53 protein-coding genes, 2 riboswitches and 1 other annotated feature (2 of these 56 cut by a window edge) are annotated in these 57,671 nt (G+C 38.7%); of the genes, 30 read left to right on the top strand and 23 right to left on the bottom strand.

Annotation, left to right across the window (positions count from 1 at the left end; genetic code table 11):
- The 5 genes in view from C7J88_RS07180 to C7J88_RS07160 are tightly spaced (at most 31 nt apart) and all read right to left on the bottom strand, a layout consistent with a single transcriptional unit that may run on beyond the window.
- Window positions 1-480, bottom strand: partial view of a cyclase family protein gene (locus C7J88_RS07180; RefSeq protein ID WP_095118082.1) — the 5' portion only. 267 nt of this gene lie to the left of the window's left edge; the window shows 480 of its 747 coding nt (coding positions 1-480); the start codon lies at window positions 478-480; the stop codon falls past the left edge of the window.
- A 31-nt stretch (window positions 481-511) separates the two neighbouring features.
- Window positions 512-2,740, bottom strand: coding sequence for a 5-methyltetrahydropteroyltriglutamate--homocysteine S-methyltransferase (metE, locus tag C7J88_RS07175; protein ID WP_095118081.1), 2,229 nt, complete (start codon window positions 2,738-2,740; stop codon window positions 512-514).
- On the bottom strand, window positions 2,734-4,578 hold the full coding sequence (locus C7J88_RS07170) for a bifunctional homocysteine S-methyltransferase/methylenetetrahydrofolate reductase (RefSeq protein WP_095118080.1): 1,845 nt from the start codon (window positions 4,576-4,578) through the stop codon (window positions 2,734-2,736). Before C7J88_RS07170 ends, metE begins: the two co-directional genes overlap by 7 nt.
- The gene (gene metC, locus C7J88_RS07165; protein WP_095118079.1) at window positions 4,532-5,707 is read right to left on the bottom strand and encodes a cystathionine beta-lyase MetC; all 1,176 of its coding nucleotides are present in this window, start codon (window positions 5,705-5,707) and stop codon (window positions 4,532-4,534) included. Before metC ends, C7J88_RS07170 begins: the two co-directional genes overlap by 47 nt.
- Window positions 5,704-6,807, bottom strand: a complete 1,104-nt coding sequence (locus tag C7J88_RS07160; RefSeq protein ID WP_095118078.1) for a PLP-dependent transferase — start codon at window positions 6,805-6,807, stop codon at window positions 5,704-5,706. Before C7J88_RS07160 ends, metC begins: the two co-directional genes overlap by 4 nt.
- Before the next feature lie 68 nt (window positions 6,808-6,875).
- Window positions 6,876-7,191 (bottom strand) — a binding site (T-box leader).
- 190 nt (window positions 7,192-7,381) lie between these two features.
- On the opposite strand from C7J88_RS07160, the gene C7J88_RS07155 reads away from it, so the two are divergent.
- The 10 genes from C7J88_RS07155 to C7J88_RS07105 all read left to right on the top strand — a co-directional run bounded on the left by C7J88_RS07155 (window position 7,382) and on the right by C7J88_RS07105 (window position 15,497).
- Window positions 7,382-8,194 (top strand): ParB/RepB/Spo0J family partition protein, encoded by an 813-nt coding sequence (locus C7J88_RS07155; protein WP_095118077.1) that lies wholly within the window; start codon window positions 7,382-7,384, stop codon window positions 8,192-8,194.
- 29 nt (window positions 8,195-8,223) lie between these two features.
- Window positions 8,224-9,108 carry a mechanosensitive ion channel family protein gene (locus C7J88_RS07150; RefSeq protein WP_095118076.1) on the top strand — a complete coding sequence of 295 codons (885 nt, stop codon included), beginning with the start codon at window positions 8,224-8,226 and terminating at the stop codon, window positions 9,106-9,108.
- A gap of 24 nt (window positions 9,109-9,132) precedes the next feature.
- Complete coding sequence (locus C7J88_RS07145; protein WP_095118075.1) at window positions 9,133-9,345, top strand: DUF951 domain-containing protein; 213 nt, start codon at window positions 9,133-9,135, stop codon at window positions 9,343-9,345.
- A complete protein-coding gene (gene ychF, locus C7J88_RS07140; RefSeq protein ID WP_095118074.1) occupies window positions 9,345-10,442 on the top strand; it encodes a redox-regulated ATPase YchF in 1,098 nt (365 codons plus the stop codon). Before C7J88_RS07145 ends, ychF begins: the two co-directional genes overlap by 1 nt.
- 281 nt (window positions 10,443-10,723) lie before the next feature.
- Window positions 10,724-11,020: a 30S ribosomal protein S6 gene (gene rpsF, locus C7J88_RS07135; RefSeq protein WP_044360075.1), complete on the top strand. Its 297-nt coding sequence runs from the start codon at window positions 10,724-10,726 to the stop codon at window positions 11,018-11,020.
- Window positions 11,021-11,045: 25 nt separating this feature from the next.
- Complete coding sequence (ssb, locus tag C7J88_RS07130; RefSeq protein WP_095118073.1) at window positions 11,046-11,555, top strand: single-stranded DNA-binding protein; 510 nt, start codon at window positions 11,046-11,048, stop codon at window positions 11,553-11,555.
- A gap of 51 nt (window positions 11,556-11,606) precedes the next feature.
- Window positions 11,607-11,849, top strand: coding sequence for a 30S ribosomal protein S18 (gene rpsR / locus C7J88_RS07125; protein WP_014614919.1), 243 nt, complete (start codon window positions 11,607-11,609; stop codon window positions 11,847-11,849).
- Between the two features lie 157 nt (window positions 11,850-12,006).
- Window positions 12,007-12,396, top strand: coding sequence for an Abi family protein (locus C7J88_RS10660; RefSeq protein ID WP_095118072.1), 390 nt, complete (start codon window positions 12,007-12,009; stop codon window positions 12,394-12,396).
- Between the two features lie 29 nt (window positions 12,397-12,425).
- The gene (locus C7J88_RS10645; RefSeq protein WP_159031410.1) at window positions 12,426-12,944 is read left to right on the top strand and encodes an Abi family protein; all 519 of its coding nucleotides are present in this window, start codon (window positions 12,426-12,428) and stop codon (window positions 12,942-12,944) included.
- A 1,161-nt stretch (window positions 12,945-14,105) separates the two neighbouring features.
- Window positions 14,106-15,497, top strand: a complete 1,392-nt coding sequence (locus C7J88_RS07105; RefSeq protein ID WP_095118069.1) for an MFS transporter — start codon at window positions 14,106-14,108, stop codon at window positions 15,495-15,497.
- Window positions 15,498-15,532: 35 nt separating this feature from the next.
- On the opposite strand, the gene C7J88_RS07100 is transcribed toward C7J88_RS07105, so the two are convergent.
- The 3 genes from C7J88_RS07100 to aryK form a co-directional block, all read right to left on the bottom strand.
- Window positions 15,533-16,708 (bottom strand): M20 family metallopeptidase, encoded by a 1,176-nt coding sequence (locus tag C7J88_RS07100; RefSeq protein WP_095118068.1) that lies wholly within the window; start codon window positions 16,706-16,708, stop codon window positions 15,533-15,535.
- 14 nt (window positions 16,709-16,722) lie between these two features.
- Complete coding sequence (locus tag C7J88_RS07095; protein WP_095118067.1) at window positions 16,723-18,114, bottom strand: MFS transporter; 1,392 nt, start codon at window positions 18,112-18,114, stop codon at window positions 16,723-16,725.
- A 182-nt stretch (window positions 18,115-18,296) separates the two neighbouring features.
- Window positions 18,297-20,570: a transcriptional regulator AryK gene (gene aryK / locus C7J88_RS07090; RefSeq protein ID WP_095118066.1), complete on the bottom strand. Its 2,274-nt coding sequence runs from the start codon at window positions 20,568-20,570 to the stop codon at window positions 18,297-18,299.
- Between the two features lie 332 nt (window positions 20,571-20,902).
- On the opposite strand from aryK, the gene C7J88_RS07085 reads away from it, so the two are divergent.
- From C7J88_RS07085 to ulaA, 4 genes are read left to right on the top strand one after another with little or no spacing between them, the layout of a single operon-like run.
- Complete coding sequence (locus tag C7J88_RS07085; RefSeq protein WP_095118065.1) at window positions 20,903-22,843, top strand: BglG family transcription antiterminator; 1,941 nt, start codon at window positions 20,903-20,905, stop codon at window positions 22,841-22,843.
- Window positions 22,844-23,284, top strand: a complete 441-nt coding sequence (locus C7J88_RS07080; RefSeq protein ID WP_095118064.1) for a PTS sugar transporter subunit IIA — start codon at window positions 22,844-22,846, stop codon at window positions 23,282-23,284.
- Between the two features lies 1 nt (window position 23,285).
- The gene (locus tag C7J88_RS07075) at window positions 23,286-23,570 is read left to right on the top strand and encodes a PTS sugar transporter subunit IIB (protein WP_095118063.1); all 285 of its coding nucleotides are present in this window, start codon (window positions 23,286-23,288) and stop codon (window positions 23,568-23,570) included.
- 19 nt (window positions 23,571-23,589) lie between these two features.
- Window positions 23,590-24,948 (top strand): PTS ascorbate transporter subunit IIC, encoded by a 1,359-nt coding sequence (ulaA, locus tag C7J88_RS07070; RefSeq protein ID WP_095118062.1) that lies wholly within the window; start codon window positions 23,590-23,592, stop codon window positions 24,946-24,948.
- A 66-nt stretch (window positions 24,949-25,014) separates the two neighbouring features.
- Here ulaA and gmpC read toward each other — a convergent pair whose 3' ends face one another.
- The 3 genes from gmpC to C7J88_RS07055 are packed head-to-tail and all read right to left on the bottom strand — an operon-like array spanning window position 25,015 to window position 27,558.
- Window positions 25,015-25,860 (bottom strand): dipeptide ABC transporter glycylmethionine-binding lipoprotein, encoded by an 846-nt coding sequence (gmpC, locus tag C7J88_RS07065; RefSeq protein ID WP_095118061.1) that lies wholly within the window; start codon window positions 25,858-25,860, stop codon window positions 25,015-25,017.
- A gap of 20 nt (window positions 25,861-25,880) precedes the next feature.
- Window positions 25,881-26,540, bottom strand: a complete 660-nt coding sequence (locus C7J88_RS07060; RefSeq protein ID WP_095118060.1) for a methionine ABC transporter permease — start codon at window positions 26,538-26,540, stop codon at window positions 25,881-25,883.
- A complete protein-coding gene (locus C7J88_RS07055) occupies window positions 26,521-27,558 on the bottom strand; it encodes a methionine ABC transporter ATP-binding protein (RefSeq protein ID WP_095118059.1) in 1,038 nt (345 codons plus the stop codon). Before C7J88_RS07055 ends, C7J88_RS07060 begins: the two co-directional genes overlap by 20 nt.
- Before the next feature lie 252 nt (window positions 27,559-27,810).
- Between C7J88_RS07055 and bioB the strand changes: the two genes are divergently transcribed.
- Window positions 27,811-28,776, top strand: a complete 966-nt coding sequence (gene bioB, locus C7J88_RS07050; protein ID WP_095118058.1) for a biotin synthase BioB — start codon at window positions 27,811-27,813, stop codon at window positions 28,774-28,776.
- A 205-nt stretch (window positions 28,777-28,981) separates the two neighbouring features.
- Here bioB and C7J88_RS07045 read toward each other — a convergent pair whose 3' ends face one another.
- Window positions 28,982-29,800: a MetQ/NlpA family ABC transporter substrate-binding protein gene (locus tag C7J88_RS07045; RefSeq protein WP_095118057.1), complete on the bottom strand. Its 819-nt coding sequence runs from the start codon at window positions 29,798-29,800 to the stop codon at window positions 28,982-28,984.
- Between the two features lie 168 nt (window positions 29,801-29,968).
- Between C7J88_RS07045 and C7J88_RS07040 the strand changes: the two genes are divergently transcribed.
- Window positions 29,969-30,919: a DUF1002 domain-containing protein gene (locus tag C7J88_RS07040; RefSeq protein WP_095118056.1), complete on the top strand. Its 951-nt coding sequence runs from the start codon at window positions 29,969-29,971 to the stop codon at window positions 30,917-30,919.
- 47 nt (window positions 30,920-30,966) lie between these two features.
- Here C7J88_RS07040 and ahpF read toward each other — a convergent pair whose 3' ends face one another.
- The 3 genes from ahpF to C7J88_RS07025 form a co-directional block, all read right to left on the bottom strand.
- Entirely contained in the window at window positions 30,967-32,490 is a 1,524-nt protein-coding gene (ahpF, locus tag C7J88_RS07035) for an alkyl hydroperoxide reductase subunit F (RefSeq protein WP_095118055.1), read from the bottom strand.
- 14 nt (window positions 32,491-32,504) lie between these two features.
- Window positions 32,505-33,074 (bottom strand): alkyl hydroperoxide reductase subunit C, encoded by a 570-nt coding sequence (gene ahpC, locus C7J88_RS07030; RefSeq protein WP_095118054.1) that lies wholly within the window; start codon window positions 33,072-33,074, stop codon window positions 32,505-32,507.
- A 389-nt stretch (window positions 33,075-33,463) separates the two neighbouring features.
- Complete coding sequence (locus tag C7J88_RS07025; RefSeq protein ID WP_095118053.1) at window positions 33,464-34,240, bottom strand: 2-keto-4-pentenoate hydratase; 777 nt, start codon at window positions 34,238-34,240, stop codon at window positions 33,464-33,466.
- A gap of 133 nt (window positions 34,241-34,373) precedes the next feature.
- On the opposite strand from C7J88_RS07025, the gene nfsA reads away from it, so the two are divergent.
- A complete protein-coding gene (gene nfsA, locus C7J88_RS07020; RefSeq protein ID WP_095118052.1) occupies window positions 34,374-35,129 on the top strand; it encodes an oxygen-insensitive NADPH nitroreductase in 756 nt (251 codons plus the stop codon).
- A 45-nt stretch (window positions 35,130-35,174) separates the two neighbouring features.
- On the opposite strand, the gene C7J88_RS07015 is transcribed toward nfsA, so the two are convergent.
- The 5 genes from C7J88_RS07015 to C7J88_RS06995 all read right to left on the bottom strand — a co-directional run bounded on the left by C7J88_RS07015 (window position 35,175) and on the right by C7J88_RS06995 (window position 39,898).
- Window positions 35,175-36,566: an L-cystine transporter gene (locus C7J88_RS07015; RefSeq protein WP_095118051.1), complete on the bottom strand. Its 1,392-nt coding sequence runs from the start codon at window positions 36,564-36,566 to the stop codon at window positions 35,175-35,177.
- Between the two features lie 82 nt (window positions 36,567-36,648).
- Window positions 36,649-37,746 (bottom strand): glycine oxidase ThiO, encoded by a 1,098-nt coding sequence (gene thiO / locus C7J88_RS07010; protein WP_095118050.1) that lies wholly within the window; start codon window positions 37,744-37,746, stop codon window positions 36,649-36,651.
- Between the two features lie 102 nt (window positions 37,747-37,848).
- Window positions 37,849-37,951: riboswitch (TPP riboswitch) on the bottom strand.
- Between the two features lie 42 nt (window positions 37,952-37,993).
- A complete protein-coding gene (locus C7J88_RS07005; protein WP_095118049.1) occupies window positions 37,994-38,593 on the bottom strand; it encodes a DNA-binding protein in 600 nt (199 codons plus the stop codon).
- Between the two features lie 110 nt (window positions 38,594-38,703).
- Window positions 38,704-39,378, bottom strand: a complete 675-nt coding sequence (locus C7J88_RS07000; protein WP_095118048.1) for a hypothetical protein — start codon at window positions 39,376-39,378, stop codon at window positions 38,704-38,706.
- A gap of 109 nt (window positions 39,379-39,487) precedes the next feature.
- A complete protein-coding gene (locus C7J88_RS06995; protein ID WP_095118047.1) occupies window positions 39,488-39,898 on the bottom strand; it encodes a YflT domain-containing protein in 411 nt (136 codons plus the stop codon).
- A gap of 179 nt (window positions 39,899-40,077) precedes the next feature.
- Window positions 40,078-40,180, top strand: a riboswitch (purine riboswitch).
- Window positions 40,181-40,367: 187 nt separating this feature from the next.
- On the opposite strand from C7J88_RS06995, the gene xpt reads away from it, so the two are divergent.
- The 4 genes from xpt to guaA are packed head-to-tail and all read left to right on the top strand — an operon-like array spanning window position 40,368 to window position 45,280.
- The gene (gene xpt / locus C7J88_RS06990) at window positions 40,368-40,952 is read left to right on the top strand and encodes a xanthine phosphoribosyltransferase (protein WP_095118046.1); all 585 of its coding nucleotides are present in this window, start codon (window positions 40,368-40,370) and stop codon (window positions 40,950-40,952) included.
- Complete coding sequence (gene pbuX, locus C7J88_RS06985; protein WP_095118159.1) at window positions 40,948-42,216, top strand: xanthine permease PbuX; 1,269 nt, start codon at window positions 40,948-40,950, stop codon at window positions 42,214-42,216. The genes xpt and pbuX overlap by 5 nt, the downstream gene beginning before the upstream one ends.
- A gap of 35 nt (window positions 42,217-42,251) precedes the next feature.
- Window positions 42,252-43,718, top strand: coding sequence for an IMP dehydrogenase (gene guaB, locus C7J88_RS06980; RefSeq protein ID WP_095118045.1), 1,467 nt, complete (start codon window positions 42,252-42,254; stop codon window positions 43,716-43,718).
- A gap of 20 nt (window positions 43,719-43,738) precedes the next feature.
- On the top strand, window positions 43,739-45,280 hold the full coding sequence (gene guaA / locus C7J88_RS06975; protein ID WP_095118044.1) for a glutamine-hydrolyzing GMP synthase: 1,542 nt from the start codon (window positions 43,739-43,741) through the stop codon (window positions 45,278-45,280).
- 174 nt (window positions 45,281-45,454) lie between these two features.
- Here the strand turns inward: guaA and C7J88_RS06970 are convergent, their stop codons facing one another.
- Window positions 45,455-46,132 (bottom strand): NYN domain-containing protein, encoded by a 678-nt coding sequence (locus C7J88_RS06970; protein ID WP_095118043.1) that lies wholly within the window; start codon window positions 46,130-46,132, stop codon window positions 45,455-45,457.
- Between the two features lie 495 nt (window positions 46,133-46,627).
- On the opposite strand from C7J88_RS06970, the gene C7J88_RS06965 reads away from it, so the two are divergent.
- Window positions 46,628-48,241: a trypsin-like serine protease gene (locus tag C7J88_RS06965; protein WP_159031409.1), complete on the top strand. Its 1,614-nt coding sequence runs from the start codon at window positions 46,628-46,630 to the stop codon at window positions 48,239-48,241.
- Window positions 48,242-48,390: 149 nt separating this feature from the next.
- The gene (locus tag C7J88_RS06960; protein ID WP_095118041.1) at window positions 48,391-49,209 is read left to right on the top strand and encodes an alpha/beta hydrolase; all 819 of its coding nucleotides are present in this window, start codon (window positions 48,391-48,393) and stop codon (window positions 49,207-49,209) included.
- Window positions 49,210-49,264: 55 nt separating this feature from the next.
- Here the strand turns inward: C7J88_RS06960 and C7J88_RS06955 are convergent, their stop codons facing one another.
- A complete protein-coding gene (locus tag C7J88_RS06955) occupies window positions 49,265-49,618 on the bottom strand; it encodes a cyclophilin-like fold protein (protein ID WP_095118040.1) in 354 nt (117 codons plus the stop codon).
- Window positions 49,619-49,875: 257 nt separating this feature from the next.
- Here C7J88_RS06955 and C7J88_RS06950 point away from each other — a divergent pair, with 257 nt between their 5' ends.
- Together C7J88_RS06950 and C7J88_RS06945 are read left to right on the top strand one after the other, a co-directional pair.
- Window positions 49,876-50,061 (top strand): hypothetical protein, encoded by a 186-nt coding sequence (locus tag C7J88_RS06950; protein WP_095118039.1) that lies wholly within the window; start codon window positions 49,876-49,878, stop codon window positions 50,059-50,061.
- 94 nt (window positions 50,062-50,155) lie between these two features.
- Entirely contained in the window at window positions 50,156-50,611 is a 456-nt protein-coding gene (locus tag C7J88_RS06945; protein WP_095118038.1) for a 2-thiouracil desulfurase family protein, read from the top strand.
- 50 nt (window positions 50,612-50,661) lie between these two features.
- Here C7J88_RS06945 and C7J88_RS06940 read toward each other — a convergent pair whose 3' ends face one another.
- On the bottom strand, window positions 50,662-51,504 hold the full coding sequence (locus C7J88_RS06940) for an oxidoreductase (RefSeq protein WP_095118037.1): 843 nt from the start codon (window positions 51,502-51,504) through the stop codon (window positions 50,662-50,664).
- A 129-nt stretch (window positions 51,505-51,633) separates the two neighbouring features.
- On the opposite strand from C7J88_RS06940, the gene panB reads away from it, so the two are divergent.
- The 5 genes from panB to C7J88_RS06915 form a co-directional block, all read left to right on the top strand.
- Window positions 51,634-52,446: a 3-methyl-2-oxobutanoate hydroxymethyltransferase gene (gene panB, locus C7J88_RS06935; protein WP_095118036.1), complete on the top strand. Its 813-nt coding sequence runs from the start codon at window positions 51,634-51,636 to the stop codon at window positions 52,444-52,446.
- Between the two features lie 2 nt (window positions 52,447-52,448).
- Window positions 52,449-53,294, top strand: a complete 846-nt coding sequence (panC, locus tag C7J88_RS06930; protein WP_095118035.1) for a pantoate--beta-alanine ligase — start codon at window positions 52,449-52,451, stop codon at window positions 53,292-53,294.
- A 217-nt stretch (window positions 53,295-53,511) separates the two neighbouring features.
- Window positions 53,512-54,126 (top strand): LysE/ArgO family amino acid transporter, encoded by a 615-nt coding sequence (locus C7J88_RS06925; RefSeq protein ID WP_095118034.1) that lies wholly within the window; start codon window positions 53,512-53,514, stop codon window positions 54,124-54,126.
- A gap of 220 nt (window positions 54,127-54,346) precedes the next feature.
- Window positions 54,347-56,974: a pyruvate, phosphate dikinase gene (ppdK, locus tag C7J88_RS06920; RefSeq protein WP_095118033.1), complete on the top strand. Its 2,628-nt coding sequence runs from the start codon at window positions 54,347-54,349 to the stop codon at window positions 56,972-56,974.
- A protein-coding gene (locus C7J88_RS06915; RefSeq protein WP_095118032.1) for a pyruvate, water dikinase regulatory protein crosses the window boundary here: on the top strand, window positions 56,971-57,671 show its 5' portion. The gene runs 112 nt beyond the window's last position; 701 of the gene's 813 nt are visible here — the first part of the coding sequence; the start codon lies at window positions 56,971-56,973; its stop codon lies beyond the right edge, outside the window. Before ppdK ends, C7J88_RS06915 begins: the two co-directional genes overlap by 4 nt.

The raw sequence follows: 57,671 nt of genomic DNA, 5'->3' as shown, positions 1-57,671 counted from the left end.
AAGTGACCAACCTGGTAAATGTTGGTTACCATCTGAATCTTTATTTTCAAATGCTTCGTGATCTGGCCAGCGTTTGGACCAATCACTGCGAAAGGCAACAAAGGTATCGGGTTCAATGATGCCATTTTCCGCTTCCCACTGTTCGATATGAGCACGTGTGAGTCGGAAGTCTGCATCCTTGGCTACTTCATCTGAAAAGTCTAATACAATCAGGGGGAGAGCAAGTTCTTTCAGTTGAAGTTCATGCAAGTAGCGTTGATTTTCTACAAAATGTATCGGTGCATCGATGTGCGTCCCGTACTGTGTAACGAATGACCACTCTTGAACGAAAAAGCCGTCTTTTTCAACAGTGAAAGGTGTTTCAACACGTGCCCCTTCAAATGCGGAGAAGTGAGGGGAGTCCGCATTGAAGGGATGTGTTAAATCAATCCAACGTGCATCTTTGAGTGTTTGAAGCTGATGCCATAGTGAGTTTGTCATAGGCAAGCCTCCTTTCATAAGTCAATCATCATTATGCATTGCGAAGTTTTTTAGCGCTATCTACAAGAACAGTTAAAGCTGCTTTTACTTCGTCTTCTTTACGTGTTTTCAAACCGCAGTCTGGGTTGACCCAGAAGAGTGAGCGATCGATTTGTTGTAAGGCACGATTAATCGCTGTTGTGACTTCATCTTCTGTTGGGATACGTGGGCTATGGATGTCATAAACACCAAGACCAATACCGAGATCATAGTTGATATCTTCAAAGTCCTGAATCAAGTCACCGTGACTGCGTGATGTTTCAATTGAGATAACATCTGCATCCAATTCATGAATGGCATGGATGATTTGACCGAACTGTGAGTAACACATATGCGTATGAATTTGCGTATGATCTTCCACTGATGATGTCGCTAGCTTAAAGCTATGCACTGCGTTGCGTAAGTAATCTTCATGGAATTCTTTACGAAGCGGTAAACCTTCACGTAATGCAGGTTCGTCTACTTGAATGACTTTGATACCTGCTTCTTCAAGTGCTAATACTTCTTCATTAATCGCAAGTGCAATTTGATTTTGAACTGTTTCACGTGGAATGTCGACACGTTCAAATGACCAGTTTAAGATTGTCACAGGACCTGTGAGCATACCTTTAACAGGCTTGTCAGTCAGACTTTGTGCATAAACGGTTTCTTTAACTGTTAATGGCGCTGTCCATTTTACATCACCATAAATGATTGGTGGTTTTACAGCACGTGAACCGTATGATTGCACCCATCCGAACTTCGTTACTAAGAAACCTTGTAGCTTTTCACCGAAGAACTCGACCATGTCATTACGTTCGAACTCACCATGTACAAAGACATCAAGACCAATGTCTTCTTGAATATCAATCCAACGTTTAATTTCATCTTTTAAGAATGTGTCATACGCTTCGTCTGTAATGCGTTGATTTTTCCAATCAGCACGGTATTTACGTACTTCAGATGATTGTGGGAATGATCCAATTGTTGTTGTTGGTAAGTCTGGTAAGTTCAGTCGTTCTTGTTGTGCTGCTTTACGCACTTCAAATGCTGAGGCACGTTGTGAACGCACACTATTGAAATCATAGTCTAAATTTTTGAAATCTTGTTGTTGGAAACGTGCATATTGTTCAGCTAACTTATCAAATTTTGCTGTGTCATTTTGATTGAATAAGCGTTTCAATGCATCCAGTTCGTTTAACTTTTCAGTCGCAAAGCTTAAACCGTCACGAATATCGCTATCTAATGTTTCATCGTCTAATGAGACTGGTACGTGTAATAATGAAGATGATGGATTGATATAAAGATCATCTGTATATTGTGTAAGTGATTCAATCAATGCTTTTTTCGCTTCAATATCTGCTGCCCATACGTTACGGCCATCAATAATACCAGCAAATAATGTTTTTGAAGCATCGAAATCGCCATTTTTGATTTGTTCTAAGTTATGACCACGATCATGTACAAAATCTAAACCGAGACCTTTTACAGGTAAGCTACTTAAAAACTTCACGTTTGCGCGTTCAAAGTATGTTTGGATAATTAACTTGTCAGCGAGTTCCGCATCAGCGAACGCTTTATAAGCATCTTGAGTGACTGCTTCAAGTTCTGAGCCTTTATCCGTTGCTAAAATGGGTTCATCCACTTGAATTAATTCTGCACCCGCTTGAACAAGTGATTCGAATACTTCGATATAAAGCGGTAATAATGTGCGCACTTTTTCTTCAAAAGATTGGTCGCCACCTTTTGATAAAGCCACGAACGTAATTGGGCCAACAATGACTGGGTGTGCAGGGATATTAAGTGATTTTGCATAGTTGAAGCGTTCAAGTAATGTATTTTTGCTGACTTTCGGTGTCACACTGTTCCATTCAGGTACGATGTAGTGGTAGTTCGTATTGAACCATTTGATGAGTGCACTTGCGACGTGTTCTTTATTACCACGTGCGATATCGAATAATAGATCATCATCTACGTCACGTCCTTGAAAACGTTCAGGAATAATGTTGAACAAGAGTGATGTATCGAGAATGTGGTCGTAAAGTGAGAAGTCACCTACTGGCACACTGTCGAGTTGATGGTGTTTTTGTAATAAAAGATTTTCACGATGTAAATCTTGAAGTGTTTCATCAAGTTCTGTTTTTGTGATTTTACCGTTCCAATAACCTTCAATTGCTTTTTTCCATTCACGTTTACGTCCAAGTCTTGGGAATCCTAAGTTAGTTGTTTTAATTGTCATAATATAGCCTCCTGATTATGGTTTGTAATAGATTTTGAGTATTCTGCGAGTGCGAGTGAATAATCGACCCGCTCAAATGGTGTGATGAGATACAGTCCATTGAAATAGTGATGAACTTCATCGATTAATGATTTGCAGAGTGACAAGCTGAGTTCATATGTTGCTTCTTTGTCATCTGCGACAGCTTCAAACTGTGCGAGTACATCTTCTGACATCTTGATACCAGGCACCTCGTTATGTAAGAATAAGGCGTTTTTGTAGCTGGTGATTGGCATGATACCTATAAATATAGGGACATCCAGATGTTTTGTTGCTTCATAAATTTCAGTGATTTTCTCTTTAGTAAATACAGGTTGTGTAATAAAGTAATGCATGCCACTTTCAATTTTTGTTTCCATTTTACGAACAGCGGCTTTAATATTTCGAACATGTGGATCGAATCCACCCGCGATGTTAAAGTGTGTTTCTGTCTTTAGCGCATCGCCGTTAGAATTAATCCCCCTGTTAAAGCGCAATGCTAATTCTGTTAATCCTTTTGAGTTCACATCGTATACATTAGTTGCCCCTGGGAGATGACCTACTTTTGAAGGGTCTCCAGTGATGGCTAATATTTCGTGAATGCCGAGTAATGATAAGCCGAGCAGGTGAGACTGTAAACCAATAAAGTTGCGATCTCGACAGGTAATGTGTACGAGTGGTTCAATATTAAATTGTTGTTTGATAAGACTAGCGGCTGCAATATTTGAGACCCGCACGGTTGCTAGTGAATTGTCCGCCAACGTCACAGCATCAATTTTTGCTTCATCAAGTGCTTTGATATTGTCGAAGAACCGTGTTGTATCTAAGTGTTTTGGCGTATCTAGTTCAACAATAATTGTTGGACGTTGACGTACACGTTCTGCAAGAGTCAGTCGTTGAGAAGTTGCTTTCTTTCTTTCTCGCTGTTTATGAATTGGAATAACTTTCTTTTCGTTAATCGGTTTCAGTGATGCGACGGATGCTTTAATGTGTCGAATGTGTTCGGGTGTCGTCCCACAGCAACCACCGATGAGTCGAACGCCTTCTTGAATGAGTTGTTCGGCTGTATCACCAAAGTATTGTGCATTGTTACTATATTTGATCGTGTCATTATCAATATCTAATAAGCTAGCATTTGGATAGCAGGAAAGGTAGGCACTTTCAGGTAAAGCAATATGGCTAAATGAATTTTTCATATGCATTGGGCCATGATGACAATTGAGACCTACAATGTTGGCACCTGCTGCAGTGACTTGTTGGAGTGCATCGTTAATCTCTGTTCCGTTGATTAGATAATTCGTATTTGAAGCGGTTAACTGTGCAATGATTGGAATATCGGTAAATCGTGCACGTGTTGTTTTGATCACTTTAAGCAATTCTTCTAGGTCGTAATACGTTTCGAATAACAAACCATCGACACCAGCATTGACGAGCGTATCTACTTGTATTTCTGTGTGATATAAAATGGCAGAGAGTGAAAGTTCACCTTGTTTAACGCCACGAAAGCCACCAACTGTTCCGAGAATAAAGGTATCATCGTTAGCAGCTCGTTTCGCAATATCAACAGCAGCTTCATGAATCGCTTTGACTTTATGTTCTAAGCCGAACTGCTTTAACTTTTCAAAGTTGGCACCGTACGTATTCGTTTGAATAACGTCTGCACCCGCTTGAATGTATGAGCGATGAATCTGTTCGATTTTTTCAGGGTGTGTGAGATTATAGGCTTCTGGGCAAGTATCTAATCCTTCCGAGTAAAGAATCGTTCCCATTGCCCCGTCAGCCACTAGAACTTTGTGCTTCAATGTGTTTAATAATCGACTCATCGTATACCTCCTTTAATGCATGGTCTAAGTCTGAGATGAGGTCATTGACATTTTCCAAGCCTACACTTAATCGGAAAAGGCCGAATGTAATACCACGTGATTCACGGATATCTTGTGGAATAGCTGCGTGTGACATCGTGTTCGGATGTGATAAGATCGTTTCCACACCACCTAAGCTGACTGAAACGAGTGGGATAGACAGTGCATCGACAAATTGTTGTGCCTTCGTTTCATCTATTAAGCGAAAACCAAGTACCGCTCCACCGTGATGTGCTTGTTGTAAGTGTGTGTCACTATTTCCTGGGTAATACACTTCAGCAACAGCAGGGTGTTCTGCTAGGAATGTTTGTATTTTTGTCGCACTAGCTACTGATTGTTTGAAGCGAACATCAAGCGTTTTGAGATGTTGTGTGAGTGTCCAACTATCATATACAGATAGAGCTGTACCCGTTCCGTTTTGAATGAGATAAAGCGATTCTGCAATGACATCATCATTTGTGACAACCGCACCTGCAATGACATCGCTATGGCCACTTAAAAACTTTGTGGCGCTATGGATGACGATGTCGGCACCTAAGTCTAACGGTTGTTGCCCGAGTGGTGTCATAAATGTATTGTCTACTGCAACACGTAATTGATGACGTCGTGCAATATTGACGATTGCACGAATGTCGGTGATTTTGAACAGTGGATTTGAAGGTGTTTCAATGTATATCAACTGTGTATTTGGTTGAATCGCACGTTCGATTTCGGATGGTTTTTCAGCATTCACTGTTGTAAATGAAATATTGAATTTTGATAGTATCTGTTCAGTTAAGCGAAATGTACCACCATAGACATCATCAGGTAAAATGACGTGATCGCCTGACTTTAGTGTAAGGAAGACGGCTGTAATGGCTGTGATGCCTGAGTTGAAAGCAAAGCCGTGTTTCGCATTTTCTAACTGAGCTAGTTTTGTTTCGAGATTTTCACGGTTGGGATTGCCGCTCCGTGCATAGTCATAATGCGCGTTACCACCCAGTTTTGTTTGACGATAAGTAGATGAGTAATAGAGTGGTTGATTCGCACTCTGATATGTTGAATCATGTTTGCTGTCATGAATCAATTGTGTTTGCTTTGTTAAAGTCATACAGTCACGTCCTCTCTTGATTTTGTTAATGCTTGAATCAGATCGTTTTCAATATCGTTATAGTCTTCTATCCCGATGGACAGTCTGATGAGCTGTTGGTCAATACCACGTTTATCTTTTTCGATATCAGGCATATCTACATGTGTTTGTGTGTAAGGGAAGGTGATAAATGTTTCAGTACCACCTAAGCTTTCAGCGAAGCGGCAAACTTGAATATGTTTTAGTAAAGCGCTGACTGAGTAGCCTTCTGCAAGCCTTAAACTCAACATGCCAGTTTGTCCGCTATAAAGTACTTCATCAATTTCTTGTAATGTGTGACATCGTTCAGCAAGTCGTTGTGCGTTACTTTCTGAACGTTCTACACGTAAATGTAAGGTTTTGAGTCCCCGTTGTAATAAATAACTATCGAATGGTGAAAGGGTAGCACCAATCATGTTGTGCAATATAGCTAACTTCTCAGCGAGTGTTTCATCTTTAACTGTTACGACACCTGCAAGAACATCGTTATGACCGCCGATATATTTCGTTGCGGAGTGTAAAACAATATCTGCACCGTCTTTAAGCGGTGTTGATAAATAAGGTGTTAAGAATGTATTGTCGACAATCGTTAAAATATTGTGTTGTTGTGCAAGTGTGTAATATGGTTCTAAGTCAATCGCAATCATGAGTGGGTTCGATATCGGTTCAATAAAAAATGCACGTGTATTTGTATTGATATGTGCTGCTACTTCTGTAATATCTTCAAAGTGGACATATTTAAATATCACACCATATTGTTGTTCGTAGTATTGGAATAAGCGGAAAGTACCACCGTACAAGTCATATGACACGAGTACTTCATCATCAGGTTTGAACAAACTGCAAATCAATTGAATACTTGCCATGCCACTTGCTGTTGCAAAAGAAGCAATGCCACCTTCAATCGCTGCGAACGCTTCTTCAAAAGCATTGCGTGTTGGATTCTTCGTACGTGAATAATCATAACCTGTTGATGCACCGAGTTCTGGATGTGCATATGCAGTAGATAGATAAATGGGATTTGCAATTGCTCCCGTACAATCATCTGTTAGAGCAATTTGTGCCAGTTCAGTTGATTTCATCGTGATATAACCTCCTTAAACAAAATAAAAAAGCTTTCGTCCTTTATAGCCGATTCATTGATCGGAATATAAAGGACGAAAGCTTTGTTCGCGGTACCACCTTTGTTCGTTGCTTCATCACTAAAGCAACCTCTTCCAGTACGCCAAGTTGTATGGTGTACTTTAGAGTATGCGTATACTGTGAGGGTGTATACGTGGAATTCCAGTACGCCATTTAACAACATGTTAATACTGTATCGCTATAACGGGCGAACCCGGTGATACCTCATATTGGCATCAACACTCCAAGGCCATTTTCAAACGTGCTTTCAACATCTTCTCTCAGCAAATGAAGACTCTCTGTAATCGCAGGGGACGTTCTACTTTCCTTTTTACAGTGTTTCGAATATTGTGTGTTTCGTTTTGGTAAATCACACTTTACACGACTCCAAAAATCTTGTCAACACATTTTTCTGAAAATTATGATTAGCCGGTCATTTTTGTGATATATAATATGACGGCTATCCCTTGTCTATCTAGGGTGCAACCAGTAAAATAGAAGAGTCAAATTTTTTTGTGAGAGTAGGTGAATGAAATGTCAGATGTGACACCTAAGTCAAGAGATGAACAGGTCAAAATGTTACCCTTGATAGAAATACGTCCGAATCCTTATCAGCCACGAAAAAATTTCGATCGCGACAAGTTATTAGAACTTTCACAGTCTATTGTGCAACACGGGGTATTACAACCAATTGTTGTCACGCAGTCCATTCAAGGTTATTACATTGTCGCAGGAGAACGTCGTTATCGCGCAAGTGAACAAGCAGGATTAACACACATACCAGCAATCGTTCGAAAGATGACAGATCATGAAATGAGAGAGCTTGCCATTATTGAGAATTTACAACGAGAGAACTTGAATCCAGTCGAAGAGGCAGAGAGTTATCAGCAATTGATGGAAGCACATCATATGACACAACAAGCAGTGGCGAAAAGACTAGGCAAATCACGTCCATATATTGCAAACATGTTGCGTTTGTTAAAGTTACCAACATCAATTCGACAATTGATACGAGAAGGGACATTGTCAGGCGGGCACGGACGTACTTTGTTGGGGCTAAAAAACCCTGAAAAGATGCGGCAATACGCAGATTTAGCCGTCCGGGAGTCTTGGAGTGTTCGCTATTTAGAGCAACGTGTTGCTGAGACACAATCATCACCCAATCATCAGACTGTACAAACAACAATTAAGAAACCAAAACTGATTCGTCAGCATGAACAACAGTTAAGTGATCTGTATGGCACATCGGTAGAGATTGCAACAAAACAAAATAAAGGACAAGTGACATTTACATTTCATTCAGAAGCGGATTATCGACGACTGATTCAGTTGTTGAAACAAACGTAGCTATATCAATTGAAAGAAAGGATATCATTATGCAAAAATTTGAGTCTATTATTAAAGGGATGATTCAACCATTACTTGAACCAGAGACTTATTCGAATCTTTTAACCCAATTAGTCATTGTCGGGATATACGTCCTAGCAGCATTTATCGTAACGCGTATTTTGAACAAAGTGATTGAACAATTCTTCAAAGTAAATAGTAAGGCGGGAAGAACGAGTCGTGCCAAACGCTCGCATACATTGATTACACTCGTTCAAAATGCAGTCGGATATCTCGTTTGGTTTATTACATTAACGACAATTTTAAGTAAATTTGGCATCAGTGTTGAAAGTATCTTAGCCGGTGCCGGTGTCGTTGGTTTAGCCATCGGTTTCGGTGCGCAAACATTAGTGAAAGATATCATTACAGGCTTTTTTATCATTTTTGAAAACCAGTTTGATGTCGGTGACTATGTCAGCATTAAAAATAGCGGGGCACCCATCGCAGAAGGAACAGTAAAAGCAATCGGTTTACGTTCGACACGTATTTTATCAATTACAGGTGAGCTTTCTACGATTCCTAATGGTACAATGAGTGAAGTAACGAACTACTCTGTGACAAATGGTGTCGCAATTATTAATATTCCTGTTTCTATCGATGAAAATCTTGAAAAAGTTGAAAAAAGAATGAATCAATTTCTTAAAGGGATTCCAAAGAAATACGACTTGTTTTTAGAGGCGCCAGAAGTCTTAGGTGTCGATGCGGTAAACGCATATGAAGTCAGTATTCGTATTGCCGGTGAAACATTACCAGGTGAAAACTTCACAGGTGCGCGTATTTTACGCCGTGAATTGAAAGACTTCTTCCAAGTAGAAGGAATTAAAGCACCAGCACCTACACTTGTTCAAATGTATCAACAGAACAGCGAACAATAACAAATGAAAGGTGGCGTGACGCACGTGTCTGCAAAATATGGTTTAAATGATATAGTAGAGATGAAGAAACAACATGCATGTGGCACGAATCGCTTCAAGATTATTCGCATGGGTGCGGATATTCGTATTAAGTGTGAAGCTTGTCAGAGAAGTATCATGTTGCCACGTCAAACATTTAATAAAAAATTAAAAACCGTACTTGAGTCTGCAAGTACGCAAGATAAGGAGAATGAATAATGGCTTTAACAGCGGGTATTGTAGGTTTACCAAACGTAGGGAAGTCTACGCTATTTAACGCAATTACAAAGGCAGGGGCATTAGCAGCCAACTATCCCTTTGCGACGATTGATCCTAACGTAGGTATTGTAGAAGTACCAGATAAGCGTTTAGATAAATTAGCAGAAATTGTTAATCCAAAGAAAACTTTGCCGACAACTTTTGAGTTTACGGATATTGCAGGTATCGTAAAAGGTGCCTCAAAAGGGGAAGGACTTGGAAATAAATTCTTGTCACACATTCGTGAAGTTGATGCCATTTGCCAAGTGGTACGTGCATTTGACGACGACAACGTAACACATGTTGCAGGTCGTGTGAATCCAATTGAAGACATTGAAGTCATCAATATGGAACTCGTGCTCGCAGACCTTGAGTCAGTAGAGAAACGCTTACCACGTATAGAAAAAATGGCACGTCAAAAAGATAAAACAGCGATGAATGAAGTACGTATTTTAAGTGAAATTAAAGAGGCACTTGAAGATGGTAAACCAGTGCGTAGTCTTGAATTTAATGATGAAGATCAAAAATACGTAAACCAAGCACATCTATTAACATCTAAATCAATGCTTTATATTGCCAACGTTGGTGAAGATGAAGTTAACGATGCTGAAAATGACAAAGTACAAGCAATTCGTGAATACGCAGCTAAAGAAGATTCAGAAGTCATCGTAATCAGTGCCAAAATTGAAGAAGAAATTGCAACGCTTGATGATGAAGACAAAGAAATGTTCTTAGAAGAATTAGGCATTGAAGAGCCAGGCTTACACCGCCTCATTCGCAAAACATATGACTTACTTGGACTTGCAACATACTTCACAGCAGGTGTGCAAGAAGTACGTGCGTGGACATTTAAAGAAGGTATGACAGCGCCACAATGTGCGGGGATTATCCACACAGACTTCGAGCGTGGTTTCATTCGTGCAGAAGTGACAAGTTACGATGATTTCGTCAACAATAATGGTGAACAAGGGGCAAAAGAAGCTGGTAAAATGCGCCTCGAAGGTAAGGAATATATTATGCAAGATGGCGATGTCGTACATTTCCGCTTTAACGTATAAGACAAAAAATGTTTTATCAATGTGTTTAGCAGTGTTGTATGAATTTTAAAGAAGACGCATCTTTTCATGAATAATAAACTTTCACTTCTTTCTCTATTTAATTTATAGATGAAAGAAGTGATTTTTTGTTTATAACAATAAAATTAAAAATATAGAAGGTTCGTGATTGTCAAAAGGTAAGGCGTATGATACAATTTTGAAATGTGAGTAATGAAAATTATTCCTTGCTTGTTGCAAAAGCGTAACAAGCCGCATAGACCACAAGGAGGTGCAAATATACAATGAGAAAATATGAAGTAATGTACATCGTTCGTCCTAACATCGAGGAAGATGCACGTAAAGCAGTTGTTGAACGTTTCAACGGAATCTTAGCTTCTGACGGTTCTGAAGTATTAGAAACGAAGGACTGGGGTAAACGTCGCTTAGCTTACGAGATTGAGGATTTCAAAGATGGTTACTACTACATCGTACGTATCCAAACTGAAAACAACACAGCGACTGACGAATTCCAACGTTTAGCAAAAATCAATGACGATATTATTCGTTACATTGTTGTTCGTGAAGACGAAGAAAAGTAATAGAATTTTAATGGGGGCGTGAAGCATGATTAACAGAGTTGTATTAGTAGGTCGATTAACAAAAGATCCTGAATACAGAACGACACCCTCAGGCGTAAGTGTAGCGACTTTTACTCTCGCAGTGAATCGTACGTTTACGAATGCGCAAGGGGAACGTGAAGCAGATTTTATTAACTGCGTTGTTTTCCGTAAACAAGCTGAGAATGTTAATAATTTCTTATTCAAAGGTAGCCTTGCAGGTGTTGATGGTCGCTTACAGTCACGCAGTTATGAAAACCAAGAAGGCCGACGCGTCTATGTTACTGAAGTTGTTTGTGATAGTGTTCAATTCCTTGAGCCAAAATCAGCGAATCAACGACACGCACAAAATAGTCCAAACCATGGAAATGACTTCCAAAGTTATGGACAAAGTTTCGGTGGACAACAGCAAGGCCAAAATTCGTCATATCAAAACAATCAGCCAGCACGCAATGATAACCCATTTGCGAATGCGAACGGGCCAATAGACATTAGTGATGATGATTTACCATTTTAAAAAAAACGAACTGAACAATAAAAATATTTAACAGGAAGGGAGGCACACATCATGGCAGGTGGACCAAGAAGAGGTGGTCGTCGTCGTAAAAAAGTTTGCTACTTCACAGCAAATGGTATTACACATATCGACTACAAAGACACTGAATTATTAAAACGTTTCATTTCTGAACGTGGTAAAATTTTGCCACGTCGTGTGACAGGTACTTCAGCTAAATATCAACGTATGTTGACAACAGCTATCAAACGCGCACGTCATATGGCATTATTACCATTCGTTAAAGACGAAGCGTAAGATATATAAAACCTCGCAACTCATTGGAGTTGTGAGGTTTTTTGCAGTTTTTAAGGGGATATAGACTTTATATTGAAAATACTTTTTCATTATAATAACATTCCTGGGAAATTCGTGTATAATATGTGTAATATTTGATAAGACTGGAGTATTTTAAATGTTATTATCATTCAAATCACTTATATTTTATATGAAGTTTAAAGGTGTGGAGTTTAATCATATTAACGAGTTTGAAGCTATTAAAGTATTGGAATATAAGAATTATTATTTTAAGCTTAATAGTTACATGGATAATTATCCTAAGCAAACAGTTAAGTATCAAGGTCAATTCGTAGAAAAACATCAAAATGTAGATTTCAAAAACTTGTTAGATTTAGCAAGTCTCGATATGCAATTAAGGTATATTATAATCAAATTTTGTTTGGATATTGAACACTCAATTAAGTTAAATGTGATGCGTTCGATTACAAATATGAGTAATGACAATGAATATGAAGTAGTACAGTTATTTTTTGAATATATAAAACACTACCAAACAGGAATATAAGAGATCCATATAAAAAGATGCTAAAACATTTGAAGTATGACTCTTATAGATGTTTAGATTATGAAAAATATGAAACGAACACACCTATATGGTTTCTTATTGAATACATACAATTTGGTGATTTATGCTGCTTTATTGAATTTTTTTATGATCGTTACCATATAGAAGAATATAAAGAATTATGTAAAACAGTTAGATTTGTTAAAAACATAAGGAATAAAGCTGCACACAATACTCCTATCCTTAATAATATTGTTCTGACTACTCAAATGGCTGGTAAAGATAAAAGTGTTTTAATAACACAGTTTGTTAAACGATTAGGTATTAGTAAAAATCGGTTAAACAAACGATTGAGAAATTATAATATACATGATATGGTAGCGATGTTATTTGTATACGATAAAATTGTTATGAGTCCGAATATGAGAAAGTATAGAGTCCAAGAATTTAATCAATTCATGATTCGTGCTAAAAGGAATAGCGATATATATGACGAAAGATTTGTATCTGTCTATAACTTTTTTAATGATATACTTGATAATTACTAAAGCATAGGATATTCTTGGAGTAAGGAATAAAACTATATGTTTGTAGGCTCTGCATCGAAAAACGATGTAGAGCTGAGTTTTTGATTAAGCGTATTAAATGATTGTGATGATAGAGTGATGATAACGCGCCTTGTGGTGGGATGGCATGAAATGCTATCCCGCCTTTTTTTAAATCATTTTAATGCAAAAAAGCGCCCATGTCTCTATCATTTTAAGTGACCAAACCAAAAATAAAGAGGAGACATGGTGCGCCTATATGTCATAATATATTAAAACGACTAAAAACAAAAGATGAAAATATTCAAGTTCTTAAGGTGGAGGTAGAAGTGTGGTCGTCTAATATATAAGGTCGGTAAGTACATTACGTGGTTAACATTATTAAAATCTTAAGAGTCCAATGTTTTTCTCTTCTTTTTATTCACCTTATAAATACAATATATAATCGCTATAATGATAGTTAATAGATCAAAAGATAATGCAAACGAATCACTAAATGATTCCTTCAACCAAAAGAATCTTATGATAAATAATAACATTGATTGTATCATGACAGCTATGAAAACATTTATAATAGGTTTATCCTTTATAAAGTTGTAAAAAATGTAAGATATAACTGAAATAGTGATTAGGAGCATCAATACATATGGTGTCATGAAAATCCTCCTTTATCCATATATTCTCTCAATAAAAACATCCCAAACATAAAAGATGACATCGAAAAAATTTGATGTGGTTATTCTGTTGTTGTGTAGATATGACACGCAATTTTGTGGTGATGTTTTATTATTTATAAATTAAATTTATTTACATAATGAATACGTTTACATCACAATATTTCTAACTATCCTTCTCAAAGATGTGCTAAAGTGTTATTAACGTATGAAGTCACATGATCAATAGAAACAAAATAACGTGTCTTTACACGTGATAAGGTTGCATATATCATGTATTTCAAAGCTTAGAAATAGCAGACTCATCGCATTGTAATACTTGTTGTTCTATCAACTGCTATTTTTAAAAATTAATGTGGGCAGCGCATAAGATATATAAGTTGTTGTGGTGGGAAACTAGCTAAACTAGATTGATTCCTATCACTATCTTAATAGTTATGAACATCGGCAACCGACCATATATCTTATTGAAAGCTTAGGAGGAACAAGTATGGTTCAACAAGACAAGACGCAAACGTATCAAGGAGATAATAAGTTAATATTAGGGATTGTACTCGGAGTCATTACATTCTGGCTATTTGCCCAGTCGCTATTGAATGTGGTGCCTGCATTGCAGAATACGTATCATAGTAATCTGGGCACAATCAGCATTGCTGTGAGTATTACCGCACTCTTCTCGGGGATGTTTGTCGTTGGTGCGGGGAGTTTAGCGGATAAGGTTGGACGCGTTAAAATCACATATGTTGGCTTATGGTTAAGTGTCATCGGATCGTTAATTATTATTGTCAGCAACGTGCCGGCATTATTAATTTTAGGTCGTGTGATTCAAGGACTCTCTGCCGCTACAATCATGCCTTCTACTTTAGCGATTATGAAGACATATTATCAAGGTAAAGATCGTCAGCGTGCATTGAGCTACTGGTCTATCGGTTCATGGGGTGGCTCAGGGGTTGCTTCATTGTTCGGTGGTGTTATTGCGACGAACTTCGGATGGCGTTGGATTTTTATTATCTCAATTGTGGTGGCACTTGCGTCGATGGTATTAATCAAAGGGACACCAGAAACGAAAGCAACGCATCAGTCAGATTATCGCTTTGATGTTCAAGGACTTATCTTGTTTGTATTGATGATGTTGAGTATCAATATTGTCATTACACAAAGTGGTACGCTAGGCTTTTTGTCACCAATCATTTTAAGTTTAATTTTAATGTTTATTGTGACGACATTCCTTTTTGTCAAAGTAGAAAAACGTAAAGATACGCCATTAATTGACTTTAAATTATTTACATCAACATCATATACAGGTGCGACATTGTCGAACTTCTTATTAAATGGTGTGGCAGGGACGTTGCTCGTCTCTAATACTTTCGTTCAACAAGGACTCGGATTGAACGGTTCTCAAGCGGGTTATTTATCAATTACCTATCTGATTACTGTGTTGGCGATGATTCGTGTGGGTGAGATGGTATTACAGCGTGTTGGTGCGAGAAAACCCATGTTGATTGGTGCGATGTTTAATATGTTTGGAATTTTGATGATTTCAATGACGTTCCTACCAAGCAAAATGTATATTGCTGTTTGTGTGATCGGTTATTTGTTCTATGGTTTTGGTTTAGGTTTCTATGCGACGCCATCAACAGATACAGCTATTGCAAATTCACCGCAAGACAAGGCGGGTGCGGCATCAGGTATTTATAAAATGGCATCTTCGTTAGGTGGCGCATTTGGTATTGCACTATCAGGTGCGGTTTATGGTGTTGTAACCAATGCGACAAATATTCATATTGGTGCGATGGCAGGGCTTGGCCTAAATGTATTTTTGGCACTGCTTGCGTTCATCATTATCTTTGTTACAGTACCTAAAACACAATCACATATGTAAGAGAAAGCCCCCTATTTAAGAAATAGGGGGTACTTTTATGTCAAATAGTTTAATACTGTAATACCGACTGCTTCAGCTGCGACACGTAATGATTTCTCGCTAATATCAAACTTTGGATGGTGATGTGGGTAATGTTCACCATCTTCAGGTGCAGCTCCCGCATAGATGAAGGTACTTGGTAAGGCTTTGGCGTAATAAGCAAAGTCTTCAGATGGAGGCTGTGGTTCGCAACGTTCAATACCTTGAATGGCATCTGTTTCAGCTTCTTCAATGGATGACACAACAAATTGTGTGAATGCTGGATCGTTATAAAGTGCCGGGTAGTCATCGTGGTAGTCTAGGTCGCAAGTAACGCCATACATCGCTTCAAGACCGTCAGAGAGACGTTTGATTTCCTTTTTAATCGTCTGCTTTGTCGTATCAGTTAATGCACGTACATCACCTGCGATTTCAACGCTGTCTTGAATAATATTGAATTGACCTTTACCGTCGAAAGAACCAATTGTGACAACGCCGGTCTCGAATGGGTTGAGACGTCTTGAAACAACAGTTTGAAGGGCAGTAACAAAGTATGACCCTGCCACAATACTATCATTGGCAGTATGCGGTGATGAACCGTGACCGCCTTTTCCTTGTATTTTTAAGTTGAAGAAATCTCTACCTGTTTGAACATTGCCTTCACGATAATAGATGTTACCAACAGGCATATGACTCATGACATGTACACCTAAGACATGATCGACGCCATCTAGGACGCCGTCTTTAATCATTGCTTGTGCTCCGCCCGGTGGCACTTCTTCTGCGGGTTGGTGAATGACGATGACTTTTCCGTTGAATTGTTCTTTCATCTCGATCAATGTCTCTGCGAGGATGAGCATGTAAGCAGTGTGTGCATCATGACCGCATGCGTGCATCACGCCTTCATGTTTAGAAGCGAATGGTAACCCTGTTGCTTCTTGAATTGGTAAGGCGTCGAAGTCTGCACGAATGGCAATTGTTTTCCCGGGTTTACCGCTATCGATTGTGACTTTCAAGCCATTAGGACCGATATTTGTTTCGACCGTACAATCTTTGTCTCGGTAAAAATCTGCAATATATTTTGGTGTTTCTTTTTCATGAAATGACAATTCAGGATATTGATGTAAATGACGGCGAATGTCAATCATGCGAGATTCTTTCTCTTTGAGTGTGTGAATGAGTGTTTGTATCATAATGAATCCTCCTTTTAGGCTTCTTTTTTGAATGAAGGTACAGTAATTACGATAATGATGAATGATAATAGTGCCATCACAATGTTGAGACCTAAACCGACCATTGCGCCAGTTTGAACGTTAGTTGCATGGGCTACTGCACCGTACAAGGCACCTGATAATGCAATGCCGAATGCACCCCCTAATGAAGATGCCATTTTGTAGATCCCTGAAGCGGCACCTACTTTGTCTTCAGGTGAGTTGGATATGGCCATATCTGTCGATGGTGTAGCATAAAAGCCGAGCCCTAAACCGTACAACAAGTAGCCGATAATACATACGATAATATAAATTGTACTTGGTAAAAAAGTAAGTGAGATCAATATGATACCAATCATATTGATGAAAGTACCGAGTAACATCGGCTTTTTAGCACCTACCTTTTGTAGCACTTTCTCGCCAATACGAATCATGACTAAGACAGCTATTAAATATGTGATAGAAAGTAAGCCAGCTTGATAAGCATTAAAGCCTAAACCTTGTTGAACAAATGTATTTGCGACGATTAGAACACCTGCAACGCTATTCAATAAAAAGTTGGATAATGTTGCGCCAGTGTAAGGTTTGGATTGGAAAAGTTTAAAATCGATTAATGGGTTTTCATGACGTTTTTCAAAATTAATAAATGTAACTGTTGCAATGATGAAAACGGCGATTAATCCTAAAATCAATGGTGATGTGAACCCAAGTGCACTTGATTGTGTGATGATAATGTTGATACTTAACATCATCAGTACAAGAAGAATCAGGCCAGGGACATCAAATTTTGATTGTGTATTGCTGATTGATTTTGTCTCAGGTGTGCCTTTAATCAATAACATTGAAGCAATGGCAATGATGATTGAAATAATGAAAATCCAGCGCCATCCAAAGTTTGTTGCGACAACGCCACCAAATAATGAAGCAAGTCCAGAACCACCCCATGAACCGATAGACCAGAAACTGAGTGCACGTTGGCGTTCTTCACCTTCGTAATATGCTTTCATAATTGCTAATGTAGATGGCATAATTGCTGCGGCAGATAACCCTTGTATGATACGCCCTAAAATTAACAAAGCAGGTAAGTTACTTAAGATGATGAGCAGTGAACCGATAATACTGAGCCATAAACCGATATAGGTTGTTTTAACACGACCAAACTTGTCTGCAAAACTTCCTGCTCCAACAACAAACATTCCTGAAAAGAGTGCGGTAATACTCACGGCAGTACTGATTGTTCCGATATTACTATCAAATGTGTTTTGCAATGTTGGTACGACGTTGAGTAATGATTGTGCAAATAACCAAAACGTAATCACACCGAGCACAATGCCGAGTATTAACTTATTATCCCCTTTATAAGGTTGTGTATTTTCTTGTTGAACCATATAGACCCCTCCTAAGTAGTGCGAGTTTTAGATACTTATCTGTTCTTTACACTACTTATTTTAAGAGAGTGAATGATTTCTCAATATTGTATTTTTGGTATTTTACTATCTGTTTTATCACCTGAGGAACTGAACAATTCGCAAAGACAAAATAGTGATATTCATTTTTGTCCTTTATCCGATTATGAATCAATATATTTCTTGAATTCGATCACATGTAGGGCATTTGTTAGTAATTTAAGGTGATAAGTGAGACCTTGTTGGACTTTTACTTCACTAATTTCTAGTTTAGGATAAGATATCCGATTTACATAAGAAATGGTCTCCTCATCCATTCCGTACTGAGTATTATACTGTTGCCACACTTTATATAATGCACCGTGATTTTTATCAAGAATGTGATGCTTAATTTTATATTTTCCTGAAATGACGTCATCCATGTTGAGCTGGTATTCTTTATGACTATGAATACTTGAATGCGTATCTAATGTGAAGTACGGGTTGTAATGTTCCGCATCCCAAATGACAACTTGAAAATGATGTGGACTACCTAACACGATACAGTGGTCATTGCGATATAACGTGTGCGTGAATAATTTTTTAAAGAACATACTTGCGAAGAAAGCCGGACGCTTCCCATCAAACTGATGATATAAATCAATACCACTCAGCTGTGTTGCAGCACCTGTATGATTGTATTGTTGATGGATTTCATAGTTCAACCAGTAACCAATTGTATCGATGTGTTGATTCATCTCAATCAACTGTTCAAAAATAATACCTGCTCTAAAGTATTCCCCATTCGTTAAGTTTGTATCGCCTGTTAGTGTATTCCAATTCAGTAGCGTAAAAGGAAGTAGCGTCTCATTATTTAATGTAAGCCAATCAATCAGTTTTTTAAGTTGTAAAGTGATATGTTTTTTAGCTTGATCGTATTGATTTTGTTCTATCGATGTAAAATCAATAATGTCATTTTGATTTGCATAAAAAGCAATTGCATCAATTTGCGTTAAAAGTGATGTTGCAAGGTTTGCTTCTTCTGGGTGATTGATATTGACGTTTAATACAATGGTCGTATTCGCAAAGTAATATTTGAAAAGTGATGTCATTTTTTCAAATATTGTTGGATTGAGACAGTCAAGATAAACGATGAGCCGAAGCTGTTTGGTATCTGGAACAATGTTGTACATATGCTCCAATAAATACGTGAGCTTCGCAACATATTGTTTCAAATTCACTTGAGACTGTGGTGGATGAATTTCCATCCCCAATCCGATATCATGCTGTAATAAAAAATTAAGACATTCATCGATTTTCATATAAGGATGTATATTCGGTATGGTTTCATCACTTTCGATGTTTTCGCTAATGAGTCGATGTGTTTGTATCGGGTCTTTAGTGAGAACATGACATAATCCGAGTACATTTTTGATTTCTACGAGCTGTTTCCTAAATCTTTGGACGAGTAACGTATCTAAGTTGCCGATTTGTATAACGTGATTGTAATGAGAAAGTTGTGTGTCCTGTTCATCGAAGGTTATATTAAGTACTTTTTGCGCATCAGGTGATTGCATGACAGTGCCTATATTTGAATTGATAAATTGTGATAAGTAGTACAAGTACGTTTGATGTGAAATCTTTTGATGCGTTTGAGTTGTTTGTTGAAGGGTGCCTTGCTGGTAACGATGCCGATATTCAGTAGGTGTTAGTTGCGTGTCTTGTTTGAAATATTTCAAGAGCATATTAGAACTCGTAAAACCGTGTTTATAAGCAATATGAGTGATTGGATCGTTTGTATTGATCAAGTCAGTCTTACAGTGTTCCAAACGGATATGGTTCACATAATGATTAAAACCAGTGCCCATTTGTCTTGTGAATAACTTTGACAAATACGTGGGACTTAAGCCGACAATGTCAGCAACAGCTGTCAACGTAATTGGTTCTGCATAATGTGTTTCGATATACGTACGTACGACTTCAAGCCGTTGATCTTGTGTCTTTTCTTGGTGAGGAAGCGATTGTTCAGTTGATAAGTAGCGTCCTAAAATAAACATTAAGTCCATGAGTTTTTGTTCGATATATAGTCGATGAAATGTCCCTTGTCGAATGTGCACAATACCGATATCGGCAACTGCATTGATCATTTGTTCGTAAATGACTTCTTGCAATGTCTCTTTCTTTAGAACGAAATATTTATGGGAGATATCAGGGATATACTGCTGCAAGTAGTGAGCGTGTAACTGAATTGCGATGTAAAGTGTCTCTTCACTGGCTGAACAACGATAAGTTTCGTGATGATTAATCAAAAATAATTCTCCAGCTTGATAGGATTGTGTTTGCTGGTGTTTAAATATTTGTACCGTCCCTCTTAGTACTAAAAAAATCTTTAATCCTTCGTTAACTTTCATTTGTTCGTTACTCTGATGATTGAGTTCAATGGTATAGAAATTTTTCATAAGTCACCCCTCATCATAATAGTTCTCTGTGTTCATTAACTCTATTAACACTTTCTATTTTAGCAGTTGTCCGAGAAAAACGCTCCAATAAGAAAAGGATACATGAAGTGGTCATAACAGAATTGTTACCGTATGTGATACAAACATATCATGATATTTGTCAATTTTTTGTTTTTTTATAGTTTGACATCTCTTTTTAAGAAACAGTGTGTAAGCTATGTATTGTTATTGAATTCTGACAGATGTGAAATGATTCGGATTGTTAGACGAAATAGATTGCACATCCATAAACATCAGGAAACGCTTACAATAGTTATAAGGAGGTAATACATTTGTTGAGTAATCGTCAAAGACAAATTGTAGCTTATCTTTCATCACGTCATGCATTCGTGACGATCGCAGAACTTGCCAACAAATTCCGTGTGTCAGAACGTACGATTCAATATGATCTAACGTATATCGAAACATATCAGGAAGAGTACCATTTGGAAGTGATGCGCAATAAAAGTTTAGGAATCAAAATCAATGATCAAGCAGCTGTTCAAAGTTCAGAGAATGATGCTTTGCTCGTTCATTATTCCAAAGAAGAACGTAGAGACTACATTCTCTTAAAGCTTTTTGAATCTGTACAACCTGTGAGCTCTAATACGCTAGCTGAAATGCTACACGTATCAAGACGTACGGTTGTTGAAGATTTGAAGAGTGTACAAAGTGAATTGTCGGATTACAGTTTAACGTTAGAATATATTCGCAATAAAGGTTTTGTGATCGAGGGCAGTGAAAAGGCTTTAAGAGAAGCTTATGCAAAAGTGGTACAAGCGTACTTTACTCATGCAACCCCACAGTTAGGAATTGCCCCTTTCTCACAAAAAGAATTGGAGCAAATCAGGCAGATTGTCGTATCGTCATTGCGCAGTCAGCAATTACAGCTCGTACAAGAAGCAATCGACGGATTAATCTTTCATATTGTCATTGCGATACATCGTGCACGTGATCAGTTCCATTTTGACATACCTGATTCGGAATATAGACGTTTACAAAGTACAGATGCATTCCAACTCGCACTTGTTATTACGCAACAACTCGAATCGTTATTCAACGTGACATTCCCGAAAACAGAAGCAGCATTTATTACGTTGCATCTACTAGGTGCAAAAGGGACACATTTTGATGCGGCGTCAGATGGCGATGCGTTAGGACAGGTCATTCAAAAGTTCGTGCAACAAGTGAGTGCGCAGATGGGCGTTTCGTTCGATCGAGACCATAAGTTGTGCACGAGTTTGTTGACACACCTCCAACCAGCGATGCATCGTATGCGCTTTGGTATGACGCACACGAACCCATTGAAAGAAGAGATTCTACATGATTATCAAGAGTTGGTTGCAGTGATTCAGCAACAAGTTCAAATTTTAGAAGAGACATACGATGTCATATTTAGTGAAGATGAATTGGCGTATTTGGCACTTCATTTTGCGTCTTCTATGGAACGTGTGGATAATACAAAGGCATCTCGAATTAAAGTTGTTTTACTCTGCGGTTCAGGTGTTGGGACATCGCAACTGTTGAAAAGTCGCATTAAGAGAATTTATCCAGAATTAGAAATTTTAGATGCTTTTTCAATCTATGATATTTCAGAAAGCTTTTTACAGTCACAAAGTATTGATTATATTATTTCGACTGTACCAGTTGATACATTCTCAGTTCCTGCAATCAATGTATCACCATTCTTGAATAAAGATGATCGAGCAAAAATCAACCAAATGATCAATGCGTATCGAGAGGCAACCGTGGCACATGATCAACTTTCAGGGCCAGTGCTCAAAGCTGTTTTACCACCTAAGCATATTGTAACAGCACAACATGCGGAAGATTGGACAGCAGCCATTTATCAAAGTGTTGATGTACTCGTTACATCAGGACATGTTGATGAACAATATGCACAGGAGATACTTGCGCAATTGGATCGCTTTGGTCCTTATATGGTAATCAGTCCCCACATTGCATTGGTGCACGCACATTTCGAACATGTACGCGTACCAGTCAGTATGGCGATTGTACATTTTCAAGAAGGTGTGGCATTTGATCATGAACGCTTTGACCCTGTAAAAGTTGTCATTGTATTGGCAACGAGTAATGCACAAGTCCATCTGAATGCATTAGGACAGTTAAGTCAGCTGATTATGAATGAAGATGACAGACAGCATATGTTGGAAGGTCATAAAACAGCCATGATTGAAAGTATCGAAAGAATAAGTCGGGAGGGAAATTTATAAATGCCAGAGATGATTCAAACATCACATATTCAGTTACAGGATCGTGTAACCGACTGGGAAGAAGCGATTCGTGTAGCAGCACAACCTTTGCGTGAAGATGGGTATTTTGAACAATCATATGTTGATGCAATGATTAATAGCGTGCATGAAATGGGCCCTTATATTGTCATTGCACCAGAGATTGCTATTGCACATGCAAGACCGAGTGAAGATGTTCATAAGGTTGGGCTAAGTTTGTTGAAGCTAGAAGAACATATTAACTTTTCAGAAACAGGGCGCTACGCCACATTAGTTTTTGTGTTGAGTGCTGTCGATGAAGCGGCGCACTTAGATGTATTGAGAAATTTAGCCATGCGTTTAAGCGATACAAATACGGTTGAAGCGCTAATGGCAGCTCAAAGTAAGGAAGCAATCAAACAATTATTAGAGGAGAGAGATTAAGATGAAAATATTAGTAGTATGTGGACACGGTTTAGGCAGTAGCTTTATGGTTGAGATGAACGCACAGGAGGCTTTAAAACAATTACAAGCCCCTTCAGATATTCAAGTTGAACACAGTGATATTATGACAGCGAGTCCTGAGATGGCAGACTTATTCATCTGTGGACGTGACTTAGAAGAAAATGCGCAACGTCTTGGAGAAGTCATCGTATTGGATAACATTTTAGATAAAGTAGAATTACAAGGTAAGTTAGAAGAGAAGCTTCAATCAATGAACGTATTGTAAGTAAAAAGGAGTGGATGACATGAATTCAGTATTAGGGTTTTTCGTCGATGTTTTTAGCCAACCCGCAATTCTTGTTGCATTAATCGCATTTGTCGGATTGGTTGTCCAAAAGAAATCAGCAGCAGATATTACTTCAGGTACGATTAAGACGATTTTAGGATTCCTTGTATTAAGTGCCGGTGCTGGCGTTGTAACCAATTCTTTAGAGCCATTTGGTCAGATGTTCCAAGAAGCATTTGGTGTACAAGGGGTTGTTCCTAATAACGAAGCGATTATCTCTATCGCATTGAAAGAATACGGTACAACAGCGGCATTGATTATGATGTTCGGGATGCTTGTAAACATCTTAATCGCACGTTTTACAAATCTTAAGTATATTTTCTTAACAGGGCATCATACATTCTATATGGCAGCATTCTTAGCCATATTACTTACAGTGGGCAATATCACAGGTACATTAACAGTTGTCTTAGGCTCATTGATTTTAGGATTGATCATGGCAGTGTTACCAGCATTAGGTCAGTCTACCATGACAAAAATTACTGGATCAAATCAAGTGGCAATCGGTCACTTTGGTACAGTGAGTTACTGGGCTGCCGGTGAAGTTGGAAAGCTGTTTGCAGGCAAATCAAAATCAACAGAAGATATTAACTTCCCTAAAGGGTTAAGCTTTTTACGAGAAAGTACAATCAGTATTTCATTAACAATGATTGTTCTATACATCATCGCAGCATTATTTGCAGGTCCGCAGTATGTTCATACAGAATTAAGTGATGGTACAAACTTCATCGTATTCTCAGTCATTCAAGGTGTTACATTCGCAGCAGGGGTATTCATTATCTTAACAGGTGTGCGCTTGATTTTAGCGGAAATTGTCCCAGCATTTAAAGGTATTTCTGAAAAACTTGTACCGAATACAAAACCAGCTTTAGACTGTCCGATTGTCTTCCCATATGCGCAAAACGCTGTGCTTATCGGATTCTTTGTAAGCTTTATCACAGGTGTTATTGGTATGTTCATCATGTTCTTACTTGGTGGTGTCGTGATTCTACCTGGTGTTGTACCACACTTCTTCTTAGGTGCCACAGCAGGTGTGTTCGGTAACGCTCGTGGTGGTATTAAAGGTGCAGTAGCAGGTTCAGCACTTAACGGCTTGTTGATCACATTCTTACCGTTATTATTCATTCCGTTCATGGGTGAGTTAGGTTCAGCAGCAACAACATTCTCAGATACAGACTTCTTAGCAGTCGGTATCATTGTTGGTTACATTACAAAATATCTTGGTACAATCGGTATTGCAGCATTAATTGCGATTGTAGCTGTATTAGCAGTGATGTTCCAAAAACGTTCAGACGACAAATATGCGCAAGAGAAATAAATAAAGAAGCGGTAACGACCAAATCTCAGTAGTTTGAGAAGGTGGTTACCGCTTTTCTTTGGATTGTTATTTCAAGCTATCTTCAATTTCCTTAATTTCTGATGGTTTCAAGTCGATGACAATCTCACCGTCTTTAGTATCTTCTTTCAAGGCATCTTTTGCTTCTTTAGAGTGATAAAGTTCTGCAATACGTTGGTATGTTTTGTTATCTTTGTCCTTTGTATTCACTGCGATAATGTTAATGAAAGGTTTCGTAGTATCTCCTTTTGAATCTTCAAGGAAAATAGGATCTTTCTTCGCATCTAAGCCTGCCTTTGATGCAACCCCATTATTAATAACCGAAATATCTACATCTGACAATGCACGTGCTGTCTGTTGGGCATCCACGGCAGTGATATCTAAGTTTTTTGGGTTGTTTTTGATGTCTTTGATTGAACTAGAAAGACCGAAGTCATCATTAAGTTCAAGTAAGCCTGCTCTTTCAAGTAATTTCAATGCACGTGCTTGGTTTGAAATATCGTTAGGAACGGCCACTTTAGCACCATCTTTTACATCTTTTACATCCTTCACTTTTTCAGAGTAGATACCAAGTGGTGCGAGTACAGATGTACGAATGGGTGTGATGTCTGTTCCTTTATTTTCTTTTTTGAATGTATCAAGGAAAGCAAAGTGTTGAAAGGCGTTCATGTCGATATCCCCATCGCTTAGCGCTTTATTTGGTACATTGTAATCAGAGAATTGCTTAATCTCCAAATCAATATCTTCTTCTTTTGCGAGTTCTTTAACTTTTTCCCATGCTTTAGAGTCGTTTGAAGCAATCCCAATTGTTACTTTTTTTTGATTGTCATTGTTTTGACCACAAGCAGCTAATACGAAAATAGCTACAAGTAGTAGAGTCATGATTCTTTTCATATTTATAAAACCTCCTGAGTTTAATGTCTTCTTACTTTTCTTGCGAGTACGTTACCAAGTGATTGAATGAGTTGTACGATGATGACTAAGACGACAACGGTGATGAGAATGACAAATGTATCAAAACGCTGATAGCCATATACAAGAGCCATATCACCAATACCACCACCGCCGACCGCACCAGCCATTGCAGTCGCACCAATCAAACCGATAATAGCAGTTGTGATGGATAAGATAAGTGAGCCGAGTGCTTCTGGTAACAAGAAGTAGCGAATAATTTGGATGGGTGATGCGCCCATCGCGTTGGCTGCTTCGATAATGCCGTCATCGACTTCTAATAAAGAGTTTTCGACAAGTCTTGCGATATAAGGTGCAACATAAACGGTTAATGGTACAATTGCAGCCGTTGTTCCAATAGATGTCCCGACTAATAATTTTGTAAACGGCACAATGGCGATGAGTAAAATAATAAATGGTACAGATCTTAAAATATTGATGATTGGGTTCAAGGCATGATGGATAAAGGGATTTGGCCAGATGCCATTCGGACGTGTGACTACAAGTAAAATACCGAGGGGAATCCCAATCAATGCACCGATAACAAGGGCAACAGTTACCATATACAGTGTTTGGTAAAGGGCTTCAAGTAATTGTGATGAATCAATGGATGAACCGAGCATCTGCTGATACCTCCTCATATTGAATGTGTTGTTCTGTTAAGTGTGCTTGAATCGCTTGTTGTTGTGTCGTATCACCTATGATTTGTAACCAGAGATAACCGACAGCTTCTGTTTGAATCTCTGCCATAAATGCATGGATAATGTTCACTTCAACTTGGAATTTCGCAATCAAGTCATTGACAATTGCATTGGAGATTTGATCACTCTCGATAAACAAGCGATAAACTTGTGCATTGTCCTTGTGCGCAATCTGTTTTAAAACGTGTTCTGAAGGCTCCGTATTAATTACCGTAGAAACGAAACGCTTAGCAGTCTCTGTCTTCGGGTGACTGAATACATTTTTGACAGAATCTAATTCAATCACACGACCTTGCTCCATGACTGCCACTCGGTTACAAATCTTTTGAATCACACTCATCTCATGTGTGATTACAAGAATCGTAACACCGAATGTTTCATTCGTTTTCTTCAATAAATCGAGAATTGCATCTGTCGTTGCCGGATCGAGTGCACTTGTCGCTTCGTCACACAATAAAATTTTAGGGTTTGTGACAAGCGCACGTGCAATAGCGACGCGTTGTTTTTGTCCACCGGATAGTTCGCTCGGATATTGTTGTGACTTTCCTTCCAATCCAACGAATGCGAGCATTTCATCGACACGTTTTTTGATTTCTGTTGGATTGATGTTGCTGAGGATAAGTGGCATTGCAACATTTTTGAAGACTGTTTTTGAGTTGAGGAGATTGAAATGTTGAAAGATCATGCCGATATCTTTTTTGACTTTACGCAAATCTGCGGGTGTATATGTATTTAAGTGATGATTATCGACATATACATCGCCTGATGTTTGCTTTTCTAGCTGGTTGACGAGTCTCACTAATGTACTCTTACCGGCACCGCTATAACCAATGACGCCAAAAATGTCCCCTTTATCAACGGTGAAAGAAACGTCATTTAATGCATGTACAGTGGTCTGTTTTTTACTGAATGTTTTGCTGACATTTTGAAACGTAATCATATGTGCCTCCCTAATTCCGACTTATTTAGTAATGATTGTTATTGTAGGCTACATTTCAAGTGGAGTCAACACAATATTGACTATTTTCTGAAAATAAAAGTTAAAACTTTATGTAATATACAAATTTTGAAGTAAAAATAGCGCAATGTATTCATATTACTTGCGCTTTGTTTTGCACTTATGATTGTAAACATAATTTTCAAAAACATTACAATAGTGTTATAATACGTCTATATTGGGGAGGGTTTTTATATGAATATTGCACGTAATATCCTTGAAGGCGTAGCATTAACACACCAAAAGGCTTTGGAATTATTTACAGATGTATCATACGACACAATGTCACTCGTCCACGAAGCATATCTATTACGAAAGCATTATTATGGACATAAGATAAAGTTGAATATGATATTAAATGCGAAGAGTGGTATTTGCCCGGAAGACTGTGGATACTGCGGGCAGTCTAGAGATATGAAAGAAAAACAAAGATATGCGTTGGTTTCGGAAAATCAAATTACAGAAGGTGCCAAAGTCGCAGCTGAAAATGAGATAGGGACATACTGTATTGTGATGAGTGGTAGAGGGCCAAGTGATAAAGAAGTTGATCATATCACAGCATCTGTCGAACACATTAAAGCAGCACACCCACAATTGAAAGTCTGTGCATGCTTAGGATTGACGAATGATGTGCAAGCGGCCAAGTTAAAAGCAGCAGGTGTTGATCGATATAACCATAACTTGAATACGAGTGAACGATATCATGATGAAGTTGTCACAACGCATACATATCAAGATCGTGTCGATACGATAGAAACGATGAAGGCACACCACATATCCCCTTGTTCAGGTGTCATATGTGGAATGGGGGAAACCGATGAAGATATTGTAAATATGGCCTTTGCGCTAAAAGATATCGATGCAGACAGTATTCCAGTCAACTTCTTACATCCAATTAAAGGGACGAAGTTTGGAGAGATGGATGCGCTGACACCTATGCGTTGCTTGCGTATTTTGGCGTTATTTCGCTTAGTGAATCCATCGAAAGAGATTCGTATTGCAGGGGGACGTGAAGTGAATTTGCGCTCTTTACAAGCGACTGCGCTCATGGTAGCAAACTCCATTTTTGTAGGTGATTACCTTATCACTGGTGGACAACCCAATCAATTGGATTATGATATGATCAAAGATCTAGGATATGAGATTGATGACGGCAATTGATAGATGACATCACTACAATGAAAAAAGACCTGTGCTTTGATATGGAAGCGCAGGTCTTTGATATAAGTATGGGACAAATTCATTTTTGAGTGTTCAACAATCAGAATGCTCGACAGCAGTTCACAATTCGATAAGATTAAACAGCGATTTGACTGATTACGCAGCTTCCTATCGAACCCTAACCCCTTCTCTTACAATCGCATTTCTACCAATTTGTTGGCTCAATATATCCGCTGTATTCTTTGTGGTCACGGAACCATTTTTGGAATTCAGGATCCTTGTACGTGTCACGCAATGCTTTCGCCCATTCTTTGTCTTTATCAGATTCATTGATACTCAACATCACTTTATGTTCATCAGGTGTTTTTTCAACGACAAGTGCGTCACTAATTTTTTGACCGCTATCGGCAATGTAGTTTCCGTTCACGACACCGTAATCAACATCTTCTAATGAACGAAGCACTTGTGGCGCTGCGACTTCGCTGAATTTTAAGTCATACTTACCAGGTTGAACGCTAGAAAGCTTAAAGTTAACACCTGTTGTTTTATTGTCTAATTTAATCCAACCAAGGTCCTCTAAAATTCTTAAAGCACGTTCTTGGTTAACTGGATCATTAGGAACTGCAATTGTTTGACCGTCTTGAATGTCATCGAGTGAATTGTGCTTTTTAGACCATAGTGACTGTGGTGCAGTTGGGACTTCGTTATTTTTAATCATTTTTGCATCAATTTTATCGTTAATACTATCCATATATGCCGTACTTTGGAAGATGGATGCTTGAATGTCACCATCCTTCATCGCTGGATTAATTTGATCTGTTTGAGAGAAGCTTTTAATCTCAACATCATAACCTTTTTTCTCTAGGATAGGCAGTGCACCACCACGGAATATTTCTTCGTATGTGCCGGGGCCAAAACCGATGGTAAAAGATTTTCCATTCTCTTGTTTGCTGTCTGCCCCTTTGCCACATGCAACAAGTACCAGTGCCAGCAAGAAAATAATACTTAATTTAAAATATTTCATTGTATCCCTCCTATATCATAGTTATCTGATATGAATTAAAAGGATTATATCATAGAAAAATGGGTTTGGCGAGATAAATTTTCAGAATTTTTTGTGCGTCTAAGGATTGATACTTAATTGCGTATCTCATGTTAAAATAGGGTAAAGTGTGGAGAAGGAAGTGAGTATATGTATAAGAAACTATTAATCAGTGGATTGACCGCCTCTTTGTTGATGGTAGGTGTTGCACAGAATACCTATGCCGCCAACGAGTTCAAGCCTAAAGAAGAAATCTTTCTTCAAGGAGCAGACTTGAATGAGAATCAATTGGAAGCGACGAAAGATAAGTTAGGTGTTAGTAATGGTGTGACAACGTATCAAGTAACGAATACAGATGTTATTCGTTTTACGGGAACGGAGTACGACTATATTCACTCGAGTGCACTGATTAAACCTAAGCGTTTTGGACGAGGGGTAGATGTTAAGATTGAAACGCCTGAAAATATTACGCGTATTACGAAAGAACAGTATATGAATGCAGCGATTACATCGGGCATTCAAGATGCAACGATTCGTATTGCTTCTATTGATCAAGTGACTGGTGAAGGTGCGTTGACAGGAATATACAAAGCTTATGAAGCGCAAGGCAATGCGTTGAATAGTGAAGATATCCAAAATGCACATACGGAATTGAATGAATTGGCACGTATCAGTGAGAACAATTCAGAGAAAGAAGGTTACTCTGATGAAGCGCTGAATGAAGCGATTGCTGATATGAAGGCGCAAATTGCAGAAGCTAAGGCGTCTGATCAACAGATTAATGAATTGACGGTTAACAACATTGTGAATCAGACATTGAATGTGCGTGGATTGGATAATGTATTAAGTAATAATGAGATTGCTGTGATTCAAAATATGATGATGAATGTGGCGCAATCAGATGTACTTAATCAAGATCCTGAAGCTTACCAAAAACAGGCAAATGAGCTGAAAGATACAATTCAGAAGACAGCAGGCGATAAGTTAGAAGCATTGAAGTCATTGGATAACGAAGAGACGCGTAATTTCTTGCAGAGATTATGGGATGAGTTCGTGTCATTGGTGACAAGAATCTGGCATTGGCTCGTATCATTTGTATAATATGATAAGAAAAGAAGTCCACATCATGAGATGCGGACTTCTTTTTATTAGTTACGGATAAGGTAGTCAAAAGCAGATAGTGCAGCTGTTGCACCTGATCCCATAGAGATAATAATTTGCTTGTAGCGTTGATCTGTACAGTCTCCGGCAGCAAAGATACCTGGCACGTTCGTAGCACCTAAACGATCAACTTCGATTTCACCCATTCTGTTGCGGTTGACTGTATCGCCTAACCACTCAGTATTAGGAGAAAGACCGATTTGAACGAAGACACCGTCTAATTCGATATGTTGTTGTTCTTTAGATTGTGTATCTTCGTAAGTCAAACCAGTGACACGTTCATCACCAGTAATTTCTTTCGTTGCAGCGTTTGTGATGACTGTTGTATTAGATAGAGAGTTCAAACGCTCTTGTAAGACTTGATCGGCACGCATTTCTGCACCGAATTCAAGTAACGTCACACTCTTACAGATACCTGCAAGGTCAATCGCAGCTTCAACACCAGAGTTACCACCGCCGACAACAGCGACATGCTTGTCTTCGAATAATGGACCGTCACAGTGTGGGCAGTATGCAACACCTTTATTTGCAAGCTCTTGCTCACCTGGTACACCGAGTTGTCTCCAACGTGCACCTGTTGAAACAATCAATGTTTTTGTGTGAAGTACGGCACCATTATCTAATGTAAGGTCAATGCTTTCGTCTGTTTTGTTTACAGATTCAGCACGAACCCCTTTCATCACATCGATGTTATATTCGTTAATGTGTTCTTCAAGGTTAACCGCAAGTGATGTTCCTGTTGTTTTCTTCACGCTGATTAAGTTTTCGATGTCTTGTGTATCGTTAACTTGACCACCGATACGATCCGCAACAATACCTGTACGTAAACCTTTACGTGCAGCGTAAATAGCAGAACTTGCACTCGCAGGACCACCGCCGACAACGAGGACATCGAATATCTCTTTGCCTTCGAATTCTGAAGCATCAGGGCCTTGACCAAGTGCGCTTAAAATATCAGTGACAGTCATACGACCGCTACCGAATTGTTCACCATTTAAGAAGATAGATGGCACAGCCATAATATCTTCAGCTTCTTCTTTGAATGTTGCACCGTCAATCATCGTGTGTGTGATATTTGGGTTAAGAACACTCATTAAGTTTAATGCTTGAACAACATCCGGACATTTTTGACATGTTAAGCTGATATATGTTTCAAAGTTTAATGGTTTATCAATTGCTTTGATTTGATCGATTACAGATTGCTCTTCTTTTGGTGCACGACCACTCACTTGTAGAAGTGCTAAAACGAAAGAGTTAAACTCATGACCAAGAGGAACACCGGCGAAAGTAACGCCAGTGTCCTCTCCGGGTCTATTCACACTAAAGCTAGGTGAACGTTTTAAGTCTGCTTTTTCTACTGTAATGCGTGATGACATGTCTGATACTTCATTCACAAGGTCTTCCATTTTTTGAGATGATTCATCAGATCCTGTGCTTAATTTGAAGACAACGTCACCTTCCATCAAATCAAGAAGTTGTGCAAGTTGATTCTTTAACTCTTGATTAAGCATTCAGTAATACCTCCTTAAATTTTACCTACTAAGTCTAATCCTGGTGTTAATGTTTCGCCGCCTTCTTCCCATTTCGCTGGGCAAACTTCACCTGGGTTTTGACGTACGTATTGAGCTGCTTTGATTTTGTGTACTAATGTGCTTGCGTCACGGCCGATACCGTCAGCATTGATTTCAGCTGCTTGAACAACACCATCAGGGTCAACGATGAATGTACCACGTTGTGCAAGACCAGCTTCTTCATCTAAAACGTCGAATAAACGTGTAATTTGTTGTGATGGGTCACCGATCATTGTGTATTTTAATGTGCTGATTGCATCTGAGTGATCGTGCCAAGCTTTGTGTACGAAATGTGTGTCTGTTGATACAGAGAATACGTTTGTACCAAGTTCTTGTAATTTTTCATAATGGTTTTGAACATCTTGTAATTCTGTTGGGCATACGAAAGAGAAGTCAGCTGGGTAGAATACAACGACACTCCAGTTACCTTTTAAATCTTCTTGTGTTACCTCAACGAACTCATCTGTTTTTGCGTTGTACGCTTGTGCTGTGAATTCTCCAATTTGTTTACCGATTAATGACATATTGAATAGCCTCCTAGAAATATATTGATTATTATTAGATTAGAACTACTCCAAACGCTTCTTTGTTATAATTCCTTTTTAATAATAATTCTAATCTCAAGTGTTATTATGGCATGGAACGATACATCCGTCAATTATTAAACTTAAATAATTGCACACCATCTTTTGATAGGCGAAATGGCGCAACTATCCAGATGTGAAAGGGTGTTTCATGCATATATTGTTTCTATATTCATCATAGCACTGTTGGGGTTTAATTCTCAATTAATGACACCTTTATTGAAAATTAAATGATTTGAAAAGACATTTTAAGTTGTGACTTAAAATGCCTTTGTATTTTAAGAAAACGATGGTTTATGGTCGAGTCGTGCTCCACCGTTTTGTACGATTTATTCAAATGTAACTGTTACTTGACCGACATGTTGATAATCAACCGTATAAGTACCTTGTTCCGCCTTGATAGGTGGGATGAAAGTACCTGACGAGATGACATTGCCTTTTTTAAGTGACTTATCGTGACTTGCTAACTTTTGACTGAGCCATTGCACCGCTTTAACAGGGTTACCTAATACTTCTGATGCGATGCCTGTTTTGACTTCTGTACCATTATGTTTCAATGACATTGTGACTGCACCCAGCTTGTCATAATCCAATTGTGCAACAGGTTCACCTACAACGACAAGGCCAGTTGCTGTGTTATCGGCTAATAAATCTCCTAATGTAAAGTTTGGGAACCAATCTTGATAGCGCGCATCAGGCACTTCAATCGCTGGTGCTAATTGCGAATGATTGAGCACATCTTCAATGCTTGGATTAGAAGGTAAGTCTTCTGTGATTACAAATACCAATTCTGGCTCGATTAATGGTGCGAACAAGTTGTCCAATTTTACAGTGGCACCACTTTGCTGGATGACTGTTTTGAGTAATGTACCATAAGCAGGTTCATGGGTATTCGCATATGCTTGTGTTTCTGCACTTGTCATACTGACTTTGTAGCCGGCTACATCAGTATTGTTATGTGCCTTTAATTGCTCAATCAAGGCATCTTGTGTTTGATAACCTAATACTTCATCAACGTTCTCTTTAGGGTTGAGAAAAGGGATAGGTTGTTGTGTTTTGTAAGCTTGAAAAACTGTCTCTGCTAGTTGCTGTGGTTGTTGCGCCATAAAGACACTCCTTTGTCAGAAAATTGATACTTTTATGATAAAGGTTTATAGAAAAAGATGCAAGTGTGCAGTGTACATGCGTTTTAGAGTGTCGTTTGCTAACATAAAATCAAAGGACAAGGGAGTGAAATATATGTCAGATTATGTATATCATTTAGCAAAGCAACATCACTCAGTGAGAAAGTTTAAACCTGAGCCATTAACACGTGAAACAGTGAAAAAGTTAATTGAAGCAGGGCAGATGGCTTCAACATCAAGTTATTTACAAACGACATCTGTGGTTGGCGTAGAAAATCCAGAAAAGAAAGCTGCTTTGAAAGAAGTGTCAGGGCAACCCTATGTCTTGGATAATGGGTATTTATTAATATTTGTCATAGATTACAATAGACACGACCTTGTGAATGAACAACAAGCACAAGATATGACGACAAGCTTTGAATCAGCAGAAGGATTACTCGTTGGAACGGTAGATGCGTCATTAATGGCACAAAATATTGCATTGACGGCAGAAGATATGGGGTATGGAATTGTTTATCTAGGTTCATTGCGCAATGATGTCACACGTGTGCGTGAGATTTTAGACTTACCTGAGTATACCTTCCCAATCTTCGGTATGGCGATTGGCGTACCATCTGAAGATGAGAATGGGACGCCGAAGCCACGGTTGCCGTTTGAACATGTCTTTCACGTTGATACGTATGATAATGATCGTGATATGGCACGTCAACAATTGGCAACATATGATGAAACGGTATCTGATTATTATGCAGAAAGAACGGACGGACGACGTACAGAAACGTGGTCAGAACAAGTGGCGAACTTCATGAGTAGTAAGCAGCGTTTAGAGATGAAAGACTGGCTTCAAGAAGCGGGATTTAATAAGAAATAGCATTAAAAATACCACGTACGATGTGTTGTACGTGGTATTTTTTGATTAATGATTTGTTGTCAGTTCGTCATATTGATTGTCATTAAAGACATCTTCATCTAATTGTTTTGTTAACTTAGCAGTGCCTGTTCCGGCTAACATTGAATCATTCACATTCAATGCAGTACGTCCCATATCAATTAATGGTTCTACTGAAATCAAGACACCGGCAAGGCCGACTGGTAAGTTTAGTGCAGAAAGGACGAGAATAGATGCAAATGTTGCACCGCCACCGACACCGGCAACACCGAATGAACTAATGATAACAACAATAATAAGTGTTGCAATGAATTGTAGGTCGATATCAACGCCAGCAACAGGTGCGACCATGATTGCAAGCATGGCAGGGTAAATACCCGCACAACCGTTTTGGCCGATAGACAGACCGAAAGAACCTGAGAAGTTGGCGATGGCTTGTGGGACACCTAAACGATTTGTTTGCGTTTGAATGTTAAGTGGTAACGCCCCTGCGCTTGAACGTGATGTGAAGGCGAACATCATTACTTCTGTTGTCTTCTTCACATATTGGATTGGATTGACACCTAGCACTAATAAAATTAATAAATGGATGATATACATTGTGAGTAACGCTGCATAAGATGCGATGACAAACTTACCGAGTGTCCAAATCGCTGCAAAGTCACTTGTCGCTAATGTGTTTAACATAATGGCTAAGATACCATAAGGTGTTAAGCGCAATACGAATGTCACAACGGCCATAATAAGTGAATACACTGCATCAATACCACGTTTTAATACATGACCATTTTCAGGCTGTTTGCGTGCAACACGTAAATAAGCAAACCCTAGAAATGCTGCAAAGATAACGACAGCAATAGTTGATGTTGCACGTGCCCCTGTAAAGTCTAAGAATGGGTTTGCAGGGAGTAGTTCTAGAATTTGTGCTGGCAATGTTGTTGCTGTTAGGTCTTTCGCTGTTTGCGTAATTTCTGAACTACGTGCGTTTTCAGCTTGACCTAGATCAATTGTTGATGCATCGAGACCGAATAGCATTGCATAGGCAATACCAACGATGGCTGAAATGGCAACAGTACCGATTAAAAACATAAAAATGTAGCCGCCCATTTTGGCGAACTTCTCACCAAGATCAATCTTCGTAAATGCCGCAATAATTGAAATGAAAACGAGCGGAATGACGATCATTTTTAAGAGGGAGATATATCCATTCCCAATGATACCGATCCATTCTGTTGTTTGTGTTGTAATTTTGCTGTCTGCACCGTAAAGAAGCTGTACAATGATTCCGAGTAAGATACCGAGACCGAGTGCAACAAAGACACGTGTAGGGAACTTGACGTGTTTCTTTGCCATGACCCATAGACCGATAAGGAATCCAGCAAAAATTAATAAGTTAAGTATAATGAGAAATATAGACATTTAGACGCTTCCTTTAATTCCGACTTGTATTATAAGAATAATTGCAAGTCCATTTAAAATCAACCCCTACATACGAATTTTCTCATTTTATAGGTGAGAAAGGTTTTAATTGTTGTGCTGCACTAGTTCTTCCATCAACTAATTGTGCCATCAGTTGACCGACAATAGGCGAGAGTAGAATACCGTTTCGATAATGCCCAGTTGAGATATAGAGATTATCACGAAGGGCACCCATAATCGGAACGCCATCTGGAGTGATCGGTCGGATGCCAGTCCAAGTCTTAATCACGCGATGTTCACATAGGTCAGGTATCATAGATTGACTTTCTGCATCTAACCACTGGAGATTTTCAGCTTTATTTTGTGTACTCCAATTGTCGAGTTCTGATGTCGCACCGATAAGAAAACGATTGGGTTTCTTTGGCACAATATAACAACCGTTCATATTAAAAATAGTTTCTTTTAGTTGTGAATAAGACGATTCAATTAACTTCACATCGCCTTTGACCGGTTGTGTCGGAAGATTCATCCCAAGTTGCTGTAACAATGCACCACTCCAAGCACCAGCAGCGATGATTAATTCGTCTGCATATACATCGCCTTTAGAAGTTGTTACTCGATAATGCGATGCATGTTCCATAATCTGTAATACTTCCGTCTGTATGTGAAGATCAATATGCAAAAGATTGGAGACGGATTGCAGTAACGCTTGTGTATATAAGTTGGCATTGATTTGACCGTCGTCATGTATTTTGAATGCTGCGCAATCGTCAATGTTACAGTGGGGGAAGCGTGCACGTAATTGATGGCGTGATAATTCATAAATCTTATGGTCTTGCTGAGAGAGAAATTCAAATTGTTTCTTAACTGCTGGGACATGTTGTGCGGTAGTTGCTACCTTAATCAGCCCATATGTTTGCAGTTCAATATCGATATCTGTCTCCATTAAGAGTTGTTGTGCAATATCTGGCATCATCGCACGACTTGCCATTGCAAGACGATATAAAGGTGTATCTTCAAAAAATTCATTCTGTGCACCTAACATCCCACCTGCTGCATAAGATGCATTCATACGGGGTGTCGAGCGATCAATGATATGTATGTGACGACCTTGCGCATTGAGTTGACGTGCAATGGACAATCCCATCACGCCGCCACCAATAATAACTGTTTGTAACATAAAAAAACCTCCTGCATGTGAGGGTGCAGGAAGTTGACATGTATGATTGAAATTGAGTCGTATGTGACGCATGCTTTAACGTTGCATGACTATCATGATACGCATGACATGTAATTGCTTCCCTTCGATGGCATTAACCATATCAGGTTCAAAGAGTTAAGAGTCCGTCTTTCTCAGCTCACTTCGAGCACCCCTAGCATGTTATTTAATTGTAAGACAAGTGGTTGACTTGCATAGAAATTGTGTTTTAACCGCCGAATAATCGTTGGAGAAAACCTTTTTTCTCATTGCGTTCAATTGTGTGTGCTAATGCTTTTTGTCCTTCGATTTGTGTCTCTAAGTGCTTTTGTGTTGTACTGAGTTGTTCAGTTTGTTGTTTTTGTGCTTCAGTGAGAGACTCCATAGATGCACTGTTTGACTTTAGTTGTGTTTCTAACTTGTTATGTAACTCAGTAAGTGCCTCTTGTTGTTTGTGTACTTGTGTCACCATTTGCCCAAGTATTTGACGTTCTTCTCGCATTTGATTGATTTCATTGTGCAACTCTTTGAATAAGTTAGAGAGTTGTTGATCAGCAGGAAGTTGTTGTGTATCTTCCTTCACAATAACTTGTAAGAAGTCTTTTTCTTTCTCGAGTTCTTCAAATGCAAGTTCGTAACTGTTAGTTTGCCCAACGCGTTCTGCAATCTCTTGGAAGAGTTCAACATCTTCTTCTTTGAAGTCTGTCGCTTCACGCCCGCGATATTCTGTTTTATCTAAATGGTAACCACGTTCTTCGAGATGCTGAACAATTTTGCGGACTTGCTTTTCGCTTAAGCCAGATTTTTGTGCGAATTCTTTTGTTAGCATATAACCGGATCCTTTCTCCTACAATTTAGACGGTTGTCAGTGTTCGTTCAGTGACCCGTCAGTCTTACTTCTCTTTCATTGTAGCGACTTTACCGATTGATTTCAAGGGCTTATGCATTCGGTTCTTTACGTAAATCCATTTTGACGAGCAATGGATAAATGACTCTGCGTGGCAGTCTATTTGCAAAGACATATTTGAGAATATAACAAGACTTGATGCTGGCACCATAGATGTCTTTCGTCAAAGGAATATTTGCTTTGATATATAAATCTAATGGTACAGGTTTTCCATTGCGATCAAGCGAAGGCTGTATATATGAAATCTTTGTTTGCTTTTCAAAACCGTTTTGTGTTAAGAAACGTCTGCGAAATGCGATATCATCTGCCGTCTTCGAATCGACATCTGGTGATTCGAACGTCGACTCGAACATGAAGAAGTTCACGTCTCGACCATGTAATTGTTGTGCCAATGCATTGATGTGGATTTCAGTTTGATTGAGTGTCTCTTCTAGATAAGCTTCATGATGTGTACCCTGTTCGGCAAGTAAGTAGATAATGAATCCCGCATTTGTCGTTGCTTCATAATGCGCAGTAGCAAAGCTGACAACACGGTCATCTTCAACACCGACTAAAAAAACATAATCATTTTTCGTCTTTTCTGTTTTGAGCGATTGGACGAAAACCGACTCATCTTCAGTGACAAGCGTATCTAATCTCCCTAAGTAAAAGTCTAGTGCCGGTTGATACCATTGATCTTGCGTTGATTTGATTTGAATAAAATCCATCGTCTATCACCTCTTTGTAATGGCTTTAGTATAGCATAATGCGAATTCGGTACTCCACGTAAAAAACACTCAAGCAAGGTGTGCTGCTCGAGTGTTAGATATTTCTATATTATTCAATATTGCCTTTATGTTCAGATGGATGATGTTTGAAGTCTTGTGTGTCGTATGAACTATTTGTTTGTGTTACTTCGCTGTGGTTGCCAGATTCAAAGTGTTTCACAAGGATAACAATTTCACCATCAAGTACGGCTTGCTTAAGCTGTTCTTTTTCATTGTCTGGAAGCTTGAAACGTGTGAATGCAGCTTCTTCAGGATCTTCCCCAATGAAAAAGCGCATGAATTTATCACTGATCGTACCAGCTGTTGGTGTTTGTTTAACTTCTGAATCGTTAAATCGGTCTGTTGACAATCGATCTTTGCTAATAATTGTAATTTCGTGTTCCTTGTAGCCATCACGTAATAATGCATCTACCGCTTGGATTGCGTCATCTTCTGTTTTTACTACTTTAAAATGAGTCATAGTAAATCCCCTCCGATTAATCGTTACTTATTTTGTCACTTACCCTTTAAATTAAAAGTTAAACGCATACATTATTATTATGCGATTAACATATCACTTTTGTAAAGTAGTGTTGATATTTGAAAAAACGCTTGTTTTTCAGACGAGTATTGCGAAAAAACGTTAAATTTGCTATCATCAGTTAATAATTTATATAGACTCATATAATCTGAAGAATATGGCTTTAGAAGTTTCTACCACGTCGCCCTAAACGATGTGACTATGAGTAATGACGGCATCTGTAATACGCAGCTTTTGTTAGGTTCTATTTATTGTGTTTGGTTGATATGGTAGACATCACACAATGAATAGCAAAGAGACTAGCAACTGAGCGTCACTTTACAATTGTATGACGATTACTCAACACCTGAAACGATATTCTTTAGTTTTGGGGTTTTTTTATATCTTGAAGTATCTAGGAGGAGTCGTTTTGGACGCATTAAAGAGAAAAGTCATCGAAGACGGTGTAGTTATTGACGAATCAATATTAAAGGTGGATGGTTTCTTGAATCATCAGATTGATGCGGGTTTAATGTATGAGATTGGTGAAGTGTTCCATTCACAGTTTGGAGATCAAGGTGTGACAAAGGTTTTAACGATTGAAGCATCAGGAATTGCACCTGCCATTATGGTTGCACATCGTTTTAATGTGCCTTGTTTATTTGCTAAAAAAGCAAAGCCGAATACGTTGAATGAAGGGCATTATCAGACAGATGTTCACTCATTTACGAAAAACAATACGAACCGTGTCATCGTGTCAACAGAGTTTTTGTCAGATCAAGATAAAGTGTTGATTATTGATGACTTTCTTGCAAACGGTGAGGCAGCGCTTGGATTACATCGTTTGGCACAGCAAGCAGGTGCGGAAACAGTTGGTATTGGCATCTTGGTAGAGAAGAGTTTCCAACCAGGGCGTGCACGTTTGGAAGAAGCAAGCTTGAACGTTTCTTCGCTTTGCCAAGTGGCATCGTTAAAAGGTAATAAAGTCACATTGTTAGGAGACGACAATGATTAAACGATTCTTGTTGAGTTTACAGCATCTATTAGCCATGTATGCCGGCGCTATTTTAGTTCCTATTATTGTTGCAACAAGTCTTGACTTTACTGCTGAACAGACGGCTTATCTTGTCACAGTCGATATATTTATGTGTGGTATTGCAACCTTTTTACAAGTCTATAAAGGCATTGGTATTGGATTGCCGGTCGTCTTAGGATGTACGTTTACTGCGGTCGCACCAATGATTTTAATCGGACAGACGAAAGGGATAGATGTCTTGTATGGCTCACTTTTCTTATCTGGGTTACTTGTGATCATCATCGCACCATTTTTTGCTTCTCTTGTTAAGTTGTTCCCGCCTGTTGTAACAGGTAGTGTTGTAACAATTATTGGGATTACACTTATGCCGGTTGCGATGAATTATCTCGCAGGGGGACAAGGTGCGAAAGATTACGGAGATCCCAAGCATCTTTTATTAGGTGGTGCGACACTGATTATTATTTTGTTACTGCAACGTTTTGCACAAGGTTTTTTGAAGTCTATTGCAATTTTGCTTGGTCTTATGATTGGTACAATTTTTGCAAGTTTTTTAGGGGTGATTGATGCAGGACAAGTTGCGTCAGCACACTGGTTTGAATTGCCGAGACCATTCCGATTTACAGGGTTTGCTTTTGACTTTGGTGCAACCGTCGTATTTTTCATAGTAGCATTGATCAGCTTAATTGAATCAACAGGTGTTTATCATGCATTGAGCGAGATTACGGGTAAGACATTAATGCGCAAAGACTTCCGCAAAGGTTACATGGCAGAAGGGATCGCCATTACGCTAGGATCTATTTTCAATGCTTTCCCTTATACAGCTTATTCTCAGAACGTTGGACTTGTATCACTGTCAGGTGCGAAAAAGAACGACGTCATCTACGGAATGGTTATTTTACTGATCATTTGCGGATGTATTCCTAAGTTAGGTGCGTTGGCAAATATGATTCCACTATCGGTATTAGGTGGTGCAATGCTTGCGATGTTCGGTATGGTAATGGCATACGGTATGCGCATATTGAACGACATTAACTTCAAGAATCAAAACAACTTAATTATTATTGCTGTGTCAGTTGGTCTCGGTGCAGGGATTACTGCAGTGCCTGAAGCGTTTCAAGGATTGGGTGATCAGTTTTCTTGGCTAACGCAAAATGGGATTGTGTTAGGTACGATTTCAGCAATTGTATTAAATTTATTTTTTAATGGTCTAAACTATCAACAAAATCAAGAAAATGTGAAATAATATAACTAATCATTTTGAATGGAGGCTGTATAGAAATGTGGGAAAACAAGTTTGTTAAAGAAGCGCTAACGTTTGATGATGTATTGCTTATTCCAGCTGAATCAAATGTATTACCAAAAGAGGTAGATTTAAGTGTATCATTATCGGATAAAATTAAGTTGAACATTCCGATTGTATCAGCAGGTATGGATACAGTAACAGAATCAAAAATGGCGATCGCAATGGCACGTCAAGGTGGTCTCGGCGTCATTCATAAAAATATGAGCATTGAAGATCAAGCAGACGAAGTACAAAAAGTAAAACGTTCAGAAAATGGCGTCATCACAGATCCATTTTACTTAACTCCTGAAGAAAGTGTGTACGAAGCAGAAGCGTTGATGGGCAAATACCGTATTTCAGGTGTGCCAATTGTTGACAACAAAGAGACACGTAAACTTGTCGGTATCCTTACAAATCGTGACTTGAGATTTATCGAAGACTTCTCGATTAAAATTTCAGACGTCATGACGAAAGAAGACTTGATTACAGCTCCAGTTGGAACGACGCTAGAAGAAGCGGAAAAAATCCTTCAATCACACCGTATTGAAAAGCTACCATTAATTAAAGATGGCGTTTTAGAAGGGCTTATCACAATTAAAGATATTGAAAAAGTACATGAGTATCCTTACTCAGCTAAAGATGAACACGGTCGTCTACTCGTTGCAGCAGCAATCGGTATTGCCAAAGACACAGCAATTCGTGCCAAAAAACTTGTAGAAGCAGGCGTTGATGCACTTGTTATCGATACAGCACACGGCCACTCACAAGGTGTCATCGATCAAGTGAAATTCATCAAAGAAACATACCCAGAAATTACGGTTATTGCAGGTAACGTTGCAACAGCTTCAGGTACAAATGCTTTGTTCGAAGCGGGGGCAGATGTTGTTAAAGTCGGTATTGGACCAGGTTCAATCTGTACAACACGCGTCGTTGCAGGTGTCGGTGTACCACAAATTACAGCAGTTTATGACTGTGCAACAGAAGCACGTAAACACGGTAAAGCGATTATTGCAGATGGTGGTATTAAATTCTCAGGTGACATCGTTAAAGCACTTGCAGCAGGTGGACATGCGGTTATGCTTGGTAGCTTATTAGCAGGTACAAAAGAAAGCCCTGGAGAAGTTGAAATGTTCCAAGGTCGTCAATACAAAGTATATCGTGGTATGGGTTCATTAGGTGCAATGGCAAGCGGTTCTAACGATCGTTATTTCCAAGAAGACAAAACACCTAAAAAATATGTTCCAGAAGGTGTAGAAGGTCGTATCGACTATAAAGGGCCATTACAAGAAACAATTTACCAATTAATTGGTGGTGTGAAGAGCGGTATGGGTTATACAGGATCACACAACTTACAACAATTACGTGATGAAGCACAATTCACAAAAATGAGTGCGGCAGGCTTAGCAGAAAGTCATCCACACGATGTTCAAATCACTAAAGAATCACCTAACTACTCATTCTAAGATTAAAGGAGTACAACAGTATGGAAATGGCAAAAGAACAAGAATTGATTCTTGTCCTCGATTTTGGTAGTCAATACAATCAGCTGATTACACGTCGTATTCGTGAAATGGGCGTGTACAGCGAACTGCATGATCATGAGATTTCATTAGATGAGATTAAAAAGATGAATCCAAAAGGGATCATTTTATCAGGTGGACCGAACTCTGTTTATGAAGATGATGCGTTCACAATTGATCCAGCAATTTATGACTTAGGTGTACCTGTATTGGGTATTTGTTACGGTATGCAGTTAACAACAAAACTTTTAGGTGGTAAAGTTGAGCGTGCTAATGAACGTGAATACGGTAAAGCCATCATTAAAGCGAAGTCTGACGAACTTTTCCACGGATTGCCAGAAGAGCAAACAGTATGGATGAGTCATTCAGACAAAGTCATTGAAATTCCAGAAGGGTTTGAAGTGATTGCAGATAGCCCAAGTACACAATATGCAGCAATTGAAGATAAAAAACGCCGTATCTATGGTGTGCAATTCCACCCAGAAGTACGCCATACAGAGTTTGGTAACGACTTGTTAGAAAACTTTGTACGTCGTGTTTGTGATTGTACGGGTCAATGGACGATGGAAAACTTCATCGATATTGAAGTACAAAAAATTCGTGAACAAGTGGGCGACCGTAAAGTCTTATGTGCCATGAGTGGTGGTGTAGACTCATCAGTGGTTGCGGTACTTTTACACAAAGCCATTGGTGATCAATTGACATGTATCTTCGTTGATCATGGATTGCTCCGTAAAGGTGAAGGCGACATGGTAATGGAGCAGTTCGGTGAAGGATTCAACATGAATATTATTCGTGTGAATGCGAAAGAACGCTTCATGTCAAAACTTGAAGGTATCTCAGACCCAGAGAAGAAACGTAAAATCATCGGTAACGAGTTCGTATACGTATTCGACGATGAAGCTTCTAAATTAGAAGGCGTTGACTTCTTAGCTCAAGGTACGTTATACACAGACGTAATCGAGTCTGGTACGAAGACAGCGCAAACGATTAAATCACACCATAACGTAGGTGGATTGCCAGAAGATATGGAATTCGAATTAATCGAACCAATTAATACACTTTTCAAAGATGAAGTGCGTGCCTTAGGTATCGAATTGGGTATTCCAGAACACCTTGTATGGCGTCAACCATTCCCGGGACCAGGTCTTGGTATCCGTGTTCTTGGTGAAATTACAGAAGATAAGTTAGAAATTGTCCGTGAATCAGATGCGATTTTACGTGAAGTCATTCGAGAAGAAGGTTTAGAGCGTGAAATCTGGCAATATTTCACAGTATTACCAGACATTCGCTCAGTCGGCGTAATGGGTGACTATCGTACGTATGACTATACAGTCGGTGTGCGTGCAGTAACATCAATTGACGGTATGACAAGTGATTTCGCACGTATCGATTGGGAAGTATTACAAAAAATCTCAACACGTATCGTGAATGAAGTAGATCACGTTAACCGTGTTGTGTATGATATTACATCTAAGCCACCAAGTACCATCGAGTGGGAGTAAACTTAAAATAGATAAAACAAAGACCTTGCAGCCAATATTGGTGTGCAAGGTCTTTTCGTTTGTAATAAGAAAATATAAAAAGACACGATTGTTATAACGATTAACCTCAAGTGTATGCCACAGACAGCTACTATTATTTTACATATTCTCATCAATGATATCTCTCTGTGGAGATTATATTGTAGTTTGTTTTAAGTATTTTTTATCACAAGTTTTACGACCATCAATATGGAGTGAAAGGTTATCTTTAATATTTGACCCTAAAGAATCTAGTACGAAATCGATCCCTTCTGTACGTGCTAATTTCGCTGCAGGAACAAAGTCACTATCGCCAGAGATCAATACAATTTTATCAACTTGTTTTTTATAAGCTAAGGAAGCGATATCTAAGCCGATTTTCATATCGACTCCTTTCTGTGCAAGGCAGAGAACAAAATCATTTTCACATAATTCATCTAGATTTTTACTTTTATTCATTAGTTTTTTAGTAGTTGAGTGCTTAAGGTTGTAATGAACAGTTGTCTCATTTAATTCCCCTAACCTTAAAGCAACTTTACGCTTTTTTGAGAGCTCTTTAAAAAAATCTTCTGTCCATTGCTTAGTTTCACTTTTACTAAAATCTTTATTTTTTCCAAATAACGGGTGGAAAACTTGTTTGTTTATAGGAGGGCAGTCGTAGTAAAAAATTTTATACAACTCGTTATATGTTGTTGAACCATAATTTTCATCTTTTAAATGTCTATTACAATAGCTATATAATTCATTTGCACGATCTTTAGCTGTTAATTTTCCAAAAACACTTGTACTTCTTTTGCGATAATAACCACCATCTACCAATATAGCTGTTTTCATTTGAAAGTAATGCCTCCTCAATTTATGGAGACACAAAAAAACCCATGATTTTGTCTATCCCCTTATGGTGGGGCGACTACTCTCATAGGTGAGTTAACTGAATATATAATGAAATAATATCACCTATTAATATGAGAGTCAACAACTTATTTTTTATACAAGTCTAATATAGAAAGGAATAGAACTATGTTTGAATATTGTAAGATAAGTTGTTATCTAGGTTTTTCAGTGTCGAATTTATCATTTACACAATATAATATCAAAACGAACTTACATTTGCTACAAGTAGATTTTTCAATGATATTTGAGATGTTATGATATATAGCAAAAATTTTTTCAGAAAGTATTAACTCTGTAACGCATGATATGATTTTCAAATCCTTCTTGGTAAACATTTTAATAATTACATATATTTTTAGTATAGCCTAATAAATAAGTTGATTATCTATAAAAATGACGCTATACTACATGAGAAATAGAGAAAGGAGCAAGACAATGAATAAATTAAATTACATAAAGATTCCCCTTGTTTTAACTGGATTATATTTTGTTTATCCGACACAAGTAGCGCATGCCAATGAAATGGTAGAAGCACCGCAACAAAATACAATGCTTCATGAAGATAGTCAAATCGCACAAGATGAGCAAGTGGAAAGTGAAGAAGCAACAAAGTCAGTGGATCAAGCATTTAATACTGATGAGACACAAACAGCATCGGTAGAAAATAAACAACAAGCGACTGCATATACATATGATGCACAAGCAGTTGAAGAAGATGATTCAGAAGATGCTGATGAGACTGAAGAAAGCTCAGATGAACCGGAAGAGAACTTTACATATGATACATCGAAAGACCCGAACTTTGATGCAGATGGTGATCTGATTGATAAGCGTAGAAAGTTGACAGGAGATGAAGTGAAACACGATACAGCCCTTGTACATACGGATAATGCGAATTATACGGGGCAAATAGAAAGCTTAAAAGGTGGAGATGGAACAGGTGCTGTAATCGGTAAAAATTTAGTGTTAACAGCGGGTCATGTTTTATATAACAATAATACGCCACGAGATTATATGACAGGTGGTTATGTGATACCGGGTAAGGATGGCGATAAAGAGCCATATGGTCGATTTAAAATTAAAGCAATGCACGTACCTGAACAATATGAAGAGACACCTTGGAGAAAGTACGATATGGGAATTATCGAATTAGAGCCGAATGAAAAAGGACAATCAATTGGCGATTTAATTCCACCTTATCGTATTAAACAATTCGATCGAAGTATGATTGGACAGAAAGTGTACAGTCAAGGCTATCCATCCGACAAAAACCCTGTGACGCAAAATCAATGGCATGCAGACGGAAAGATTATTCAAGTTCAAGAACAAGGGACGATTGAATATTCGATGCATAATTCAGAAGGGCAATCGGGTGGCCCAGTTTTATTAGATAAGACACGTGAGATTATTGCGGTACATACGTATGGAACACGTGGTAATGAGTATGGTACGTTAGGAACACCGATTACGTCGGAACTGTATGACTGGATCACAAGCTTTATAGAAAAAGAACCACAAAGTAAGCCAGAAGAAACGATGCCACAAGGTGATACATCTGAAACAGTGAAACCAGCTCTGAAGCAAGATGAAACACAGACATCTGAAGTACAAGATGCACCATCAGAGATAGAAAAGGCACCTAAAACAGCAATGAGTACAAATGATAAAAAAGGTCTCAAAGATAACTCGGAAGAAAATCGTGTTGAACAGTCCGTGATGTCGCCTGTTTCTTCTCATACTGGACAGAAGGTGCCTGATACACCGATTAAAGTTGCTAACTCTGAAGTGAAGCTGGTGACAACTGGTATGACACCACAGTTCAAGCCAGTTTCTATGCAGACATCCAATCAAGTTGGCCACGTGTCTAATATGGAAAATGAACAGGGCACAGCAGTGGCTGAGAGTATGAAGCATCAAAGTCAAACAACGAAAAAACAGTTACCACAAACAGGTGACATACCTACAAACCGTTCTTTCATAGCTGGATTTTTCTTAACAATTCTAGGTATTATGTTATTAAGATTTAGAAGAAAAGTGAAAGGTTTATAAGGAATCAAAGCTAGAGATTCTGAAAAAGGATTTCTAGCTTTTTTTATTGCATGTGTACATATCAAGCAAAGAGATGTGAAGTGACAAATTCTGAAATATTCATTATATTAAATGAAAGCGCTACAATTTTAATTTGAGAGGTGGATATGATGAACTACATCAAACATGTAACTTCTGAAGATGGCACAATGATTCATATGAAAGTGAACGACATTGTCGGAGAATCGGCTAAAGCGACGGTCATTATTGTACATGGACTGGCGGAGTCACTGGAACGCTATGATGAAATTACGAACTATTTGAATGCGAATCAGTTCAATGTTGTTCGTTATGATCAACGGGGTCATGGTCATTCTGGTGGACAACAAACATTTTATAGTGGCATTGATGAGATTGTAGAAGACTTATCAGCAGTCGTAAACTATGTGAAAGAGACGTTCGAAGGAAAAGTGTATTTGCTAGGTCACAGTATGGGTGGTTACACAGTAACACTGTTTGGAACGAAACATCCGAATATGGTTGATGGTATCATTACTTCCGGTGCGTTGACACGTTATCAATTGGAGTTGTTTGGCTATCCAGATCGCAGTATACCACCTGAAACATACGTGGCTAACGAATTAGGACAAGGTGTCTGTTCAGATCCAGATGTCATGAAGAAATATGAGTTAGATGATTTGAATGCGAAACGAATTTCGATGGGGTTGATTTTCACGCTTTTAGATGGCATTGAATATTTGAAAGCAAATGCCGAAAAGTTCATCGACAATATTCTGATTTTGCATGGTAAAGAAGATGGACTTGTAAGTTATAAAGATTCTTTACAATTATTTAATGAGATTGGATCAGAACATAAATCGATTCATATATACGATGGTTTACAGCATGAAATATTAAATGAAAGTTCATACAATCAAAATATTTTTGCGGAAATCGTTGCTTGGTTAGAAAATGAATTGGAACGATAAATTTCACAAGACACATAAAAGCTAGAGCCTAGATATCAGGTTCTAGCTTTTTATCTTATACGTCTTTTTTAATTGTGACTGTGACATCACCACTCCCTAAAGTTTCACGTAGGTCTATGTTATCTAGTAAACGCCCTAATCTTGTATAGGTGTAAGGTGTTGAGAAGCTTTCATAAAATAAGACGAGTGTATCTGATCCGTATAGCATTAAATCACCTGATTGAATGGTTTGGACAGGTTCTTGTTGAGAAGGGAATGACTTATCGAACGTATAGTATTTTTCATTGTGATGTAGGTCAGACATAGGAATTGTGAGTGGCAAGTTCTCTAAAAGCTTCTGTGTTGTCGCATTATGATCGAGTTCTGCTTGAAATGTTTTATCTTTAACTGTTAGTGCAATACGTGTCATCGTTTGTTGTCCCTTTCTTTATGACGTTGATAAGTTCATTTTAAGTTTTGTAAGAATATGGCTCAAAGAATATGACTTGAATTGAAACAGAAGTGTTCAAAAAAGTATTTAAGTATGTTAGAGTAAGCGATGGATTAAAGAAAAAGACGTATCACTAAAGGATAACCCCAACATTTTTCGATACGTTCTATCACATGGATGTGTAAACGCCTAAGAGACAGAATGGGCGTTTTTCATTTTGTATCAGGAGGGAAGAAATGATGAAGATGTTGATCACTTTTTTAGTGACATCATTGCTGAGTTTTGCAGTTTTTTCAATTGCAGGTTTTGTAGCGAGCAATGTGGAATGGGCACATATTATAGCGATGTCATTGCTTGTAGGTCTATTGATTGCTTGGACTTTCAATCCGATTGCACCGTTTAACTTAAAAAAACAATACTAGTCACGGACGTGGTCATCCATTATTTGGGTGACCTTTTTCTATGTTGTCGCATGTGCTAATATGAAAAGAAATGGACGAGAATGGAAGTGATGGGATGATTGGGATTAGTGCGTGTTTAATCGGAGAAGCGGTTCGCTATGATGGCGGTCATAAGCGGCAAGATGCATTGAAGCAGTTGATCGATTGTGGAGAAGCCGTTGCGATTTGTCCAGAAGTGCTCGGCGGATTGTCCGTCCCACGCGAACCATCGGAACTTATTAATGGCAATGGAGTGTCTGTATGGGAAGGACACTGCGAGGTAAGAACACAATCGGGGAGAGACGTGACGCAGACTTTTAAACTTGGTGCACAAGAAGCACTCCATATTTTACAACAATATCATATTGATACGGTAATCTTGAAAGATGGTAGTCCATCTTGTGGCAGTACGGAGATATACGATGGTCAATTCAATGGTACAAAAACACAAGGTGTCGGTGTGACAACCGCTTTACTTCAGCAACACGGTATCCGTGTTTACAATGAGCACAATTGGCATACGATGTTTTAAAAATAAAGGCATGCGTCTCGAACGCATGCCTTTTCCTATATTGTTGTATGTCATTGTTTTAAGTCGTGATAACAGCAATCGAGTGTAGGGGTATGAAGTTGGTGAAGTTGCGATTGGCGGTAAATATAACCTTGTATCGCTTCCACTTCTAAAGGCTGTTTGTTTTTCAAATCATAGTACATACTTGTCCCCATATCATCCGGATAGCCAGTGTATATTTGCATAATGTCTTCTGCGGTCGTTTCTGGGAATGTTACGCCACAAGCTTCAGCAACGGTCAGCCCTTCAACTAGAAGTTGACGACATAACGCATAGACGTCTGGGCGTTTGAGTATACGAGCAGTATCTTGTGTGAGTGCCGTCACGGTATTAATGCCTAAATTGACAAGTAACTTATACCAAATGGTCTGTTCAATATTATCTTCAAGTACAAATTCTAACTTGGAGTGCACCAGTTGTTGTGCGAGTTGTTCAGTGTGTGAGTCACGTTGAACATGGATGCGTCGATCTCGGAAATGCGTGACGTATTGTCCTTTCTTTTCGCCGCTAATATAAACGACACCTTGATATGCATGATAGTCTGTTAAAGAATCGAGTTGGCCGTAGCCGTTTTGCGCTAAGATGATGTGTGTATTGGCGTGCGTTATACGTGATAAATGTGGTGCTACGGCTGCTAATTGATATGTTTTAACTGCGATAAAAATAACATCAAAGACACCTTGATGTGTATTGAGTGATTCGACATCAACCGTAGTTTGCGTTTCTGTTTCTCGATCATAGTATGTTCGTACATCCGATTGTCGTCCGAGTAATGTGACAGGCATAGTGGGTTCTAGCGACATGGCAATAGAGGTTCCAACAGCTCCAGCTCCAATGACAGCAATATTTAACATGATATCGCCCCTTTAAGTGTATTTATGTTCACTATAATGGGCGTTTAGGATAAAATCAAAGTAAATACAAATTAAACTTAGTAAGCACTTATTTTAAGATAAAAATAATATAAATAAGAGGTGTCATAGTTGAAAAATTTAAGAGATTTACATCAAATGAAACAGGCAAGTGAAAAAATATCGATGGTTACAGCGTATGATTATCCGAGTGCGAAGCAAGTAGAAGCAGCAGAGATTGATATGATTTTGGTTGGTGACTCGCTAGGAATGACAGTGCTTGGTTACGAGAGTACTGTCGATGTCACACTTGAAGATATGTTGCATCATGCAAAAGCGGTAAGACGTGGTGCGCCGAACACGTATGTTGTGGTAGATATGCCTTTCGGAACAGTAGGTGTTGACATGGCAATAGATTTGAAAAATGCGACAAAGCTTTATCAACAAAGTGGTGCCAATGCGATTAAGGTAGAAGGTGGGCACTTAACAGCATTTATCGAACAAGCAACACACATTGGCGTACCGGTTGTTGCACATTTAGGATTAACACCACAAAGTGTTGGTGTGATGGGCTACCGTATGCAAGGTGCAACGAAGGCGGCAGCAGAGAAGTTGATTGCAGATGCGCAAGCAGTAGAACGTGCAGGCGCAGTTGTGTTAGTGCTTGAAGCAGTACCGAGTGATCTTGCAGCGCATATCAGTGCACAATTAGAAATCCCTGTAATTGGTATTGGTGCGGGAAATGGCACAGATGGACAAGTACTCGTGTACCACGATATGTTATCTTATGGTGTTGATCGTACTGCAAAGTTCGTCAAACAGTATGGAGATTTCTCTACCGGTATTGAAGCATTAAAACAATATGATGTGGAAGTTAAAAGTAGTACCTTCCCATCCGAGCAATATACGTATCAAAAACAAATTATGGATGAGGTGGGCAAATAGATATGACACAGGTCATTACGGAAGTCAAAAAGATGCAAGCGTTAATGAAAGCACAAAAGCGTAAAGGGGTTCGCATCGGATTTGTTCCGACAATGGGTGCGCTACATGATGGTCATCTATCCATGATGCGCCGTTCGGTTAAAAACAATGATATAACAGTTGTCAGTGTTTTTGTAAATCCATTACAATTTGGACCGAATGAGGATTTTGATGCATACCCAAGACAAATCGAACAAGATGTTGCAGCTGTGGAAACAGTCGGTGTCGATTATGTTTTCTATCCGAGTGTTGAAGAAATGTATCCTGATAAGTTAGATATCAATTTGACGGTCGGACGTCTCGCGGAAGTCTTAGAAGGCACACAAAGACCGGGACATTTCGATGGCGTAGTGACAGTCGTCAACAAACTGTTCAACATTGTACAACCAGACTTCGCATATTTTGGAAAAAAAGACGCCCAGCAGTTAGCAATTGTTGAAAAAATGGTAGCTGACTTTAATCATGCTGTGAAAGTGATCGGTGTTGATATCGTTCGTGAAACAGATGGACTTGCGAAAAGTTCTCGTAATGTTTATTTAACAGCAGAGGAACGTCAAGAAGCGCCGCACCTTTATCAAAGTTTGTTGTTAGCGCAGGCGCAATATGACGAAGGAGTGCGTGAAAGTAATCAACTTGTGACGGTGATACGTGATCATTTGGAAGTGAACACATCTGGCCGTATTGAAGAAGTTGCAGTATATAGCTACCCAAAGCTAGAACCTTGTGAAATGATTAGCGGTAGGGTGTTTATTTCATTGGCAGTGAAGTTTTCAAAAGCACGATTGATAGATAATATTATTATTGAATAAACAGAGACACCTCAAAGTATAGGCAGAAAATGATACTTTTGAGGTGTTTTTTTATTTGTCTAAAAGGGATCACTGGATGATTTCGTGATACATATGATGTAATATACTAAAAAAGTAATTGAAGATTGTGTCGTATTTTTGATTAAAATGATATTATCAAAGTTTTTTTAACGCTGCATGGCTTACAGATATTTCAATGACTAGGAGTATGATATTTATGTTTCAAGCAATATTACATGGTTTATTACTCGCTTTAGGATTGATACTGCCTCTAGGCGCACAAAATATTTTTGTGTTCAATCAAGGAGCCAATCATAAAAGCTTAAGAAGTGTGGCACCAGTTGTTATAACAGCTGGATTGTGCGACACACTACTTATTTTATTAGCTGTTCTAGGGGTTTCTCTATTGTTAAATCAATATCCGTCCTTGCAGCTTATTATTTATATCATCGGACTGGTGTTTTTACTATATATGGCTTGGTCTTTATGGAAGGAAAAACCAGCACAAGCAGCAGAGCAGCCTTCAATGTCTACGCGCAAACAAATTGGTTTTGCATTGTCGGTATCGTTGTTGAATCCACATGCGGTTATGGATACAATCGGTGTGATTGGAACGAGTGCATCAGTCTATGTAGGCAGTGAAAAGCTGGCTTTTACGTGTGCGACAATAGGGGTGTCTTGGCTGTGGTTTATTGGTTTGGCGATAATTGGTAAACAGTTGGGACGTGTGGATGCATCGGGAAAATATATTGTGATACTCAATAAAATCTCGAGTCTGATCATTTTAGCTGTTGCATGTATTATTATAAAAAATATATGGTTATTAATTTAAATGTGACATACAAAAAAGATGTGATACCTTTTTGGAATAGAAGATATCACATCTTTTTTTGTGGTTTTAATCAAATGCTAAGTATTTTACGCAAGATTTTGGGTAATTTTGTCGAAATTCATAACTTTTAAGTGGTTTTTATGTTTTTGATTGTCATTTTCTTATTAATGTGCCATACTTTTTATTATTAGTATGACATATTAAATGATGAGGTGACAGTATGGCAAAATTAGTATACGCATTCGATGAAGGACATAAGGACTTGAAAGATTTGTTAGGTGGTAAAGGCGCAAACTTATCTGAGATGAAGCGCTTGGGCTTACCTGTTCCTGATGGTTTTACAATCACAACAGAAGCGTGTATCGACTACCTGCAACGTGGTCAATCATTGTCAGATGAAGTAAAAGCACAATTGACAGAGCAGTTACAAGCATTTTCGGAACGCACTGGTAAAGCATTTTCTTCAGATGAACATCTATTACTTGTGTCTGTTCGTAGTGGCGCTAAAATCTCGATGCCAGGTATGATGGATACAATCTTGAACTTAGGATTGAACGATGAGAATGTTGAAAAGTTAGCTGAAAAGACAAATGATGCACGATTTGCTTATGATTGCTACCGTCGTTTACTCCAAATGTTCGGCGAAGTTGTTTACAATATCCCGATGACGGCGTTTGATACATATTTTGATGGTTATAAAAAAACGCACGGGTATGTCAATGATGCAGATATTCCAGCAGATGGTTTGAAAGAGATTTGTAACCACTACAAAGAAGTCTATGTTGAGAATGTGTATAAGCCATTCCCACAAGAACCAATCGACCAACTGTTAGAAGCAGTTGAAGCGGTCTTCAAATCATGGGATAACGATCGTGCACGTGTTTATCGTGACTTAAACGATATTCCACACGATATCGGCACAGCTGTAAACGTACAAGAAATGGTGTTCGGTAACAGTGGTCCAAAGAGTGGGACAGGTGTTGCCTTTACGCGTAACCCTGCGACTGGTGAAGCGAAGTTGTTCGGTGAGTACTTATTAAATGCACAAGGTGAGGACGTTGTAGCAGGTATTCGTACGCCACAAGATATTGATACACTAAAAGAACAATTGCCTGATGTTCATGCAGCATTTGTCAAAGTATCGGAACAACTCGAAGCACATTACAAAGATATGCAGGATATCGAATTTACAATTGAAAATGAACATCTCTACATTTTACAAACACGTAATGGTAAGCGTACTGCAAAAGCTGCGATACAAATTGCGGTTGACCTTGTTGCAGAAGGTGTGTTGACGAAAGAAGAAGCGGTGACGAAGGTTGATGTGAAATCGATTGATACGCTGTTACACCCAACATTCAAAGAAACAGCGTTGGAAGAAGCGGAAGTGGTTTCTAAAGCAGGATTACCAGCGAGTCCAGGTGCAGCAACAGGACGTGTTGTATTCTCAGCTGATGATGCGAAGATACGCGCTGAACAAGGGGAGAAAGTGATCTTAATGCGTCCTGAAACATCACCGGAAGATATTGAAGGTATGGTCGCAAGTGAAGCGATTGTGACGACACATGGTGGGATGACATCACATGCTGCCGTGGTTGCACGTGGTATGGGTAAATGCTGTGTGACAGGTTGCTCAGACTTAGAAATTGATACGGTCAACAAGACGGTAACATATGCTGGTGGAGTGATTCACGAACTAGATGAAGTATCTGTTGATGGTGCGAATGGTGACATTTATATCGGTGTTGTTGAAACAACAAGTGCTGAACATAGTGAAGCTTTCGATCAGTTTATGTCATGGGCAAAAGAAGTGGCACGCTTAGACGTCCGTATGAATGCTGAGACTAAACCAGATATCGAAGCAGGTTATCAATTCGATGCAGTGGGTATCGGACTGGTTCGTACAGAGCACATGTTCTTCGGAGCAGAGCGTCTTGTGGAAATGCGTCGATTCATTCTGTCATCAGATCACGAAACACGTATTCAAGCGTTGAACAAGATTCGTGATTATCAAACAGAAGACTTTGAACAAATCTTCCGTTTATCCGGTGAGCGTCCAACGATTGTTCGTTTATTAGACCCACCATTGCATGAGTTTTTACCAAAAGCAGGTGATGAAGTACGCAATGTAGCGCAGCAACTTGATATCTCTGAGCAACAATTGAACAAGCGCATTGCGGAGCTGCATGAAACAAACCCAATGTTAGGACATCGTGGTTGTCGTTTAGCCATCACGTACCCTGAATTGTATGTAATGCAAGCAGAAGCGATTATGGGCAGTGTGGCACGTTTACAAGAAGAAGGGATTCATTGTAAACCAGAAATTATGATTCCACTTGTTTCAACGGTAGAAGAATTTAAATTATTGAAAGCACAAATTGTTGATTGTATCGACAAACTTGAAAAACAAACAGGTCAATCACTCACGTACTTGATTGGTACAATGATTGAAACACCTCGTGCATGTATGGTTGCGGGCGCATTGGCAGGGGAATGTGACTTCTTCAGCTTTGGTACAAATGACTTAACGCAATTGACGTACGGTTTTTCACGTGATGATGCAGGTAAGTTCATCAATGAGTATGTCACAAATCAAATCTTAGCAGTGGATCCATTCCAAACAATTGATGAAGATGGTGTCGGTGCATTGATTGATATTGCGGTTACTCAAGCGAAATCGGTGAAACCAAGCATTAAGATTGGTGTCTGTGGTGAATTAGGCGGCGATCCAAAATCAATTGGTTACTTCAATAACTTAGCAATTGATTATGTCTCATGTTCGCCATTCCGTGTGCCGGGTGCCATTCTTGCGACAGCACAAAGTGAGGCTGAGAGAGGAAGATCATAGTGAGCAAGAAACAAGTAACAATTTTTATTGTGTCGGATGCTTTAGGTGAGACGGCACAGCGTATGACGCAAGCAGTTATGGGACAATTTCCTAACCTTGATGAAGTGACAATTAAAAAATTTCCATTTATTAAAAGTGAAGATGATTTGCGAACAATCTTGGCATTAGCCCTAGAAAAGGAAGCGATTGTTGTAACGACGATTGTTTCACGCAAATACAATGAAATGGCTAAAGCGTATACAGAAAAACATCACATTCAGTACGTCGATTACATGACTGATTTTATGAATATGGTGCAAGAGAAGACGGGCGTTGAGCCTGTCTCCGAAACAGGTATGATTCATAAACTGGATGACGATTATTTTAAACGTATCGAAGCAATCGAGTATTCTGTCAAATATGATGACGGTAAGCATTTTACAGATATTGGTGAAGCGGATGCGCTCATACTGGGCGTATCACGTACGTCTAAAACACCCCTCAGTATGTATTTAGCGAATAAAGGTTATAAGATTGCGAACATTCCGCTCGTTCCGGAAGTAGGTATTCCGGACGAAGTGTTCAAACAAAAAGACTTAAAAGTTTTTGGTTTAACAGCCAGTCCGCAATATATTATGAATATCCGTACAGAACGTGTGAAAGTGCTTGGGATTTCGGGGAAGGCAACATATAACGACTTGGCACGTATTAAGAAAGA

The organism is Staphylococcus muscae, assembly GCF_003019275.1.
Taxonomy (GTDB): Bacteria; Bacillota; Bacilli; order Staphylococcales; family Staphylococcaceae; genus Staphylococcus; species Staphylococcus muscae.
The sequence above is the reverse complement of the archived record's forward strand: the minus strand, read 5'-3'. Positions and strand labels throughout refer to the sequence as shown.

Excerpts from the sequence above, each read along its gene's own strand:
- C7J88_RS07170 (WP_095118080.1), bottom strand. The coding sequence starts at position 4,578 with ATGAGTCGATTATTAAACACATTGAAGCACAAAGTTCTAGTGGCTGAC.
- metC (WP_095118079.1), bottom strand. The coding sequence starts at position 5,707 with ATGACTTTAACAAAGCAAACACAATTGATTCATGACAGCAAACATGAT.
- C7J88_RS07160 (WP_095118078.1), bottom strand. The coding sequence starts at position 6,807 with ATGAAATCAACTGAACTGGCACAAATTGCTCTAACAGATGATTGTACG.
- C7J88_RS07155 (WP_095118077.1), top strand. The coding sequence starts at position 7,382 with ATGTCAGATGTGACACCTAAGTCAAGAGATGAACAGGTCAAAATGTTA.
- C7J88_RS07150 (WP_095118076.1), top strand. The coding sequence starts at position 8,224 with ATGCAAAAATTTGAGTCTATTATTAAAGGGATGATTCAACCATTACTT.
- ychF (WP_095118074.1), top strand. The coding sequence starts at position 9,345 with ATGGCTTTAACAGCGGGTATTGTAGGTTTACCAAACGTAGGGAAGTCT.
- rpsF (WP_044360075.1), top strand. The coding sequence starts at position 10,724 with ATGAGAAAATATGAAGTAATGTACATCGTTCGTCCTAACATCGAGGAA.
- ssb (WP_095118073.1), top strand. The coding sequence starts at position 11,046 with ATGATTAACAGAGTTGTATTAGTAGGTCGATTAACAAAAGATCCTGAA.
- rpsR (WP_014614919.1), top strand. The coding sequence starts at position 11,607 with ATGGCAGGTGGACCAAGAAGAGGTGGTCGTCGTCGTAAAAAAGTTTGC.
- C7J88_RS10660 (WP_095118072.1), top strand. The coding sequence starts at position 12,007 with ATGTTATTATCATTCAAATCACTTATATTTTATATGAAGTTTAAAGGT.
- C7J88_RS07105 (WP_095118069.1), top strand. The coding sequence starts at position 14,106 with ATGGTTCAACAAGACAAGACGCAAACGTATCAAGGAGATAATAAGTTA.
- C7J88_RS07100 (WP_095118068.1), bottom strand. The coding sequence starts at position 16,708 with ATGATACAAACACTCATTCACACACTCAAAGAGAAAGAATCTCGCATG.
- C7J88_RS07095 (WP_095118067.1), bottom strand. The coding sequence starts at position 18,114 with ATGGTTCAACAAGAAAATACACAACCTTATAAAGGGGATAATAAGTTA.
- aryK (WP_095118066.1), bottom strand. The coding sequence starts at position 20,570 with ATGAAAAATTTCTATACCATTGAACTCAATCATCAGAGTAACGAACAA.
- C7J88_RS07080 (WP_095118064.1), top strand. The coding sequence starts at position 22,844 with ATGCCAGAGATGATTCAAACATCACATATTCAGTTACAGGATCGTGTA.
- C7J88_RS07075 (WP_095118063.1), top strand. The coding sequence starts at position 23,286 with ATGAAAATATTAGTAGTATGTGGACACGGTTTAGGCAGTAGCTTTATG.
- ulaA (WP_095118062.1), top strand. The coding sequence starts at position 23,590 with ATGAATTCAGTATTAGGGTTTTTCGTCGATGTTTTTAGCCAACCCGCA.
- gmpC (WP_095118061.1), bottom strand. The coding sequence starts at position 25,860 with ATGAAAAGAATCATGACTCTACTACTTGTAGCTATTTTCGTATTAGCT.
- C7J88_RS07060 (WP_095118060.1), bottom strand. The coding sequence starts at position 26,540 with ATGCTCGGTTCATCCATTGATTCATCACAATTACTTGAAGCCCTTTAC.
- C7J88_RS07055 (WP_095118059.1), bottom strand. The coding sequence starts at position 27,558 with ATGATTACGTTTCAAAATGTCAGCAAAACATTCAGTAAAAAACAGACC.
- bioB (WP_095118058.1), top strand. The coding sequence starts at position 27,811 with ATGAATATTGCACGTAATATCCTTGAAGGCGTAGCATTAACACACCAA.
- C7J88_RS07045 (WP_095118057.1), bottom strand. The coding sequence starts at position 29,800 with ATGAAATATTTTAAATTAAGTATTATTTTCTTGCTGGCACTGGTACTT.
- C7J88_RS07040 (WP_095118056.1), top strand. The coding sequence starts at position 29,969 with ATGTATAAGAAACTATTAATCAGTGGATTGACCGCCTCTTTGTTGATG.
- ahpF (WP_095118055.1), bottom strand. The coding sequence starts at position 32,490 with ATGCTTAATCAAGAGTTAAAGAATCAACTTGCACAACTTCTTGATTTG.
- ahpC (WP_095118054.1), bottom strand. The coding sequence starts at position 33,074 with ATGTCATTAATCGGTAAACAAATTGGAGAATTCACAGCACAAGCGTAC.
- C7J88_RS07025 (WP_095118053.1), bottom strand. The coding sequence starts at position 34,240 with ATGGCGCAACAACCACAGCAACTAGCAGAGACAGTTTTTCAAGCTTAC.
- nfsA (WP_095118052.1), top strand. The coding sequence starts at position 34,374 with ATGTCAGATTATGTATATCATTTAGCAAAGCAACATCACTCAGTGAGA.
- C7J88_RS07015 (WP_095118051.1), bottom strand. The coding sequence starts at position 36,566 with ATGTCTATATTTCTCATTATACTTAACTTATTAATTTTTGCTGGATTC.
- thiO (WP_095118050.1), bottom strand. The coding sequence starts at position 37,746 with ATGTTACAAACAGTTATTATTGGTGGCGGCGTGATGGGATTGTCCATT.
- C7J88_RS07005 (WP_095118049.1), bottom strand. The coding sequence starts at position 38,593 with ATGCTAACAAAAGAATTCGCACAAAAATCTGGCTTAAGCGAAAAGCAA.
- C7J88_RS07000 (WP_095118048.1), bottom strand. The coding sequence starts at position 39,378 with ATGGATTTTATTCAAATCAAATCAACGCAAGATCAATGGTATCAACCG.
- C7J88_RS06995 (WP_095118047.1), bottom strand. The coding sequence starts at position 39,898 with ATGACTCATTTTAAAGTAGTAAAAACAGAAGATGACGCAATCCAAGCG.
- guaB (WP_095118045.1), top strand. The coding sequence starts at position 42,252 with ATGTGGGAAAACAAGTTTGTTAAAGAAGCGCTAACGTTTGATGATGTA.
- guaA (WP_095118044.1), top strand. The coding sequence starts at position 43,739 with ATGGAAATGGCAAAAGAACAAGAATTGATTCTTGTCCTCGATTTTGGT.
- C7J88_RS06970 (WP_095118043.1), bottom strand. The coding sequence starts at position 46,132 with ATGAAAACAGCTATATTGGTAGATGGTGGTTATTATCGCAAAAGAAGT.
- C7J88_RS06965 (WP_159031409.1), top strand. The coding sequence starts at position 46,628 with ATGAATAAATTAAATTACATAAAGATTCCCCTTGTTTTAACTGGATTA.
- C7J88_RS06960 (WP_095118041.1), top strand. The coding sequence starts at position 48,391 with ATGAACTACATCAAACATGTAACTTCTGAAGATGGCACAATGATTCAT.
- C7J88_RS06955 (WP_095118040.1), bottom strand. The coding sequence starts at position 49,618 with ATGACACGTATTGCACTAACAGTTAAAGATAAAACATTTCAAGCAGAA.
- C7J88_RS06950 (WP_095118039.1), top strand. The coding sequence starts at position 49,876 with ATGATGAAGATGTTGATCACTTTTTTAGTGACATCATTGCTGAGTTTT.
- C7J88_RS06945 (WP_095118038.1), top strand. The coding sequence starts at position 50,156 with ATGATTGGGATTAGTGCGTGTTTAATCGGAGAAGCGGTTCGCTATGAT.
- C7J88_RS06940 (WP_095118037.1), bottom strand. The coding sequence starts at position 51,504 with ATGTTAAATATTGCTGTCATTGGAGCTGGAGCTGTTGGAACCTCTATT.
- panC (WP_095118035.1), top strand. The coding sequence starts at position 52,449 with ATGACACAGGTCATTACGGAAGTCAAAAAGATGCAAGCGTTAATGAAA.
- C7J88_RS06925 (WP_095118034.1), top strand. The coding sequence starts at position 53,512 with ATGTTTCAAGCAATATTACATGGTTTATTACTCGCTTTAGGATTGATA.
- ppdK (WP_095118033.1), top strand. The coding sequence starts at position 54,347 with ATGGCAAAATTAGTATACGCATTCGATGAAGGACATAAGGACTTGAAA.